49 protein-coding genes (1 of these 49 running past the window's edge) are annotated in these 57,671 nt (G+C 38.0%); 31 read left to right on the top strand and 18 right to left on the bottom strand.

Annotation, left to right across the window (positions count from 1 at the left end; translation table 11 throughout):
* The 11 genes in view from ACFIKO_RS01905 to ACFIKO_RS01855 are tightly spaced (at most 13 nt apart) and all read left to right on the top strand, a layout consistent with a single transcriptional unit that may run on beyond the window.
* A protein-coding gene (locus tag ACFIKO_RS01905) for a tail fiber domain-containing protein (protein ID WP_375673145.1) crosses the window boundary here: on the top strand, positions 1 to 742 show its 3' portion. 314 nt of this gene lie to the left of the window's left edge; the window shows 742 of its 1,056 coding nt (coding positions 315–1,056); its start codon lies beyond the left edge, outside the window; its stop codon occupies positions 740 to 742.
* Positions 742 to 2,601, top strand: a complete 1,860-nt coding sequence (locus ACFIKO_RS01900; RefSeq protein WP_375673144.1) for a hypothetical protein — start codon at positions 742 to 744, stop codon at positions 2,599 to 2,601. The genes ACFIKO_RS01905 and ACFIKO_RS01900 overlap by 1 nt, the downstream gene beginning before the upstream one ends.
* On the top strand, positions 2,594 to 4,825 hold the full coding sequence (locus ACFIKO_RS01895; RefSeq protein WP_375673143.1) for a hypothetical protein: 2,232 nt from the start codon (positions 2,594 to 2,596) through the stop codon (positions 4,823 to 4,825). Before ACFIKO_RS01900 ends, ACFIKO_RS01895 begins: the two co-directional genes overlap by 8 nt.
* Entirely contained in the window at positions 4,825 to 5,757 is a 933-nt protein-coding gene (locus ACFIKO_RS01890) for a transglycosylase SLT domain-containing protein (protein ID WP_375673142.1), read from the top strand. Before ACFIKO_RS01895 ends, ACFIKO_RS01890 begins: the two co-directional genes overlap by 1 nt.
* Positions 5,750 to 6,730, top strand: a complete 981-nt coding sequence (locus ACFIKO_RS01885) for a tail fiber protein (RefSeq protein WP_375619319.1) — start codon at positions 5,750 to 5,752, stop codon at positions 6,728 to 6,730. Before ACFIKO_RS01890 ends, ACFIKO_RS01885 begins: the two co-directional genes overlap by 8 nt.
* Before the next feature lie 9 nt (positions 6,731 to 6,739).
* Positions 6,740 to 7,003 (top strand): hypothetical protein, encoded by a 264-nt coding sequence (locus tag ACFIKO_RS01880; protein WP_375619320.1) that lies wholly within the window; start codon positions 6,740 to 6,742, stop codon positions 7,001 to 7,003.
* A 6-nt stretch (positions 7,004 to 7,009) separates the two neighbouring features.
* A complete protein-coding gene (locus tag ACFIKO_RS01875; RefSeq protein ID WP_375673141.1) occupies positions 7,010 to 8,887 on the top strand; it encodes a hypothetical protein in 1,878 nt (625 codons plus the stop codon).
* 13 nt (positions 8,888 to 8,900) lie between these two features.
* Complete coding sequence (locus ACFIKO_RS01870; protein ID WP_375673140.1) at positions 8,901 to 9,566, top strand: lysozyme; 666 nt, start codon at positions 8,901 to 8,903, stop codon at positions 9,564 to 9,566.
* The gene (locus tag ACFIKO_RS01865) at positions 9,563 to 9,790 is read left to right on the top strand and encodes a hypothetical protein (protein WP_375673139.1); all 228 of its coding nucleotides are present in this window, start codon (positions 9,563 to 9,565) and stop codon (positions 9,788 to 9,790) included. The genes ACFIKO_RS01870 and ACFIKO_RS01865 overlap by 4 nt, the downstream gene beginning before the upstream one ends.
* The gene (locus tag ACFIKO_RS01860) at positions 9,723 to 9,929 is read left to right on the top strand and encodes a hypothetical protein (RefSeq protein WP_375673138.1); all 207 of its coding nucleotides are present in this window, start codon (positions 9,723 to 9,725) and stop codon (positions 9,927 to 9,929) included. Before ACFIKO_RS01865 ends, ACFIKO_RS01860 begins: the two co-directional genes overlap by 68 nt.
* Complete coding sequence (locus ACFIKO_RS01855) at positions 9,922 to 10,140, top strand: hypothetical protein (RefSeq protein ID WP_375619325.1); 219 nt, start codon at positions 9,922 to 9,924, stop codon at positions 10,138 to 10,140. Before ACFIKO_RS01860 ends, ACFIKO_RS01855 begins: the two co-directional genes overlap by 8 nt.
* A gap of 61 nt (positions 10,141 to 10,201) precedes the next feature.
* On the opposite strand, the gene ACFIKO_RS01850 is transcribed toward ACFIKO_RS01855, so the two are convergent.
* Positions 10,202 to 10,483: a type II toxin-antitoxin system YafQ family toxin gene (locus ACFIKO_RS01850; RefSeq protein WP_375619466.1), complete on the bottom strand. Its 282-nt coding sequence runs from the start codon at positions 10,481 to 10,483 to the stop codon at positions 10,202 to 10,204.
* A 7-nt stretch (positions 10,484 to 10,490) separates the two neighbouring features.
* Positions 10,491 to 10,772 (bottom strand): type II toxin-antitoxin system RelB/DinJ family antitoxin, encoded by a 282-nt coding sequence (locus ACFIKO_RS01845; protein WP_375673137.1) that lies wholly within the window; start codon positions 10,770 to 10,772, stop codon positions 10,491 to 10,493.
* Between the two features lie 190 nt (positions 10,773 to 10,962).
* Here ACFIKO_RS01845 and ACFIKO_RS01840 point away from each other — a divergent pair, with 190 nt between their 5' ends.
* Entirely contained in the window at positions 10,963 to 11,394 is a 432-nt protein-coding gene (locus tag ACFIKO_RS01840; RefSeq protein WP_375673136.1) for a helix-turn-helix domain-containing protein, read from the top strand.
* A gap of 290 nt (positions 11,395 to 11,684) precedes the next feature.
* Here ACFIKO_RS01840 and ACFIKO_RS01835 read toward each other — a convergent pair whose 3' ends face one another.
* Genes ACFIKO_RS01835 through ACFIKO_RS01825 form a run of 3 tightly spaced genes read right to left on the bottom strand, consistent with a single transcriptional unit; the run spans position 11,685 to position 15,131 of the window.
* Complete coding sequence (locus ACFIKO_RS01835; protein ID WP_375619328.1) at positions 11,685 to 12,149, bottom strand: toxin-activating lysine-acyltransferase; 465 nt, start codon at positions 12,147 to 12,149, stop codon at positions 11,685 to 11,687.
* On the bottom strand, positions 12,149 to 13,474 hold the full coding sequence (locus ACFIKO_RS01830) for an HlyD family type I secretion periplasmic adaptor subunit (protein WP_375654408.1): 1,326 nt from the start codon (positions 13,472 to 13,474) through the stop codon (positions 12,149 to 12,151). The genes ACFIKO_RS01835 and ACFIKO_RS01830 overlap by 1 nt, the downstream gene beginning before the upstream one ends.
* A complete protein-coding gene (locus ACFIKO_RS01825; protein WP_375673135.1) occupies positions 13,464 to 15,131 on the bottom strand; it encodes a peptidase domain-containing ABC transporter in 1,668 nt (555 codons plus the stop codon). Before ACFIKO_RS01825 ends, ACFIKO_RS01830 begins: the two co-directional genes overlap by 11 nt.
* Before the next feature lie 257 nt (positions 15,132 to 15,388).
* Here ACFIKO_RS01825 and ACFIKO_RS01820 point away from each other — a divergent pair, with 257 nt between their 5' ends.
* Positions 15,389 to 15,568, top strand: a complete 180-nt coding sequence (locus ACFIKO_RS01820; RefSeq protein WP_375673134.1) for a hypothetical protein — start codon at positions 15,389 to 15,391, stop codon at positions 15,566 to 15,568.
* Between the two features lie 1,574 nt (positions 15,569 to 17,142).
* Here ACFIKO_RS01820 and ACFIKO_RS01815 read toward each other — a convergent pair.
* From ACFIKO_RS01815 to ACFIKO_RS01800, 4 genes are all read right to left on the bottom strand, one after another.
* Positions 17,143 to 17,928, bottom strand: coding sequence for a DUF1499 domain-containing protein (locus ACFIKO_RS01815; RefSeq protein ID WP_375619332.1), 786 nt, complete (start codon positions 17,926 to 17,928; stop codon positions 17,143 to 17,145).
* Positions 17,929 to 18,455: 527 nt separating this feature from the next.
* The gene (locus tag ACFIKO_RS01810; protein WP_375619333.1) at positions 18,456 to 18,995 is read right to left on the bottom strand and encodes a hypothetical protein; all 540 of its coding nucleotides are present in this window, start codon (positions 18,993 to 18,995) and stop codon (positions 18,456 to 18,458) included.
* A complete protein-coding gene (locus ACFIKO_RS01805) occupies positions 18,988 to 19,584 on the bottom strand; it encodes a DUF1214 domain-containing protein (protein WP_375619467.1) in 597 nt (198 codons plus the stop codon). The genes ACFIKO_RS01810 and ACFIKO_RS01805 overlap by 8 nt, the downstream gene beginning before the upstream one ends.
* Positions 19,585 to 19,601: 17 nt before the next feature.
* Complete coding sequence (locus ACFIKO_RS01800; RefSeq protein WP_375619334.1) at positions 19,602 to 21,752, bottom strand: transglycosylase domain-containing protein; 2,151 nt, start codon at positions 21,750 to 21,752, stop codon at positions 19,602 to 19,604.
* A gap of 339 nt (positions 21,753 to 22,091) precedes the next feature.
* Between ACFIKO_RS01800 and ACFIKO_RS01795 the strand changes: the two genes are divergently transcribed.
* The 12 genes from ACFIKO_RS01795 (at position 22,092) to ACFIKO_RS01740 (ending at position 37,030) form a co-directional block, all read left to right on the top strand.
* The gene (locus tag ACFIKO_RS01795) at positions 22,092 to 22,328 is read left to right on the top strand and encodes a hypothetical protein (RefSeq protein ID WP_375673133.1); all 237 of its coding nucleotides are present in this window, start codon (positions 22,092 to 22,094) and stop codon (positions 22,326 to 22,328) included.
* A 21-nt stretch (positions 22,329 to 22,349) separates the two neighbouring features.
* On the top strand, positions 22,350 to 23,015 hold the full coding sequence (locus tag ACFIKO_RS01790; RefSeq protein ID WP_375673132.1) for a response regulator transcription factor: 666 nt from the start codon (positions 22,350 to 22,352) through the stop codon (positions 23,013 to 23,015).
* The gene (locus ACFIKO_RS01785) at positions 23,015 to 24,433 is read left to right on the top strand and encodes an ATP-binding protein (protein WP_375673131.1); all 1,419 of its coding nucleotides are present in this window, start codon (positions 23,015 to 23,017) and stop codon (positions 24,431 to 24,433) included. Before ACFIKO_RS01790 ends, ACFIKO_RS01785 begins: the two co-directional genes overlap by 1 nt.
* 246 nt (positions 24,434 to 24,679) lie before the next feature.
* Positions 24,680 to 25,453: a tetratricopeptide repeat protein gene (locus ACFIKO_RS01780; RefSeq protein ID WP_375673130.1), complete on the top strand. Its 774-nt coding sequence runs from the start codon at positions 24,680 to 24,682 to the stop codon at positions 25,451 to 25,453.
* 291 nt (positions 25,454 to 25,744) lie between these two features.
* The gene (gene ccmE / locus ACFIKO_RS01775; protein ID WP_375673129.1) at positions 25,745 to 26,224 is read left to right on the top strand and encodes a cytochrome c maturation protein CcmE; all 480 of its coding nucleotides are present in this window, start codon (positions 25,745 to 25,747) and stop codon (positions 26,222 to 26,224) included.
* Between the two features lie 7 nt (positions 26,225 to 26,231).
* Complete coding sequence (locus ACFIKO_RS01770; protein ID WP_375673128.1) at positions 26,232 to 28,211, top strand: heme lyase CcmF/NrfE family subunit; 1,980 nt, start codon at positions 26,232 to 26,234, stop codon at positions 28,209 to 28,211.
* A 1-nt stretch (position 28,212) separates the two neighbouring features.
* Positions 28,213 to 28,665, top strand: a complete 453-nt coding sequence (locus tag ACFIKO_RS01765; protein WP_375673127.1) for a cytochrome c-type biogenesis protein CcmH — start codon at positions 28,213 to 28,215, stop codon at positions 28,663 to 28,665.
* A gap of 186 nt (positions 28,666 to 28,851) precedes the next feature.
* A complete protein-coding gene (locus tag ACFIKO_RS01760) occupies positions 28,852 to 30,363 on the top strand; it encodes a Do family serine endopeptidase (RefSeq protein WP_375673126.1) in 1,512 nt (503 codons plus the stop codon).
* Positions 30,364 to 30,435: 72 nt separating this feature from the next.
* Positions 30,436 to 31,122, top strand: a complete 687-nt coding sequence (locus ACFIKO_RS01755) for a response regulator transcription factor (protein WP_012754868.1) — start codon at positions 30,436 to 30,438, stop codon at positions 31,120 to 31,122.
* Positions 31,119 to 32,501, top strand: coding sequence for a HAMP domain-containing sensor histidine kinase (locus tag ACFIKO_RS01750; RefSeq protein ID WP_012754869.1), 1,383 nt, complete (start codon positions 31,119 to 31,121; stop codon positions 32,499 to 32,501). Before ACFIKO_RS01755 ends, ACFIKO_RS01750 begins: the two co-directional genes overlap by 4 nt.
* 77 nt (positions 32,502 to 32,578) lie before the next feature.
* Positions 32,579 to 35,524 (top strand): bifunctional [glutamine synthetase] adenylyltransferase/[glutamine synthetase]-adenylyl-L-tyrosine phosphorylase, encoded by a 2,946-nt coding sequence (locus tag ACFIKO_RS01745; protein WP_375673125.1) that lies wholly within the window; start codon positions 32,579 to 32,581, stop codon positions 35,522 to 35,524.
* A gap of 687 nt (positions 35,525 to 36,211) precedes the next feature.
* Complete coding sequence (locus ACFIKO_RS01740) at positions 36,212 to 37,030, top strand: outer membrane protein (protein WP_375619344.1); 819 nt, start codon at positions 36,212 to 36,214, stop codon at positions 37,028 to 37,030.
* A 1,448-nt stretch (positions 37,031 to 38,478) separates the two neighbouring features.
* On the opposite strand, the gene ACFIKO_RS01735 is transcribed toward ACFIKO_RS01740, so the two are convergent.
* From ACFIKO_RS01735 to ACFIKO_RS01715, 5 genes are all read right to left on the bottom strand, one after another.
* Positions 38,479 to 39,369 carry a metallophosphoesterase family protein gene (locus tag ACFIKO_RS01735; protein WP_375619345.1) on the bottom strand — a complete coding sequence of 297 codons (891 nt, stop codon included), beginning with the start codon at positions 39,367 to 39,369 and terminating at the stop codon, positions 38,479 to 38,481.
* A gap of 897 nt (positions 39,370 to 40,266) precedes the next feature.
* A complete protein-coding gene (locus tag ACFIKO_RS01730) occupies positions 40,267 to 42,363 on the bottom strand; it encodes a glutamine amidotransferase (protein WP_375619346.1) in 2,097 nt (698 codons plus the stop codon).
* Complete coding sequence (locus ACFIKO_RS01725; protein WP_375673124.1) at positions 42,363 to 45,158, bottom strand: DUF4159 domain-containing protein; 2,796 nt, start codon at positions 45,156 to 45,158, stop codon at positions 42,363 to 42,365. Before ACFIKO_RS01725 ends, ACFIKO_RS01730 begins: the two co-directional genes overlap by 1 nt.
* A complete protein-coding gene (locus tag ACFIKO_RS01720) occupies positions 45,155 to 46,066 on the bottom strand; it encodes a DUF58 domain-containing protein (protein WP_375619348.1) in 912 nt (303 codons plus the stop codon). Before ACFIKO_RS01720 ends, ACFIKO_RS01725 begins: the two co-directional genes overlap by 4 nt.
* A gap of 1 nt (position 46,067) precedes the next feature.
* Positions 46,068 to 47,099 carry an AAA family ATPase gene (locus tag ACFIKO_RS01715; RefSeq protein ID WP_375619349.1) on the bottom strand — a complete coding sequence of 344 codons (1,032 nt, stop codon included), beginning with the start codon at positions 47,097 to 47,099 and terminating at the stop codon, positions 46,068 to 46,070.
* 248 nt (positions 47,100 to 47,347) lie between these two features.
* Between ACFIKO_RS01715 and ACFIKO_RS01710 the strand changes: the two genes are divergently transcribed.
* Positions 47,348 to 48,601 carry a CCA tRNA nucleotidyltransferase gene (locus tag ACFIKO_RS01710; protein ID WP_375619350.1) on the top strand — a complete coding sequence of 418 codons (1,254 nt, stop codon included), beginning with the start codon at positions 47,348 to 47,350 and terminating at the stop codon, positions 48,599 to 48,601.
* Positions 48,602 to 49,195: 594 nt separating this feature from the next.
* Here ACFIKO_RS01710 and ACFIKO_RS01705 read toward each other — a convergent pair.
* Positions 49,196 to 49,672, bottom strand: a complete 477-nt coding sequence (locus ACFIKO_RS01705) for a tRNA (cytidine(34)-2'-O)-methyltransferase (protein ID WP_375619351.1) — start codon at positions 49,670 to 49,672, stop codon at positions 49,196 to 49,198.
* 728 nt (positions 49,673 to 50,400) lie between these two features.
* On the opposite strand from ACFIKO_RS01705, the gene petA reads away from it, so the two are divergent.
* The 4 genes from petA to ACFIKO_RS01685 all read left to right on the top strand — a co-directional run bounded on the left by petA (position 50,401) and on the right by ACFIKO_RS01685 (position 53,651).
* Positions 50,401 to 50,949, top strand: a complete 549-nt coding sequence (petA, locus tag ACFIKO_RS01700; RefSeq protein WP_375673123.1) for a ubiquinol-cytochrome c reductase iron-sulfur subunit — start codon at positions 50,401 to 50,403, stop codon at positions 50,947 to 50,949.
* A 4-nt stretch (positions 50,950 to 50,953) separates the two neighbouring features.
* A complete protein-coding gene (locus tag ACFIKO_RS01695) occupies positions 50,954 to 52,210 on the top strand; it encodes a cytochrome bc complex cytochrome b subunit (protein ID WP_375673122.1) in 1,257 nt (418 codons plus the stop codon).
* Complete coding sequence (locus ACFIKO_RS01690; protein ID WP_375673121.1) at positions 52,204 to 53,100, top strand: cytochrome c1; 897 nt, start codon at positions 52,204 to 52,206, stop codon at positions 53,098 to 53,100. Before ACFIKO_RS01695 ends, ACFIKO_RS01690 begins: the two co-directional genes overlap by 7 nt.
* A 110-nt stretch (positions 53,101 to 53,210) precedes the next feature.
* A complete protein-coding gene (locus ACFIKO_RS01685) occupies positions 53,211 to 53,651 on the top strand; it encodes a PRC-barrel domain-containing protein (protein WP_375619355.1) in 441 nt (146 codons plus the stop codon).
* Positions 53,652 to 53,813: 162 nt separating this feature from the next.
* Here the strand turns inward: ACFIKO_RS01685 and ychF are convergent, their stop codons facing one another.
* Positions 53,814 to 54,917, bottom strand: a complete 1,104-nt coding sequence (ychF, locus tag ACFIKO_RS01680) for a redox-regulated ATPase YchF (protein WP_375619356.1) — start codon at positions 54,915 to 54,917, stop codon at positions 53,814 to 53,816.
* A 265-nt stretch (positions 54,918 to 55,182) separates the two neighbouring features.
* Here ychF and ACFIKO_RS01675 point away from each other — a divergent pair, with 265 nt between their 5' ends.
* The gene (locus tag ACFIKO_RS01675; RefSeq protein ID WP_375619357.1) at positions 55,183 to 55,926 is read left to right on the top strand and encodes a L,D-transpeptidase; all 744 of its coding nucleotides are present in this window, start codon (positions 55,183 to 55,185) and stop codon (positions 55,924 to 55,926) included.
* Positions 55,927 to 56,163: 237 nt separating this feature from the next.
* On the opposite strand, the gene pth is transcribed toward ACFIKO_RS01675, so the two are convergent.
* Positions 56,164 to 56,745 carry an aminoacyl-tRNA hydrolase gene (pth, locus tag ACFIKO_RS01670; RefSeq protein WP_375619358.1) on the bottom strand — a complete coding sequence of 194 codons (582 nt, stop codon included), beginning with the start codon at positions 56,743 to 56,745 and terminating at the stop codon, positions 56,164 to 56,166.
* A 76-nt stretch (positions 56,746 to 56,821) separates the two neighbouring features.
* Entirely contained in the window at positions 56,822 to 57,451 is a 630-nt protein-coding gene (locus ACFIKO_RS01665; RefSeq protein WP_375619359.1) for a 50S ribosomal protein L25/general stress protein Ctc, read from the bottom strand.
* Between the last annotated feature and the right edge of the window lie 220 nt (positions 57,452 to 57,671).

Here is a 57,671-nt window from a genome sequence, read left to right as displayed (position 1 = left end):
CCCTTACTTTGATGAAGCGCTTCAAAACACATTAAATAAGGCAACAAGCTCTATTAATAGTTCATTGGCAGGTGCTGGGCGTTATGGTTCTGGGGCGCATACTGGGGTTTTGGCTAATGAATTGGGGGGCATAGCAACACAAGCTCTATCACAGCAATATAACCAAGATGTCAACAATATGATGAATGCCAATGGTCTCATTGACCAAGCAAACCAAAATCAGTTGGCGGGCGCCAATAACTTCTTTCAAGGTCAAGGTCAGGCAAATCTTAATGCGTTGACGGGAGGGAGTGTACTTGATGCCAATCATCAACGGCAATTGGATGAAGAGCGGCAAAAATGGGAGCAGCAGAACAATCTTGATTGGGACCAGTTAAGTAAGTTGCTCGCAGCTGGTGGGGCTGTTGCTGGAAATTATGGAACGCGAACAGGACAAATGACGACATTGACTCCACAGCCAAAACCTAATCCGTGGGAGATTGTTGGAAATGTTGGAACTATCCTTGGTACTTTTGCTGGGCTTAGCGACATCAGAGCGAAAGAAAATATCGTGCAAGTGGGGCAGCGAGATGGCTATAAACTCTATGAGTATAATTACAAGGGCTATCCAGAGCGCTATCGCGGGGTGATGGCGCAGGATGTTTTGAAGTCAAAGCCTGAAGCTGTTTTCTTGCATAAGGCGACAGGTTTTTTGCATGTGGATTATGGCAAGCTTGGCTTTGAGATGGAAAGGGTGCAGTGATGGAACAAGAAAACACAAATTCTCTTTTAAAGTTGTTTGATCCAAAATTTTTGCGTCCCTTGATGTATCAGGTCATGCCTCAATTGCCAAAGCATTTGTTCGAACAGCTTTCTACGCCTCCAAGCACGCCGTTGGAAGGGCGATACAAGCCAAGTTTTTTAGAACGTGCTGCTTTTAGCACAAACCCTTTTGATGCGAGCAATGGGGATAATACTCCACAAAAATTGAGTCCTACAGAGCTTATTCGTGGTTCTCAAGCAGGGACAGAACAAGCTGGGAAAAAAACGCCAGCAGAATTGATTATGTCTACGGATGATTTAAAGCGCCAAATGCCTCCATTACCGGATGTTTCAAAGGATACTGTTAAGATACAAGAGGCGCCAGAGCAACAAAAGCATGACTTCTCAGAGCAGGGAGGTGTTGCATCAATGATTCCTCAATCTCCACTTGTTGCGAACATTGATCAGTCTAGTGGAGATGAAGCTGGGCGACAGCAGAAAAATGTGATGGATTATATTGCTCAACTTAATGAGAAATCTATAGCGGAAAACTCTTTGAAAAACGATTCTGGAAATGATGAGGAAAAGCTTTTTGATGCACCTATAGGAGAAGAAAAACATTTGAATGCACACTTACCAGAAGAGGAGCATTTAAAAGCAAGTGCTAAGCCCGAACAGGCAACGGATTATGTAAACGCAGTTGGAAATTTTATCCATAAAGATGCAAATCCAATCGGCTTATGGGAGCGTTTTAGAAAATCAGAATTTTCCGAGCATCTCATGGATTTTTTTGCAGGGTTAGCATCAGGAAAGACACCACAGGAAAGTTTTTCAAATGCAGCGCTTGTTATGCGGCAGGGCAATAATGTACGTGCTCAAAATAGACCAATTTTTGAGTTTTTACGCTCTAAAGGATATAGTGATAAAGACGCACAAGCCCTTGTGCAATATCCAGATCTTGCCATGAAAGTTATAGGCAACACGTTAAGTCCTCAAGAAGGCTATAGAACATTGACATCAGAAGAAAAGGCAGAGCAAGGATTGCCTGAGGATATGACTTTCCAAGTCTCAACAAGCACAGGGAAAATTATACCTGTCCAAGGGGGACAGCGTTCCACTGCTTCTGGATTAGGGGGGAATACTGATAACATGCTGTCAAAGCCTGAATCAGGTTATATGTATGTTAAGGACGAAAATACACTTGGTGGCATACGTGCGGTGCCAATTGCAGGCAGTGGTGCAGAATATAAATTAATTCAAGAACAGAAGGAGGAGGAGCGTAAAAACCAACAAATGCAAATGCGAATTTTGGAAACAGCAGACAGATCAAATCGTATACTCTCGGCATCTAAAGAATTGCTAAAGATTGTTGAGGAAAATCCGCATGTTGTTGGTTTCACTGGTCCTATAATGTCGTTCCTTCCTAATTCTAAGGCAAAAGATTTTATGCATATGCTTGATTCATTAAAGGCGAGTATCGGGCTTGATGCCTTGAGAAAAGCAAAGGCATTTTCACCAAATGGTGCATCTGGCTTTGGAAATTTGTCTAATATGGAATTGCAAGCCTTGCAAAACTCTGTAGCGGCACTGTATCAAGATCTTTCTGCAGAGCAAATGAAGAAGTCGTTAAAAACAGTTATTGACACTTTCAATAAATCCAATGCAGCAACGCGCGCAATTCTTTTTGGTGGTGCAGAAGCAACAAGCGAGCTCGTTCGAGCAGCCTATGGGCAAGATGCTTATAAGGGAAATCATGCACAGTCAAATGATCCACTAGAAAAACAGATAGAAGCATTGCCGGAAGGCATGTTGTTCGTTGATAGAGATGGACGCATTAAGGAGAAACAAACCAATGGCTGAAGTAATCCCCCCTCTTATTAATCGTAAAAACACAAGAGTCATTGGGCATATAAGTGACTATACACCAGAACAGCTTCAAGAGCTTTTCGCGAAGAATAAGGAAAGGCTAAGTGGTTCTGTTACAGGAAATAATGGTGCAACAGAGGAAGATGGTCCACATCCAAGTGCAGCGGGTGCTTTTGGATGGGGAGCTCTTCATGGGTTAACTATGGGGTATGATGATGAAATAGCTGGAGTATTCGCTTCGGGACCTCTGGGACCTATTAATTATTGGATGGGAGATGAAGAAGCAGTTAAAAAATATAATGAAGTGACAAAGCGATGGCGTGACTATCAAAGAGCGGCGAATCGAGATCATTTTTATCTATCTCTTGCGGGGAATTTAACGGGTGCTGCAATTCCTTTTCTAATACCAGGTCTTGGCGCTCCTGCTGCTACTCGTGCGGCAATTGGGGCTGATGTTGTGCTGGGAGGTAGAGCTGGTGTTGCGGGAGCACAAATAACCAGTAAAGCTTTAGCAGCAGGAGAAAGGGCGGTGCAATCTGCTTTAGCAGAGGGTGCGGAACGGGCAGCGGCAAAAGCTGCAGGTGAAGCAGCAATGAAAGCAGTAGCAAGTAAAGAGGCGGCAAAATTTAGCTTGGGGCGTGCAGCAAAAACTGGAGCCATTTATGGTGGAATAGCAGGCAGTGGTGAGGGGGAAGGGCTTGCAGATACTCTAGTGTCTGCTGGGTTTGGTGCAGGGTTAGGCGTTGCAACACCATTTGTTGCCAGTGGTGTATCAAAAGCAACATCTTTTGCGACAAGATCACTTAAAAAAACGCCTGCTATTGTGAAAAAAACACCTGCGGCTCTCAAAAACACAGTTGGAAAATTGTTTGGTAAAACTGAACCAATAACACAAGCTGTAGAAAAAGAGGCATTTCAGATAAGCGATAGAGCGCTTAGGAATGTAAGCCAAACTTTAGGGGATGAAGGTGTTGATAAGCTTGAAAGGGCATTAAAACAGCGTGGTCCTGATTCAATGATTATTGATCTTCATGATGGGCTTGCTAAAAGAGCTTTTAAGGCAGCAAAAAAAGACCATGATACATATTCGCTCATAAGTAATCGTTTGAATGAAAGGCAAGATGCGAGTGCACTGCGGGTAAAGGATGCGTTGACAGATGTGATGGGTCCAAAAGTAGATACGCTTAATTTAAAGCAAGAGATTATCAAACAAGCACAGAACAAGGCTGAACCATTTTATGAGAGGGCGAAAGCTGCTCCTATTTCAAATGCTGTTCGTGAAGATTTATCGCGGTTGCAAGAAACTCCTGCCTTCCAAAAAGCCTATAAAAAAGCAATTGCGCGAATGCCAAATGAAGCGGATGCAACAGTTATAGGGAGCAATGGATATCCAAAGCTGAATATGCGAATTTTACATAAGATGAAAGAGGTTTTTGATGATCAAATTAATTCTGCTCGTATCAAAGGAAAATGGGGATATGCTCGAGATTTGACTGATTTCAAGCAACGCATTCTGGACGTTTTGGATACGTCATCTCCAGATTATGCTAAAGCACGGAAAATTTATTATGACGAGCGTACTATTGGTGATGCCTTAGAGCGAGGAGAGCAAGCACTGAAGAAGAGCGTTAATCTCGACACAATCAACAGTCAACTTTCGGATTTGGGGTTAATGGAAAAAGAGGCGTTTCAAAAAGGTATCCGGTCGCAAGTAGAGGATGCCGCAGGCAATGCACAGAATTTTGACCACAATCTTTTGAGTTTGTTTGACACGCAAAATGGTCAAGAAAAATTGCAGCGTATTTTTGGTGAGGATAAAGCCAAGCAACTTATGAAAGTGTTGCGACCAGAAGTGGAAAGAACAAAGCTTTTTGCACGATTGCCAAACCATATGGGTGAAGTGGAAGAGAGGGGGGCACAACAGACTATGGGTATAGGAAAGATTGGTCTCATCAAGGCAGTTGTAAAAAATTTCTTAGGGAAATTTGGACGCAAACTCTCAAGCGTCCATAAAGATACTGAGAGAGATATTGCAGCGCTTATAACAGCGCGGGAAAAAGGAGATTTTGGGTTAGCAAGAGAAAAAGCTGTTGAATTAATTAAGACGTTTCATGAAGCAGAAAAGAAACGCTTAATAACACGAGAAAATTATACGAAATTCATTAATTTTGTTGGCATTATTTTGAATAGCAGCGTTGATAGAACGGTTATAAACTAATGATCAATTTTCATCCTAATGTGAAGCGTGCTATCTCACAGGCAGCACAAAAATATGGTTTGCCAGAAAGCTTTCTTGAACGTGTTGCTATGATAGAAAGTAATGGTAATCCAAATGCAAGAAATAAGAACAGCAGTGCAGGGGGACTGTATCAATTTCTCGATTCAACAGCAAAACACTATCAACTGAATAATAAGTTTGATCCCTTTCAAGCAACCGATGCTATGGCGCGGTTAACGAAGGATAATACACGTTATTTAGCCACAGCATTAGGCAGAGAGCCATCAGAGGCAGAGCTTTACCTCGCACACCAACAAGGACCAGCAGGGGCAGTAAAGCTTATCAAAAATCCACATATTCCAGCAAGCCAGCTTTTAGGTCGACAGGCAGTCACACTCAACGGTGGCAACATGGAAGCTACAGCAGGGGATTTTATGAATCATATTTATGGGCTTTATAATAAAACGGGAGATGCTTTGAAGAGAACGATACAGCAAAACCAAAGCAATGGACAAGCAGCACCAAACGAGGTGGGTCCTTTGCGTGGGTTTGAGAGGCTTCAAAAGACACTTCAAGGTAATCAAGTGGGTCAAGGTGATCAAGGGGGCAACCAATTAACAGGACAGATTATGGTAACCACACCATTGCAAGGGCAAGGTATTGATGCAGGTGCTCTTAAAAAGGGCTTTTCCGGCTTGCTTCATTTAATGAGAGAGAATGGAGAAAGACAAAAACAGCAGGCACAGATGGTACAGCAACAAATGTTGCAGCAACCAGTCATGGCGGGTTTCTCACAATCGACTGGGGGACCTACAGATTTAACACCTCTCATTGATCCCTCTAGGCGGCAATCTGTTGGTTCCTATGGGCGGCAAAAAGAAGAGCAATTGCGCGAAGAGTTATTAAGAAGAACGGGGGCTTATCATGTCTGATATTTATGACTGGTCACTCACAGCTGATCAAAATGCCAATTCCGATAGTATCATTAATTGGGCAGAAGGGCAGCCGCCTAGTTCTGTTAATGATAGTGCGCGGGTCATGATGCAGCGTATACGTGAATATCTTGCCGATAATGGTGGTTCTCTTGACTCAAAGTTTATTGTGAATGGAAAGGAACAAACAACATCAATTACGTTGACGACGGTTTCGCCGATAGCAAAATATAAAAACGATATCATTATCCGCTTTAAGGCGCGTGGTATAAATATTGGTACGACAACAATAAACATGAATAATATAGGAGCAAAGCCACTCTATAAAGCCACCAGCACGGGAATAGTACCATTGACAGGTGGTGAGTTACAAATGGGTGGTATTTATGAAATAGTCTATAATGATGGCATATCAACAAAAGGTCTTGATGGCTGGTATCTTTTAAACCCTACCCCCATTCCACCACCAAAGGTCGAAACCTTTCCTTCAGGGTTTATTGCGACCTTTGCTATGCAAGAAGTCCCAAACGGCTGGCTTTTATGTGATGGCGCTACTTATGAACGCAAGGATTATCCGCAATTATTCAAGGCAATAGGGGATAAATGGGGAAAAAACAGCGATACAACCTTTAAAGTTCCAGACTTTAGAGGAATGTTTTTACGCGGCTTTGATAATGGGCGCGGTTTAGATCAAAATAGAGACTTCGCAGAGGTGCAAAAAGACAGCATTAAATCGCATACACATGCTTGTACCATTGAAGAGGCAGGTCAACATACGCACAAGTTTCAGTATGCTGGAGTTGGATGGAGCGCCAATGATATTGGCAGGAGGAACCCCAGTTATCACTATCAAACTCTTACAGGGATAACAGAACCTGCTGGAATGCACACGCACAAGATAACACTTTCTTCAACGGGCGAGGCAGAAACGCGCCCTGTTAATGCACCGGTTGTTTATGCCATAAAATCATAAGGTTTTCAGATGATCAATAATCCGTCTGCTATTGATGATATTGCGGACGCGGAGCAAATCCGCGTCCTTTTTTATGCAAGCAATAGAATGGTTCATGCACCCTTAAATAAGGTGCTTGATCTTGTCAAAAACGATATACAGCATGATCTTTTAAGCGCTTTTGCACAGTATCAAGAAGCAACAGATCAACGCATAGAAACCATGCAAAAACTTATTGATGAATTACAGTCTCTCATCCCCCACAACCTCAAAAACAAACTTATTAAGGAATGAAGTGCGATGCCATTACCCTATCATACGCATATATTTAAGCTTGAACCAGCAACAAAGAAAGAAGTTAAAGAAGGTGTTTTAGATAGTAAGGCTCTTGCACCCGTTTCAGTGGGGAGTGCAGCAGCTTATGAGGTAGAGTATTTTGCAACTGCTGCTCAAGGAAAAAAGGCTGATGATGCTGTTGCAAAGAGAGATATTGGAGCTCTTGCTTACAAAGATAAGGTCACAATTCACGATATTGAAGCAAGTGGTGAAGCTTGTGAGAATGCGATTTTATCAGGCGCTGGCTGGGTAAAAATATCGCCTTTAGGGATTGGCGATATGAAGGCTGCTACATATGACCCCGACAATGTGGGGTCAAATGCATTTTCTATGGAAAATATGCATGAGGGTCCTACCAAAAAGATCTTAACCACAGAGGAAAGATCAAAGCTACGATGGTTGAGTTCTACGCAGCCAACGATGGAAAAATGGCGGAGGGGAGATGAAGGTGTTTATTATCCCATATCTCCGGTAGATCTCAAAAATACCATTCGTTATTTTGTAGGCTCAAAGTCTGTTGGTATGTCAAAATCAGTTTATGATCCAGATAAAATAGAAAAAGATGCCTTTGATATGGAGAATATGAAAGAGGGGAATACGCATCTTATTTTAACCCCTCAAGAACGTGCACAGGTTGCAAAAATTGATAAAATTGAAGATGTGGCACAGCACGCACAAGAAAGTGCACAACAAGGGCTTGATGCAGCAATTGAGGCAAAGAACGTTGCAGAAAGTACATTAAGGACAGCGAAAGATGCAAAAGCTCACGCTATAGATGCGAAAACGACTGCTGAGGTTGCACAAAAAACAGGTGAGAGGGCACAAGCTGTGGCAAGTGTCGCACAAGAAACAGCGGATAAAGTACAAAACACAGTTCAAGAATGTTTCAGTGTTGTGGGCAAAGCGAAAGAGGTAGCAGAGAGTGCATTCAATACAGCGAATGTTGCAAAAACGAATGCTACGGATGCAAACGCTACTGCTGTTGTTGCACAAACGACAGCCTATAAAGCGCAAGATATAGCGCAGAGTGTACAGAAAAAAGTTGATCTCATTCAACCTCTTGCCAAAAAAGACTGGATTGATGGCACAAAGACAGTGGATGCACTTATCTCACCAGCCAAACTGATGGCTTCAATCAAAGCAAATAGTAGCAATAGCAGCGGCGGTAGTAGCGGCAACAATGGTGGCGGGGTTAGAAAACCTGTTGAAATTCTGATGACAGAAAGCGGAGATATTCCATTGCCTGATGGTATTACTGCTGACACCGATATCGAAGTATGGGCTTGGGGCGGTGGAGGTGGTGGCGTTAAAGATGGCGGCGGCGGCGGCGGTCAATGCGTGCATGTTAAAATGAAAGGTTCTGATTTAGATAAATTAAAAACAGCTTACATTGGTCGTGGTGGTAAAGGCAATGACAGTAACATTTTATGCAATGGTGGTAGAACAATGATCAAAGGACTTGTTACTGCAGAAGGAGGATATTCCGTCTCCATGGCTCTCGTTAACTTTGGAGGGAAAGGCGGCGATGGAGGAGGAAACAGAGGGGGCACTAGTGGTGAGAGCTTTATTTTTTCTGGTGGTAATGGTGGCGGGAGTGGAATAGACGGCAAGAGAGCTGGTACCGGAGGAAGTTCTTTTCTTGGCGGTGGCGGCGGCGGTGGCGGTAAATGTAAGGGTTCTATCATGGGGCAAGGTGGTGAGAGTTACAAAGGTGGTAGAGGTGGTCGTGGCGGCAATGGAGCTGGCGGCGGCGGCGGCGGATATTTCGATGGGAAATCCGGAGGCGACAAAATTGGCGGCGATGGCGGTGATGGAGCAGTACTCATAAAGGTATATTTATAAGGTGAATGGAACAATGGCACGGAAAATAAGTAAAGACTGTTTATACTGTTTAAAAAAGTGGGAAGGTTTGCGCTTACAGGCTTATCAAGATGCTTCTGGCGTGTGGACGATTGGTTATGGTCACACTAAAAAAGCCGGTAAACCAACAGTTGTTGAGGGTATGGTGATTACGGAAAAAAAAGCCGAAACCATGCTTTTAGCAGATTTGCGGCAATATGAGAGGGCGGTAGAAAAAGCAGTTTGTGTGAATTTAAGCGATGAACAATTCGGCGCTCTTGTTTCCTTTTGTTATAATGTGGGTATTGCAGCTTTCCAAAACTCTACATTGCTTAAAAGGCTTAATCGGGGGGATTATGAAGCCGTTCCCTTCGAATTACAAAAATGGACCAAAGCGGGAGGAAAACGTTTACAAGGTCTTGTACACCGGCGTGTAGCAGAGGCAGGCTTATGGGCAAAAGGGGCTTATGTTTCTTCTAATTATCAAACAGTAGAAACGCAAGCACCAACGGGGGTTTTCAAAGCAGAAGCACTTGCACCGATTATTGGCTCTTTTTCTGGGCTTGGTGGTTTGTTAGCAGGCAATGGACCAATCCAATGGGCTTTAGCAACCATTATGGTTTTAGCCGCATGTGCTGGTATTTTCTTTGTTGCTAAACGCTTTCAGGAGCATCGTCTATGATCTTATGGATGAAAAGAAATCTGATGGTTACAGGTGCGGCTTTAGCCGCTTTTTTTATGATTTTAGCAAGAGCTTTTACTCTTGGGAAAAAAGCAGAGCAACAAAAGCAAACAGAAAAAGCTTTAAAAGCAGCCACAACACGGTTGGAGGTGGAAAGTGAAGTTAATCAAAAAAATGATGCTGATGTGCGTGCTGCTCTCTCTAACTGGTTGCACGACAAATAAATATGTTTCTTCTTGTGTTGGTTGGTTACCTATTTATTTAAGCCGGCAAGATCTGAACACCATTAGCTCAAACTTAGCAAGAGAGATCTTAAAGCATAACAAGCAGGGTCAACGCTTGTGTGGGTGGAAACATGGTTAGAAAAAAATCCCAAAAACACACAGAGCTTACAGAAGCAGAAAAAGAAATGCTTCAAGAAATGATCATCACCTATCAAAGCGTGAAAATGATGTCGCGTCTCATGAAGTGGATAGCATTTTTTCTTTTTTTGCTTATCCTTGATTTTGCACGCCTCATGGATGCGATAGATAATATCTTCGCACATTTAAAACAGTGGTTTTCAAAGAACTGAACAACTGTCATAAAAGAAAAAATTTCGTAAAATTCTTTATTACTATGAATTGGAGATCCAATTATAAACGCAGTTCAGAATGGGAACCAAGTCGTAAAAGCTCTAGTGTTTTGGCATCTGGCTTTCGATAGATCAAAACTAAATCCGGCTTTATGTGACAATCACGACAATTGCGCCACTGACCTGTTAGTGCATGATCTCTCCAATGCGCCTCTAGCGGTTCATTCTCCGCTAACGCTTTGACCACAAGCAGCAAATCCTCCTCTAGTGCATTAGCATATTTACCTTTGCTTTCACGTTTGAGATCACGCCTAAACGACCGAGTATAGACAATTTCCCGCATAGCAAGCTTAGGTTTGCTTTTCAGATTTACGTGCTTCGGTTCTATCTGCACGTATCATGGTCCTTAAGCCGTCTAATGATGTACGTTCGACGCGTCCCATTTCGGCATCCTCGATAGCTTGTAATGTTTCCGGATTTGGTTGGAATAGATCAAGTGGTAATGCTCTATCTCTAGCAATGCGGGTCATAAACATGCGCACTGCATCCGATACAGTTAAACCCGTAGACTTAATAACTGCACTTGCAATTTCTTGAACTTCATCAGGTATGCGGGCTTGAATTTTTCCCATTACTAAACCTCCTACTTAATTGTACTACAATGTACTACATTTCAAACCTATGTCAAGAGATTTATCCGTCATGCTATACAACCTTGTGTATTAAGGAGGGTAGGAAGTCAATTTTTAAAAGGAGCTAACCAAAACCTGAGAATTTCTGCTAGAATCACGAGAGAGCTTCTTTTTTAATAGGATTTTTTAGATGCCAACACCATTTGGTAAAACCTTACGCAAACTTCGCATTGATCATTCAGAACGCCTTTTAGATATGGCTAAAAAATTAGATATATCTGTAGCATTTTTATCTTCTGTCGAGATTGGCAAAAAGTCTGTTCCTGTAGGATTAGAGGAAAAGATAATTGAACTCTATGCTTTAGATCAAGAGGTAGCAGAAATTTTGAGAAGAGAATCGGATGCTTGTCGCAAAAGTTTCACTATAAAGCCTTCTGATACATTCAGATGTGAAGCTGTTGGTATGTTTTCTAGACTGATAAACATTATTTCAGAAGAAGATTTAGGACTATTAAAAGAATTATTAGAGAAAGCTGGTAAAAAGAATGCGCTTTGTAAAGGAAAGTGTGAAAATCCTATTCCCGAACCTAATTATACGGTCCCTAACCTTAAAAAAATATAAATAAAATCAATATCTTATTGCAGTTAAATTTAAGATTCGAATTCAGGTACCCCAGCCAATTCTAGTGAAATTAGTTAATCAAAGTTCAGCTTGAGAGTGGATTACTCCCTTAACCATTTGTTGCTATTCATAGCAAGTCTGGTAAGCTGAAAAACACCCATTTGTAGTGGGGTAGCTCTAAATATGGTAAGGTTTTCTTTTACTATAGCGATTGCTCAAAAAGCTCTTTTAAAAGATTCTTTTCTACAAGACGAGGGGGAAATGATTTATGCGCACTTGCTTTAGAAAAACTATTTGACTGGATTTTTTGCTCTATAGCAACACCAGCGGGTGATTTTCCGTATTCCACCATCTTCATTACGCCGAACAGCGTAGCAATAATGCTGATTAGGAAACACATGCCGCTGCATGTCACGTACCATACCAGCAGCATGTCCATAGGGTGCCACACAATCAATAAACCACATATATTCTCCGCCTTGCCAATTCGCATCGGACAAAAGCTCTCCCTTTTCAAGCATAGATTGATGATTTTTTTCATCTAAAAAAGCCCAAGTGATAAAGGCACAAAATTCTCCACGTTCATTTTTATAGAGTTTATATTGCCCAGTCTGTAAAGCTGGTCCTAAATTTCGTTCGATATCCCAGATTCGCCAGCGGCGGTATAAGGGAGATGTAAGCATTAAAACAACCATAGCTCCTAACGCTGTAAGAGGATCTATGAGTGATGGTGATGGATTTTCATTTACAGACATTATCTTTCCTTTAGAGATTGTTCTAAAATTTTGGTGATAGGTTCAAAGAAATAAGAAATGAGACGCCGTTTTGAGGTAATGACATCCGTTGTCACAGTCATGCCAGGGATAAATTTAAGTTGTTTGTTATTCAAAGTGATGTGATCTTGGTCAATTTTGATTAAAACAGCGTAGACACCATTAATTTCTTTATCATAGCGTGCTGTAGCGCCTACATTAACGACTGTACCGTGGATAACACCGAAACGTTCAGGCGGAAAGGCAGAAAACTTGATGTAAGCGCGTTGGCCCTTTTCTAAAAAACCAATATCTCGATTATCAAAAAACGCTTCGACAATGAGTCCGCCGGCACCAGGGACAATGCGCATGAGAGTTTTACCAGCCTCTACAAAGCCGCCCAAAGTATGGATACTTAAATCATCGATACGTCCATCAACAGGTGCATAAAGTGATAAGTGGTCAAGATGGTATTGAGTGCTATCAAGCTTTGCTTTTAATCCTTGAAGATTCAGTTCTGTTTCACGCGAAAGTTGCCGATAGCGGGCGATTTCATCGGAAATGAGACTTTTCCGTTGTTGGCGGAGGGTGTTTATTTCGGCGGCATTTTCTTCCAAACGTCTTTGATTGGTTAAAATTTCATGCTCGACATTTTTAAAGTCATGTAAACGCTCTAAATAAACTGCTTGGCTAATGACTTTTGTTTCCATTAGGCTTTTTGCAGCCTTTAATTTCCCTTGGCTTAATTGACGATCATCTTCCAACCTATCTAATTGCGCATGTTGTGTTGCACCGCTGCGCTCGACGCGGTCCGCCTGTGCTTTTAGCGCTCTTAATTTATCTTGGAGAGATTGAAGGGTAGCGCTAATGAGTTTTTCCCCTTCTATTCTTGCAGTCGTGTTGCCAGAAGGAGGAACTGGCAGATAGGCAAGCCCTTTGGTCACAAAATCTTTATCCAAAGGATCACTTTCATGTAAAGCTGTTAAAATAGCTGTTGCGATTTGTGCTTGAAGAGTTTGTTGCGCGATATCTGCTTGAACACGTGCGCACTCATTGAGGGCTTCACGAGGATCTAATTGAATAAGGAGATCGCCTTGATGAACAAATTGCCCTTCTTTTACAAGAATTTTCTCAATGCGTCCTGTATTTTGCGCTTGGACCAGCTGAACGTAAGCGGTGGGAATAACACTTCCTTGCCCCCGTGCAACAATCTCTGTTTTTGCGATAAAGCTGCCGATCACAATAAAGAGAAATAAGGTGACCAAAACAGCAACAACCATATGAAGCGTTGGTGACAAAGGGCGCAAATAGGGAGCTTTATCTGCCATTTTTTGCCTCCAAATCAGTAAAGTTTAAGACGGTTGCATGCCGAGGAAAGAGGTCACTTTTGTGGGTAATAACAAGAACAATACGATCTTGTGAAAGTTTATATAAATGCTCAACAATTTGTGCACTGACAGCGTCATCCAATGCGGAAGTAGGTTCATCCAAAATAAGCAGGCTTGGATTTATCAGAAAGAAACAAGCCAAAGCCAAGCGTTGGCGCTGACCACCTGATAAAAAACCACCTTGCTCTCCTACTTGAGTATTGAGTCCTAAAGGCAACTGAGCAATCAAATCATGGCAAGCACTAACATATAGTGCAGCGTCGATTTCATCTTTAGTGGCATCTGGTTTAGCAAGAAGCATATTCTCAAGAATAGTTCCGGAAAAAAGGCAAGGATTTTGAGGAAAATACGCGATTGTTTTACGCACGCTACGGACATCAAAATTCTGTAAAGGTTGGGCGTTAATCAATATCTTTCCGCTTGTTGGGGGGTAGAGTCCACAAAGGAGCTTCGCCAAGGTTGTTTTTCCGCACCCTGAAGGACCAAGTAACATAATCGGTTGCCCAGGTTGTAAACAGACATCAAGATGATTGATAATGGACTTATCTCCATAAGAAAAACAGAGATCGTTGGCTTCAAGATGAGGAGGAGCGCTGAGTTGAAGAGGCGGCTTTTCTTCTTTCCATTCTGAAGGGGAGTTAAGAATATCGCCCAAACGAAGACGAGAGATTTTCAAATGCTGCCATTCTTCCCATAGGGATGCAAGGCTTAAGATAGGACCAGAAACATTTCCAGCGAGGAGATGAAAGGCAATAAGTTGTCCTAGCGTAATCTGGTTTTGAAGAACTGCCTGAGCACCAAAAAAGATAATAAAAATAGTGAAAAGATCACCAAAAATATGACTCATGGCTCCATTGAGAAGATGCAATTTACTGGTTGTAAGGCTTTGATCTAAACTACGAGCTAAAGTTTCTTGCATGCGTATCGTATGGGCTGGCTCCTTTACATGCGCTTTTATGGCTTCAAGATTGGTAAAACTTTCAATGAGGCGCGATTGATGGGCAGCTTGCAGAGTGAAAGCACGGCGTAATTGGCGGCGCAAGAAGGGACCGACTAGTGCTAAAGAGCCCATTTGCAAGGGTAAAACAATAAGGACAATAAAGGTCAGTTTCGGACTAATGGAAAAGAGTGCAGCAAGATAAATGATTGCGAACAGAACATTTAGAACAGTTGTGGCGATGGTTCCTGTTAGAAAACCGCGAATTGTATCAACCTCTCCGATTCGCGTGAACAGTTCCCCCACTTGCCAAGTGCGTAAAATAGGCAAGGAAAGGCTTAACACATGGGTGTAAATGCGCCGTCCAAATTCTAGTGTAAGCCGATTGGCTAAATAAGCTCCTAAGTAGCCAGATAGAGTGCTAAGAGCCGTGCTAAACAGCATGATAGCAACCATCAAGACAACGATAGCATAGAGACTTTCAATACGCTGAAAAGGGAGAATACGGTCGATAATCGCTTGAAAAATAAAAGGATTCACCAAGCCCAGCAAACGCAAAACAACAGCAACGCAACTGAGTTCGATGACATAATAGATATATTTCTTTGTTGTTCTTGTAAACCAAGAGAACGATACTAGTTTTTCTTGTGAATGACTCATTTGAATTGATGATTTTGTTTAAGAGAAAGAGCGATGGGTGTCGCATATTTAAACAGTATTGTAAATAGTATTATTACTAAATAAAAAGTATACATTTTGTGTGAATGAGTTATAAACATAATGCATTTATTGTTTATACAGTATTTTATTATTATTTTTACAAATTATATTTGACATTTTTTAAACAGCACAATAATGAAATTGTCTCTGTATCGTTGTGATACAGTTATTTTTAACAATAATTAAAGAGGTTTTATATGTTTCGTTCATTTGGTTCTAGTTTTTCTAATGGTTGGTCTCATGTTTCATCAATGAATTTTTCAAGCAGTGGATCACGACCTGGGTGTACTGTTGGAGATTATCTCTCAGCAGGATTTTCAATGGGACATAGGGGACATGATATGGGAGTGGTAATTGGTGGAGTTATGGGGGGGTAACTGGAGGACCAATAGGCGCTGTGGAAGGTGTATGGTTAGGAGGAAGAGTTGGCTCTGGAGTAGGATTTGCCACAGGTATAGGAAATACAGCCTATGGATGTTATCGCTAATATAAAAATTAGCAGATATTTCTAAAATGAACAAGCTTGTAGGCATAATTATGTGTCTACAAACTTGACAGGAAGGTTTAGGTACATAATTTTACAAAATTATATATTTAATTTGGATTTTTTTTATGAATGAGCTTATTAGTATTATTGTAGAATTATTATTTTCTATAGGTGCTTTATTTATATTTTTCTATACATTGTTTTCATATTATAAATCTAAAGGTTATAGTAAAAAAGAAATTTGGAAAAAAATTTTGTTAAGAATATTTTTGTTCGTTATATTATTTTCTATAACATTTTTTATTTATATACGTTATTTCTATGAACAATGATTATTCATTATTAATTTATAATTATAGATTAATTTGGAAATTTTATTTTTTATATTATTTTACTTTATTAACTTTTGTATGATATAATATATGTTAATGTTTATTGTTTTTATATATATTTAATTTGGATTTTTTTATGAGTGATATTATTCGTATTATTGCAGAATTATTATCTTCTACATGTGCTTTCTTTATATTTTTCTATGCAATGTTTTTACGGTATAAATTTAAAGGTTATAGTAACAAAGAAATTGTGAAAAAAATGTTTTTAAGCACATTTTTGTTCATTATATTTGTTATATTACTTTCTATAACAGTTTTTATTTGTATACGTTATTTATATGAAAAATGATTATTTATTATCTTTATATAATAATCTTTTTGATATTTTATTTTCAATATTTATTTTTATATTTTCATTTTCATTAATTTATAGATACAGTGGTGACAGTTGGAAAAATAGTATAAATGAAGCAATTAAGACATTTAGTGGGTTCTTTTTGTTATTTTTGGCGTTTTGTTTTATTTATGTTGCGTTTAAATATATTAGATATTAGTATTTATATTTAAGTTATGTTTGATAAAAAATTATTTTCATTTAAATAAGTTTCTATTATTTGTAATAATATATATTTTTTTTATTATTATGAAATTTCTTTATAAAATTGAAATAATCATTTATTGTAAAATACAGATGAATTTATGTGTATTTTATTGTTTATTTTTTTCTGTAACTATATTACATATGCATCATATTTTATGATAAATGTATTTCATCTTTCTTGATGAAGATATATTTTTCTATTTTCATTGGAAAAATAAGCCTGTAAGAAATGCTTAATTTCCTTATTAGAGAAGTCTTCTTTCCTACTTTTATGATGAGATTTCTGAGCATAAAAAATATATGTAAAATCAATTATAGTATTTAAGTTTAGAATTTGAATTCAAATATTTTATCTATATGTCACGCGCTAAAAAGAGGCTATAAGTTGCTTTTGGGTGTTCAAAGAACTTGTCAGTAATGCTTATGGCCGTCGAGAGACGATAACTGATTTGTTCGTTTCCGCACGTCTCAAAATTTATTTTTGAAATAAGCTAATTTAGTAAATGTAACTTACTATACTTCTAGCCTCTACTCATTATCTTCAGAAAGAGGAAGTGAGGCGATTTCTGTATCAAGTGCATCCATAAAATTGATAATAAAAGCAGCATTCGTTCCCAAATCTCTTGGTAAATAACGAGAAGCAGAACGCATATCAACAAAAGTAGTATCCCCTTCATCAGTTAAACGAATGATAATGTCTGAAATGAAACCAAGGTAAAAAGTTTTTGCCATTGTTTCAATATAAAGCGCATTTTCTTCACCTTTAAACTCTCGTTGTGCCACAACAGGCCAATCATAGGCTGCTAAAACATTGAGAACAGATTCGCGAATACGATCAGGTGAACCATCATAACGGCGCCCCGACATTTCTGGCCATTGTGAGATCTGTATTGCTGCTTGTTCAGTCAATACACTCTTGAGCGGTAAAGCATCGCTGGGACGTATTGTGCGAAAAAAAGCTGGCGGGCTTTGTGTGTCGGTAGAAATATCGTAAAGAGCCGGTAAGGTAAACCAAAGTCCAAAAAATAACATCAATGGTGTAGCAGTTATTAATGAATAAATGATTCCTTTTAAAGCTTTCATTCCCCCTAGGGCTCCATAGACCCATAAGCTGTAAAGTGCTTTTACAGCAAGAAAAAGAGAAATAATCACACAGCCAGTAGAGATACCTATCAAAATTATGAAGTCGGTTACGTTAATGACGGAAAAACGTTGTAAAATGACTGAAAATAATAAAATAAAGAACGCCAATCCACCAAATCGAGGGGACCATACTGCTGCTCTTGCAACGAACCGAACATATCTCTTCTTCATGAAGTTTTTTCCCCTCAATTGTAAACTATAAGCCAAGTTTTTTCAGAGTGCATATCTTGCAAAAATCTTCTGCTTATAAGAGAAAAATAAAGCACTTATTTTTGAGGTCAAGGATGCGTAATGTCTTATAAGTTTCCAGCGATTATTTTCGCACTTTATTGAAGGTAATCAGTATTTCTTCTATAGTTTATCATGTCATTGATGCGAACTTTATGGAAACGTTTGTAAATAAAAAGAAAAAACTCAAATAACAAGTTTTACGGTTGTTAGTAGCATATTTATTTAGAATTTTGATTTTTCTCTTCTGATTGCGGGGAGTTTTTTCTGTCAGATAATGCGTATCAAATAGGATATGATGATGTGCAATAGAGATTTCATTCTACCTCAATAAAAATTTAGGGATATACAATCAGACAAACCTGAATTTGAATATTCGATTAATAGAGAAAAAAGATAACCATTTTGAGAGGCTTCGTTTATTTTGTATAGAAAGTAAGATGTTGTCCAAATGAGAGGTTAGTCCGTTTTTATTCATAAAATATGCGGCAGGTCGCAGATGAAAGGAAAGCTTCACTTTCCTTTTTTGCAAGTGAAAAAGGGGCAAAAATACGTAAAATGACAAAACCTTCATTCAAATTTTTAGCAACCAAAACTGAATTGGCATTTTTTTTAGGTTTTGATTTTTTGAGTTCTATTATTTGTATTGGTTTTCCAATAATAAGATCGAGTGTATTATCAGGGGCTGTTCGGTCATTAAGGCTATAGAAAATAATTCCGTTGTGTGTGTAAGCTGCTAATGACCAAAATTGTCGTGTTTTCAAAGCTCTTAAATGAATAGGTCCATTTTCAAGATTAAATCTGCAGACTTTAAGAAGAAAGAGTGGATCAGCAGATTGTTGAATAGGATTATCGGGAGTAAAAGCAACAAATTGATAAGGGGCGCCGGATTTTTTAAGTGCTGTCCATATATTATCTTGTGCCCAATAGGGGATTAGAAAGAGAACGAAAATATGAACGATAATAGCGCCAATGATTGCAAGAAGTGCGATATAAATGAATCTAGTCACAATTTATTTGTCCTGATGGAATTTGTTCTATTGAGGGCATTGTAAGCTTTTGTAATGCCGTTGCAGAGATGATTGAGGTATCGTATAAGGTAAGGATAAGCCCGAATTCTTTTTGACTAACTGTTGCAAGCCAATTGCCGGCTTGCGGTGTAGGTGAAATATTGATGCGCAATGAGCCATCATGCTCATAGATAATATTGTCAGTGTGGAGTTCAAAAGGTATTTCTTTCGATGAAGTATAGGGTTTAAGGGACTTGTTAGCTGTATAAAGGGTAAAAAGACGGGTTTCAGGGATGGTGCCTTTGAGCAAATAATGACAGTGGGGGTGGAGTGGACGCCCTTGGTTGTCTTGCCAAATCTGGAATTGAAGACCTTCAGTGCGTCCGAGTGAAACTATGCCTCGTTTAGCGGTGTGGGCGCGGGTATAAGGATCCATATTGGCGGTTCCCATTTGTGGATAAGCATTCCATTTTCCAATTCTAAAGAGTCCAAAATGATGAAAGGAATTGAGCACGTAATCGACACTCAGTTTTCCACATAAAATGGAAAAAGCGAAGATAAAAAAGAAAATGGTGATATTAAAAAACATCATAGAATATTTTGAATTCAAAATGTTGAATCTCCAGTTGTTTTCATCTTCAACGAAATTGCAGATGGTTTTTTCAGATCTTTGTTAATCAATCGCACAATATTCAATGTTTCAGGAGAAAGCGTAGAGGGTGTTGGGGAAAAAAATTCAGAATCTACATGGGAGGAAAGTATTGGGGGATGATAAGGAAGAAGAGAATCTTTAACACCATAGAGTTGTTTGAGCATAATATTTTGGTGTGCAGCAAGCATGATGCGATGCCATATCATGGCAGGAACTCCACCCCCAAAAGCACGATTCATCGGTGAAAAGTTATCATTTCCCATCCATACTGCTCCAGTATAATTGCCTGTAAAGCCAACAAACCAAGCATCACGATAGGATTGTGATGTTCCAGTTTTCCCAGCGACAAGAGTCATAGGCAGAGCAGCACGCTTACCAGACCCTCGTGTTGTGACACCCACCATCATTTGGTTCATATAGGCAGCTGATTGTCTGCTGAGAACTCGGTGTAACTTATTTCCGTTATGCTCGAAATCCCATATCACATGTCCATCGATTGTTCTGATTTGCGTGAACCCGTGCCGATTACCAGCTATCCCGCCATTCGCAAAGACATTAAAGCCAGTTGCTTGATCCATGGGGGTCATGTTGGAAGTGCCAAGAACCATCGTTTTGTGTGATAAAATATGCGCGTTAATCCCCATATTCTTGATGAGATCTATAATGGGTTGGGTATCGCGGTGAAGATATTGATAGGTGAGATACACAGGGACTGTATTAATGGAAAAAGCTAAAGCTGTTGCTAAATCAATTTTCCCCAAATAACGACCAGAATTATTTTTTGGTGTCCACCCCCCCCAATTGATGGGAGCATCTAAAACAATTGTTGAGGGAGACAGCCCGTGTTCCAGTGCGGTTGCGTAAACATAGGGTTTGAATGAAGAACCAGTTTGCCGTCCGCCTTGTGTTGCTCTGTTAAATTGGCTTTTTTTATAATCTAGTCCCCCAACAATTGCGCATATGGCACCGTTATTATCAAGTATAACAGTGGCAGCTTGTGTTACGCGATATTGTTGACCATATTGATGTAAATGATATGCAATTGATTCTTCTGCTGCTTTTTGAATATTCGGATCAAGGGTCGTTTGAATAATTAAACTATGGCTTGGAAGTTGATTACGCATTTTTTTGACTTCCTCGAATGCCCAATCAAGAAAATAATCAGCCTGATTATTTTCTATTTGGGGAAGTGCCCTAGCAGGGTGGCGATGCGCATTGATAATCTGGCTCTTCGTCATAAAACCACTATTAACAAGATTAGAAAGGACCACATTGGCACGTGTTTGAGCAGCAAAGAGATGACTATGAGGAGCATATTTTGTTGGAGCTTTAAAGAGTCCTGCTAACATAGCAGATTCACTTAAAGATACATGACGTATGTTTTTTCCAAAATAAAATTTTGCAGCTGCTGCAATACCAAAATTGTTTCCTCCCATATAGGCGCGGTCAAGATAAAGTTGCAAAATCTGTTTTTTGCTAAAATTTGCTTCTAGCCAAAGAGCAAGATAAGCTTCTTTGATTTTACGTGTTATGGTTCTCTCGTTTGTTAAGAATAAATTTTTAGCCAATTGTTGTGTGAGAGTTGAACCACCTTGCACTACACCTTTAGCTTGCATATTTTGTGAAATTGCCCGTGTAAGTCCTTGAAAATCAATACCCCAATGATCGAAAAAACGACGGTCTTCTGTAGCAAGAACCGCTTTAATGACAGTGTCAGGCATTTCTTCAACGGGGACAGAGATCGCCGGCAGTGCACCACGGTGCCCAATGGAATTTCCATAGCGATCTAGAAAAAGAATGGAAAAGTTTTTAGGAGAAGACCAATCTGTTTTGGTCAGTTCAAAAACAGAAATGCCCAAAATAGTGAAAAGAGTAAATCCCATCAACCCTAATGTCAGTATTTCATCGAGAACTTCAACGATAAAACGTTTCCATCCTTGAAGATGAAAATTTTGTGAGATGATTTTTGCCTTTTTCCAGAAAAAACTGTTAGCAGAACGAATGTGATAAAGCGCTGTATCTAATCGTGCGTCTAATTCAATGAGAGCAGGACTGTGAAATGGCTTACGGTGTTGCCTTTTCTTTTTTTTAAAAAAATCAAACATTTAAAGAGAGCCTATGGCAAAGAAATACAACCAAACAAATCTACAATAATTATATGGAGTAGAAGTATTTTTTTGCTATAGTGCTAACAAAGAAAGAGTTTATTTTAGAATTATTCATTTTTCGTAAGATAGTGTATTAAGATTTTATCTAATAAATTTTATTCTCATTATTAAAAATATTTTGTTTTGAGTTTTTTTTAATTTAGAGTAATGTTAATGCGTTCGTCTGTAAGATAGAGGATAAATTATTTCCATTTGTGATTTTTAAATCGACTCCAAAAACCATTATTTCTTTTATCCTTTATCAAGGAAGAGAAGAGGTGGGTTATTGAAATATTTATGATGAAAAAAAATTTCTTGTTCGTAATAATAGCAGCTTTTTTAGGAGTAGATTCTGTTCTAGCTTCTGGGTGCGCTGAAGTAGGTAAGAAGGTTGCCGCGCAAGAGAGCGGGGTTCTCGTTCGTTCAAACCCAGTTATTCAGGATGGAAAGGGCATGTGTGCAATTGTGATTGTTGTACCAGCCCGTAATGGTGAAAAGTTACGTCGTGTTGAGTTTTTTGTTCCTGCTGATTAGTTTTTGGCAGATGGTGTTGTGATGCGTATCTTAATCGTTGAAGATGATCGGAATCTTCATCATCAATTAGCAGAAGCTGTAAGACGTGCAGGATATGTTTCCGATAGTGCTTTCGATGGTGAAGAGGCTTATTTTTTAGGGAGCACAGAGTCTTACGACGCGGTGATACTTGATATAGGTTTACCGTATATTGATGGTATTCGTGTTGTTGAAAAATGGCGTCAAGAAGGGCACTCCATGCCTGTTTTAATGCTAACGGCGCGAGACCGTTGGTCTGATAAGGTGCACGGTATTGATGCTGGGGCTGACGATTATGTTGTGAAGCCATTTCATTTGGAGGAAGTGATGGCGCGTTTACGAGCATTAATTCGTCGCGCTACGGGACATGCGACAAGTGTATTATGTTGCGGAAATGTTTTGTTGGATACGAAGACGTCTCGTGTTTTTGTGGATAGTCAGTTGATTAAACTAACATCTTATGAATTCAGACTGCTTTCGTATCTCATGCATCATTGTGACAGGGTCATTTCAAGAACAGAGCTTACTGAACATCTTTATGATCAGGATTTTGATAAGGACTCGAATACGGTGGAAGTCTTTGTAGGTCGGTTACGGAAAAAGCTTGGAGTGGATTTGATTGAAACTATTCGAGGAATGGGGTATCGCGTGAGAACGCTAGGTGATTAATGAATATTTTGGAAGAGAATAATTGGTGTAGGAGGTTCTTTTTTGTAATTACTCGATCTCTCAGTTTACGTGTTATGGTTTTATCAACATTATGGGTTGTTATTTCTCTTTTATCGATTTCTGCAGTAAGTATTTTATTTTATAAACGTTCAACTGAACAAAGCCTAGAGCGTATCCTTTCTGCTCAACTCTACAGTCTTATTGCAACAGTGACGGTGTCATCGGAAGGTACTTTGAGAGGAGGGGCTGGGATTGATGATATTCGTTATTCTGACCCAACAACAGGATGGTATTGGGAAGTTGTTGCGATATCCCATAATTTAAAAGGAAGATTGACATCCCCCTCATTGGGAGCAGGCGAGATATTTACACCAAGTGATGTTGATATACCTTTTGACAATAAATTCTTTCGCTCTTATCGGATAAAGGGAAACAATGGTCAAAAGCTACAAGTGATTGAGAGTGATGTTGTTCTTGATAGTAAAAATCATATTGCACGTTTTCGGCTTGTTGGGAATATCGATGAAGCCCATGCCCAAGTAAAGGAATTTAAGCGAACTTTGCAAATTTTTCTTTGGAGTTTCGGTATTGGGAGCGTCCTTATTAATATTGCTGTTATTTTCTTTAGTTTTCAACCGTTGAAGCTTATTCGACGCGCATTGAGTGATATTCGCGAAGGAAAAGTTCACTATGTGAATACGGATTTAGTAAGCGAAGTGATGCCGCTTGTACAAGAGATGAATGCTCTCATTAATAATAATCAGCGTATTATTGAGCGATTTCGCACACAGGTTGGTAATCTCGCGCATTCATTGAAGACGCCTCTATCCGTGATTATGAATGAGACAGATAAGATGCGCGGAGAAAAGGCTTGTTTGTTGAGAGAGCAAACGCAAATAATGAAAGCTCAAATCAATCATTATCTTCAGCGTGCGCGGATTGCAGCACAATGCGATAGTATTGTCTACCATACGTCTGTTCGCAGTGTGCTTGAACGTTTGGTGCGGGTTATGAAAAAGCTTAATCCTGCAAAACAAATTCAATTTATTATGGATGTTGATGATATTGTTTTTTCTGGAGAGAAGGAAGATTTAGAAGAAATTATAGGGAATTTGATTGAAAATGCTACTCAGTGGTCTCGAGCAAAGGTTTTGATCTCTTGTTGTTTAGAAGAAAATGTTGAAGAAACAGAATATTTTAGTATCTTTGTAGAAGATGATGGTCCTGGTTTAACAGAAGACAAAATGGAGGAAGCATTAAAAAGAGGGCGGCGGTTTAATGAAAGTAAACTAGGGGCAGGCTTAGGGCTAGCAATTGTTTCAGATATGGTCAGTGAATATGGTGGCAAGCTCTTTTTATCACGTTCTGATTTGGGTGGGTTGTATGCAAAAGTTTTATTACCTAAGATGGGAGAATAACATATTTTCTCCTTAAGCAAGAAATGTCTATAAAGTTTGTAAAGCAGTATTTTCAGATAATACATAAAGAGTAGGGAAACACTGTTTTTAGTTTCTTTGTTTAATTGATATATATAAGAAAAATGGACAATAGATTTTATAATATTTTCCATGAAAAAATGAATTTTTATCAATTCACATCACTCTTCTCATGAAGAGGGTAAAATGTAAGCGAGTCATTCTCTGTTCGTATTGGAAAAAAATGATATGCTCTTATTAATTTTTGCAGCATTTTTTCTGACTTTTCTGGCAAGTATTCTTTTTCTTTCACTACGTTTTGACGATGAGATAAAGAAAGAATGGAAAGTTCAAACCGTAGATGATTATAGAAGTCATAAGCATACGATTGAGTTTAACAAACTTTATATGCATTATAAAAAAAGAAATGTTCTTAAGGATTTAAGTGTTTTATTTGTTCTTCTTATGACATGGAATATTTATGGTCTTACAGGCAATCCAGAAGTGAAAAGTTATTTTTTTAGCGAATTAATGGATAAGGATCCTAAAACTCTTAGTAAGCAAGAAAAGCTTATTCGTTTACAAGTGCTTTTTTTCCGTGCACCTCATGATGGCAAGCTAGCAGATGCGTTAGCGGTAGGGTATCTCGAAGAAAGCCTTTTTCAAGAGGCTGTGAATACTTATTTAGACGCACTTCGTTTGAATGGAGAAACAGCTCCGAGGCTTGTAGGATATGGTTTAGCATTGGTTGGTTATGAAGGGGGAGTGATAACACAAGAAGCACAAAATGCTTTTCAAAAAGCAGCAGATTTAGCGCCAACAGATTTTTATCCACGTTTATTGTTGGCCGATGCATTGCATCAAGCAGGAAAAACTGCGCAGGCAGCGCAATTTTTACAAAGCTTTCTTGATACAATGCCTGAAAATTTTTCAGGGCAATTACGTGTAAAAAAAATGATGATTCAGTTACGTGATTTATCGAGTGAGCATACAAAGAAAAGCAATCATCGCCAATTGAGATGATGAAATATAAAGAGAAAAGCTGTTTAGAAAGACAAGAGAAGCGATCATTTTAGAAGTAGGTGTTTGTGAAGAAGATTGAGGAATAGAAATGAAGAATGTAAAGAGCGCGATATAAGTGGTTATAGGTTAAATAAAAATTGGTGGAAAAACTAAAAAAGGTATTGATAAGCTTGTTAGCAAAGTGAGGTATTGGATAAAAAGTTGCACCTCTGTAGAAGATGTGTAAAGCTATTAAAAAATAAAATATTGATACTTATTATAACATATTTAAATTTTTTTCGTAGAGTGTCTATGAAAAGTCAATTTTTAAAGAATTCTGGTTCGTTGAAGGTTATTTTAGAGCAGCGAAAAAAAAAGCGCTTACTGATCATATTATTATGTTGTTTGGTTATGACAATTGCAGCAAGTCTCATAGTGTATGCAATGCGTCATGCGGTCAGTTTTTTTAGAATGCCCTCTGAAATTACAAGAGAAGATATTTTAACAGGGCGCCCTTTGCGTTTGGGTGGCTTTGTTGAAAAGGGAACTATTCAATATGTTGGAGAGAGAGGCGTTATTTTTTTTGTAACGGATAACAAAAAACATGAAAAAGTGGTTTTCAACGGTGCCTTACCAGATCTTTTTCGTGAAGGTCAGGGGGTGATTGTAGAAGGGCATTTCGATAAACAGGGTTTTTTTATAGGGACACGTATTTTAGCAAAACATGATGAAACTTATATGCCTAAAGAAACAGCTGATCGTTTGAAAAAACATTACGGTATGGAGAAATAATTCGATTGTGCTTGTCGAACTGGGTCATATTTTTTTAGCTGCAGCATTTTCAGTAAGCTTATTAGGGGCGTTCTTACCTGCTTTAGGTGTTTGGTGGAGAGAGCGTTTGTTAATGCAAACAGCTGTTCCTCTAACATATATCACTTTTACATTACTGCTTTTATCTTTTTTAGTGATAATTTATGCTTATGTCGTATCTGATTTTTCTGTTTTGAACGTTGTTGAGAATTCTCATTCAGAAAAACCGATGCTCTATAAAATTACAGGTGTTTGGGGCAACCACGAAGGCTCTATGTTGTTATGGGTTTTAAGTCTTGCTTTTTTTAGTGCATTGATGGCTTTTTTTAGCCAACATTTTCCAGAAGATTTTAAGACGCTTGTTTTAATTTGCCAAAGTTGGATTACAAGTGCTTTTCTTTTATTTATTCTTTTTGTATCCAATCCATTTTTACGTGTGAATCCACCAGCATTACAGGGAAATGGTCTCAATCCTCTTTTACAAGATATCGCATTAGCAATTCATCCACCGCTACTTTATTTAGGTTATGTTGGTTTTTCACTTTGTTTTTCTTTTGCCGTTGCGGCATTGATTATGGGACATGTTGATAGAATTTGGGCACGTGGGATTCGTCCATGGCTTTTACTTTCTTGGTGTTTTTTGACATTGGGTATTATGGTTGGCTCCTATTGGGCTTATTATGAGCTAGGATGGGGGGGCTATTGGTTTTGGGATCCTGTTGAAAATGTTTCGTTTATGCCTTGGCTTTCAGGAACGGCTCTTTTACATTCTGCTCTTGTTCTCGAAAAACGAGAAATATTGAAAAGTTGGACTTTGTTTTTAGCGCTGCTTACTTTTTCCCTTTCTCTGATGGGAACTTTTCTTGTGCGTTCGGGGCTTTTAGTTTCTGTTCATAGTTTTGCTGTTGATCCAGTACGGGGGCAAGCAATTCTTGCGCTTTTATTTTTTTTTACGGGAGCGGCTTTTCTTCTTTTTGCTTTGCGCACTCCTATTTTAAAAACAGGAAATTTTTTTCAACCAATTTCACGTGAAGGGTTTATTGTTTTAAATAACTTGTTACTTACAACAATAACAGCAACAGTATTGATTGGTACGCTTTATCCTTATTTTATTGAGATATTAACAGGACAAAAAATTTCTGTAGGGGCTGCTTTTTTTAACCTTACCTGTGGACCGCTAATGGTTTTGCTGTTGTTGTTTGTTCCGTTTGGGACAATGATGGCATGGAAACGCGGTGATTTTCTTGCAGTTTTTGAACGGTTATGGTTTGTTTTTGTATTGGTTGGCATCGTCTGTTTTATAATATTTTATGCGACATCTTTGCGTGATATTTTTGCAGTTTTAGGGATTGGGCTTTCAGCATTTGTTTTTTTAGGCAGTTTAGCGGATCTATGGGGAAAGAGTGGATATGGCAAGAGAGCTTTTTCAGTACGCGTTAAGAGATTTCTTGGATTGCCATGGTCTACTTTTGGTGCAGCAATAGCACATATGGGATTAGGTGTTACATTATTTGGTATTGTTTGTGTGGCAAGTTTTGGGCAAGAACGTATTTTAATCATGAACGTAGGGGATAGGGTGACGATAGCAGATAAAACGCTTCATTTTGATGCAGTGTATGATGGTGTTGGTTCGAATTATTCGGCAATGGAATTTTATTTTAAAATATATGAAAATAAAAATATTGTGGGTCATGTAACAGCCTCAAAGCGATTTTATTCAAGCCAAAATACATCAACAACAGAAGTTGGTCTTCAAAATTATGGCTTATCGCAGCTATATATTGTACCAGGACATACCGATAATCGGGGTCTTGTTGTACACATATGGTGGAAGCCTTATGTAATATGTATTTGGTTAGGGGTATTCATGATGGCTGTAGGCGGATGTCTTTCTCTTCTGGGGTATTGGTTTCGCATTGGCATGTACAATAGGGTACTGCTTGCTTTAAATTTTTGGAAAAGACATTAAGATGAAAAAAATTCTTTGGATTTTATTTTTTTTAATTGCAACGTTTCCTTTTCGATTAGCAATAGCAGTAGAGCCAGATGAGATTTTAAAGGATAAGATTCTTGAAGCGCGAGCACGCCATATTTCATCACATTTACGTTGTCCGGTTTGTCAAAATCAATCAATTGATGATTCAGATGCTGCTCTAGCACGTGATTTACGGCTTTTAATTCGGGAAAGGCTAAAAATGGGCTACAGTAATCAGCAAGTCACTGACTTTCTTGTTGAGCGATATGGTGAATTTATTCTCTTGAAACCACCATTGAATAAAATAACTTGGTTTTTATGGTTTTCGCCTTTGATCATTATTATCATTGGCGCAAATATCATATTTTTCCACTTAAAACGGAATAATCATGAGAAAATAATGAGTTATCTGAATGAAAAAGAACAGTCAAAAATGCCATTGCATTAAAAAAGATGTTACATAAAAGAAAAAATCGGCTCATCTGCAGTGAGCATACAATCTTATTATAATTATATTAGGGTATACTGAAACCTTACAAAACTTTAATAATTTAGACAGAAAACGGTAAGGTCTAGTATTTTATAAGTGATCGCAATTGGAATAAAGGTATGATTGAATAGGAGCATAGAGTAAATGGTTAAAAAGGCTTTCTTTAAAACGTTTGTCGCAGTGAGTTTTTCTGCGATATTGGAAAGTGCACTGTTTTTTAGTGGATGTACATCAAGCTTGTGGATGACAAAGGCTCATGCAAGTTCTGTATTTACTTCGTTAATGCAACAACAGGGATTTGCCGATATTGTTGCTCAAGTGAAACCAGCCGTTGTAGCAGTACAAGTAAAGAGCAATAAAAAGAAAGAAGATAGGTTCTTTAGCAACTTTTTTAGTGGTCCAGGACTTGATCAATTACCAGATCAGCATCCTTTGAAAAGATTTTTTAAAGAGTTTTATGATTTTGATAAACCTAAAAATAAATTTTCCCACCAATCACGGAGACTCCGTCCTATTGCTTTTGGATCGGGTTTTTTTATTTCGTCTGATGGTTACATTGTAACCAATGACCATGTGATTTCTGACGGAACAAGTTATACTGTTGTTCTTGATGATGGTACAGAATTGAACGCAAAGCTTATTGGGAAAGACCCCAAAACCGACCTTGCTGTATTAAAAGTGAGTGATAAAAGAAAATTTTCCTATGTTGATTTTGGTGATGATTCAAAGCTTCGTGTTGGGGATTGGGTTGTTGCCATTGGGAATCCATTTGGCCTTGGTGGAACTGTGACAGCAGGTATTGTTTCTGCACGTGGACGTGATATTGGCACTGGTGTGTACGATGATTTTATTCAGATTGATGCTGCTGTTAATAGAGGAAACTCTGGTGGTCCAACATTTGATCTGAATGGAAAGGTTGTTGGGGTTAATACAGCAATTTTTTCTCCTTCTGGAGGAAATGTTGGGATTGCTTTTGCTATTCCGGCAGCGACTGTAAAACAGGTTGTACAACAACTTATTGAAAAAGGTTCAGTTCAACGTGGTTGGTTAGGTGTTCAGATTCAGCCAGTAACAAAGGAGATTTCCGATTCAATAGGTTTAAAAGAAGCCAAAGGTGCTTTGGTCACTGATCCGTTAAAAGGACCGGCAGAAAAGGCTGGTATTAAAGCGGGTGATGTAATTATTTCAGTGAATAATGAAAAGGTTGCTGATGCGCGTGAGTTGGCGAAACGTATTGCAAATATTAAACCAGGAGAAACGGTAACCATAGGGATTTGGAGATCAGGTAAGGAGGAAAGTATCAAGGTTAAACTCGCTTCAATGTCTGAAGATGAAAGTAAGAAAGAGGCTTCAAAACATTCAAATGAACGGGGTGATTTAGATGAAACATTGGAAGATTATGGTCTGATTGTTATACCTTCTGATGATGGTGTAGGGGTTGTCGTAACGGATGTCGATACCGATTCAGATGCTGCAGATAAAGGGATACGCCCTGGTGATACCATTGTGACAGTAAATAATAAACCAGTTAAAAAAGTCTCTGATATTGTTAGCACAATCAAAAATGCTCAGCAGTTAGGACGAAAGGCTATACTCTTACAAGTGCGAACAAATGATCAAAATCGTTTTGTTGCTCTTCCAATTTTGAAAAAATAAGGCTTTAGTTGTAGGACAAATGTTTATTAAATGTTTGTCCTACAACATAATAAAATAATGGAGATACGTTTTATGAAGATACTCGTTATTGAAGATGATCATGAGACGGGGCATTATCTCGAAAAGGCTTTTTTGGAAGTAGGGCATTCTGTTGATGTTGCTTATGATGGGGATACGGGATACGCTTTAGCGACCACGGAAAATTATGACGTTATGGTTGTTGACCGAATGCTTTTGCATCGTGATGGTCTTTCTATTATTGCTGAATTGCGCGCTAAAGGCAATGAAACACCGGTTCTTATCCTGTCGGCTTTAGGGCAAGTTAATGATCGTGTAACGGGGTTGCGTGCAGGGGGAGATGATTATTTGACAAAGCCTTATGCTTTTTCTGAACTTCTTGCGCGTGTTGAAGTTTTACAACGGCGGAAAAATCCTAAAGAAGCAGAAACTGTTTATTGTGTAGGTAATCTTGAACTTGATCGGTTAGCACATACGGTAAAACGGGGTGATAGAAACATCTTATTGCAACCACGAGAGTTTCGTTTACTCGAATATTTGATGCGCTATGCGGGGCAGGTTGTTACACGCACTATGCTTTTGGAAAATGTTTGGGATTACCATTTTGATCCACAAACGAATGTTATTGATGTCCATATCTCCCGTTTGAGAGCCAAAATTGAAAAAGATTTTGATGTTCCCCTTCTCCATACCGTGCGTGGAGCTGGATATATGCTGAAAGCACCAGATAACAAAGCATGAATCGTTTGATTAATATAATGCGCACGACGGCGCTAAGGCTTTCAGCACTTTACATTTTATTGTTTGGCTTGGTGGCAACAGGACTTTCTATTTATATGACGGCATTTTCTGCTTCATTGTTAACAGAGCAAACTGAACAGGCTTTACATGAAGAATTAAAGTATATTGAAAATGCTTATAATTATGGGGGATTATCCTTATTAATGCGCACTATTGATTATCGTTCAAGACAACCAGGAGCATTTCTTTATCTTGTCACGGATTCTATGGGGCGTATTTTAGCAGGAAATGTAGCACGTATTGAATTAGGTCTTTTGAATCAGAGTGGTTTTATTTCTACCTCTTTTTTGTATTCTCGTTTTGGAGAACATGGCAAAACAAGTGAACATCGCGCTTTGGCGGTTATTGTTGATTTACCTAATGCTATGAAGATTCTTATAGGACGCGATTTGGATGAGCCAGAACGTTTTGCAGTGGTTATTCGTAAAGCTGTGATCATTGCACTTGCTGCAATGGTTGGAGGCGCTTTACTCATATGGTTTTTTGTTGGCAGGAGAGCTTTACAAAGGATTGATCATGTAACGGCTGCATCACAGCGCCTGATGGATGGTGATTTCAGTGGGCGTTTACCTGTTTCTGGAGTGGGGGATGAGTTTGATCGATTGTCAACTAATCTTAATGTTATGTTAGACCGCATTGAAGAGTTAAATATTGGTTTACGTCAAGTATCAGATAATATTGCTCATGATTTGAAAACGCCGTTAACGCGTCTTAGAAATCGCGCTGAAGAGGCGCTTTCAGGAAATAAGACAAAGCTTGAATATCGTCAGGTCCTTGATAGGGTTATTGCAGAATCAGATCAACTTATTTGTACGTTCAATGCAATTTTAATGATTTCACGTATTGAGGCCAGCAGTGCAATTGAGCATCTTGAAATGATGAATATGAAACTGATCCTTGAAGATGCTGTTGAGATTTACGAACCTTTTGCTGAAGAGTCAGGTGTTTTACTTCGGTTGGGGAATATATTTGATAAAGAGCTTAAGTTAAATCGTGAGCTTGTTGCACAATCAATTTTTAACCTTATAGATAATGCCATTAAATATGCGTCTAAAGGTGAAAGGAAAGCGGAGGTTTGCTTATCAATGGAATATCGTGATGAACATTTATTAGTTGTTGTGAGCGATAATGGACCAGGAATAGCAGAGGATAAACTTGAAAAAGTGACAGAACGATTTGTTCGTCTTGAAGAAAGCCGCACACAACCTGGGTTTGGGATTGGTTTAAGTATAGCAAAAGCCGTTATGAAGCTTCATGGGGGTGAATTGTTACTTGAAAATGCAAATCCAGGGCTTAGGGCTGTTTTGTTATTTCCTTAAAGATATTTTTCTTCACTTTTCCCTTTTCATACGTAACAACTATTTTAAAAGTATAAAGCAATAGAAAGGAAGGCAAAATGCTTTTCAAGGGAGCGCAGACGAAACAAGCTTTTTTAAAAACACAGCTTCTCCCTTTATGCCCTCTCGATAAAAGTGGTTCCCAATGGTTAAAAGACATGGAAGAACAAGCAAGGAAAGAAGGTTTAAAATCGCTTCTTTCCCTTATTTCAGAGAGTGGAACGCAGATTGATTTTATCAGTTCAGTTATAACCTTATCTCCTTTTTTGCGTGAGGTTTTAATTGCCAATCCATCATATCTTAGTGCTTTATTAAATGTTGATATAGAAACAAGGCTGAGCGAAATTATAGATGATATTACGGCTATTGATAAGGATGAAACTATAAATGAAACTTCATTGATGGCTGCTTTAAGGCGCAAAAAACGAGAAGCGCATGTTCTCATTGCTTTAGCTGATTTGAGTGGTGTTTTTACTTACGAAGTTTCATGTGTTTGGTTGACACGTTTGGGCGAAGCAGCATTAAGTGTAGCGCTGCGTTTTCTATTAAGAGAAGCGCATGATCATGGTAAGATCAATTTATTAAGCCGTGAGAATCCAGAAAAAGACTGTGGTTTAATTATTTTAGGGATGGGAAAATTAGGAGCAGAGGAACTTAATTATTCTTCTGATATTGATCTTATTGTTTTCATTGATGAAACATCACCTCATATTGGTAATCTTTCTGAAAGTGTTGACGTATTTTCTAAAATGGTACGCCGATTAATCCGTATCATTCAAGAACGCACTGCGGAAGGATATGTTTTTCGTCTTGATTTTCGGCTTCGTCCAGATCCAGGATCAACCCCTTTGGCCTTACCAGTAAGGACTGCTTTGCGGTATTACGAAGGGCGTGGGCAAAATTGGGAACGAGCAGCCATGATTAAAGCACGTCCAGTTGCTGGCGACAAGAGGGCAGGTTTTAACTTTCTTAAAGAGCTTTTTCCCTATGTGTGGCGGAAATATTTAGATTACGCTGCTATTGCTGATATTCATTCGATCAAACGTCAAATTCATGCGCATAAAAATTACGGTCAAATTGCAGCTTATGGGCATAATATAAAGTTAGGTCGTGGTGGTATTCGTGAGATTGAGTTTTTTGTGCAGACACAACAGCTCATTGCCGGTGGGCGTTTTCCTCAATTACGTGGACGTCAGACAGTTGCAATGTTAGCAGAACTTCACACGCTTGGTTGGATTAGTGAGAAAACAAGAAATAGCCTTATAAAAAGTTATGCTTTTCTTCGAAATGTGGAACATCGTATTCAGATGCTTTTCGATGAACAAACACACCTTCTTCCAAATGATATTGCTCAATTCACGAGTGTTGCCTATTTAATGGGTTATCAAGACAGTAGCAGTTTTATCCGTGATTTATTAAAAACACTTCAGGTTGTTGAAAAACATTATGCAGCACTGTTTGAGAATGAGCAAGAACTTGGTTTAGAAATTGGTAATTTAGTTTTTACAGGTGAAGAAGATGATCCGGAGACATTAATAACGTTAAGCCGTTTAGGCTTTGAAAGAGCAAGTGATATTTGTCGTATTATGCGTACTCTCCATTGTGGTCGTTATAAAGCAACGCAATCAGCTGAAGCACGCGAGAGATTAACGGAATTAACGCCAGCTCTTTTGAAAGCTTTTGGTGGGACAAAACGAGCTGATGAGGCGATGTTGCGTTTTGATAGTTTTTTACAGGGCTTACCTTCAGGAATTCAGCTTTTTAGTCTTTTGCAGTCTAATCCCTCTCTTTTGGATATGCTTGTCCTTATTATGGGTGCTGCTCCACGTCTTGCAGAAATTATTACACGCAGATCCCATGTTTTTGATGGAATGTTAGATCCGAATATTCTTTCAGAATTACCAACAAAAACGTATTTAGAAAAACGGCTTGAATATTTTCTTGAAAATATTCTTCCTTATGAGGAAATTCTCGACCATTTAAGAATTTTTGCAGATGAACAACGTTTTTTAATTGGTATTCGAATTTTGAATGGTGCAATTACAGGAGAAAAAGCGGGTTTTGCTTTTACTGCGCTTGCTGATCTTATGATTACAAAAACATTTGCTGCCGTTCAAGAGGAATTTTCTCGTCTTCATGGTAATATTAAAGGGGGGCGTGTTGGCATATTGGGTATGGGGAAGCTTGGAAGTCGCGAATTAACGGCAGATTCTGATGTTGACCTCGTTTTACTTTATGAACACGATGATGATGCAGAAATATCTGATGGAGAAAAGCCTCTTTATATCTCTCAATATTATACGCGTTTAGCACAGCGCCTCATTTCGGCTTTATCCACTCTTACAAGCCAAGGTGTTCTTTATGTCGTTGATTTAAGGTTACGGCCGTTAGGTAATAAAGGACCTGTTGCTGTTTCTTTTCCATTTTTTAAAAAGTATTATCGCCAAGAAGCATGGATATGGGAATATCTTGCTTTAACAAGGGCTCGAGGCATTGCAGGGGATCCTGATTTTTTACAAAAGCTAGAAAATGAAGTGTGTGCAATTATTGCTATTTCTCGTGATAAGAAGGAAGTTGCAAAAGAAGTATGTGAAATGCGTTCCTTGATTGCAAAAGAAAAGCCGCCAAAAAATCAATGGGATTTAAAAACGATGTCTGGTGGCATTATGGATTTGGAGTTTATTGCTCAATTTTCTCTTATTACGCATGTCATTGAGTTTCAAATTGGAGCAACAACAGCTGATATTTTAGATCACTTACCAAATAGTTTTCTTAATCAGTCGTGTATTGCTGATTTACATTATGCCTATCGTCTTTATACAAATTTGAGTCAAATTATACGGCTTTGTTTAAATGATTCTCTTGATCCCAATGATATGCCACCTGGATTAAGTGACCTTTTATTAAATAATGTTGGGGAACCTGATTTGCTTCGTGTTGAAAAATTAATTGCAGAAACTGGGCAATTGGTCTGTTCAGTTTTTAAAAAAATCATGAAACATTGAAATAATTCTATAAGAATAATAAAAATTATTAATTCGATTTTTATATATTAATTTTTGTCTTTTATTTCATTACACGCTTGAGAGGGTTAGAGTGAAGTTCTCTACTAGTTTCTCAAGTGTGATGAAAAAATTTCTCTGTTAAATGTGCTATTCTAGGTGCCATTCTTTATACAAAAAGCGAGGTGTGACTAGTTTAGTGAATGATATTCTTTATGAGCCTTATTTCATGTGTATGATAAAAGCATATGGGGCTTTTATTAAGCAGCTGTATATCAGATACATTTATGAATTAAGAGATATTCAACACAAGAATATATGCAAGGGTGTTTTTATCGTACAGATTTATATAAAAACTTATAGAAATTATGTCTCATTACACTAATAATACCAAAATATTGAAATCAATATGACAAAAAGCTTTATTGATTACATATCTCATTTTTTCAAAAAATTGACATTATAATTATTTGTATAATTCTGGATAATAATGCTTAATATAAAGCTATAAAATATAAATGTAACAATTAATGGAAATATAAAGCATATTTAAATTTTTTTATAATATTATTTATTAAAACTACTTTTATTTTTTTTGTAAATGTGTCATTTTTGCTATAGATTTTTAAAAAAAAATGTGAAACGATTTACTAATATTTATGTATCACATTAGCTTTTAAGGGAGCAATTATGATTACAAAGTATTTAGTCTCAACATCTATCTTTTCTTTAATTTCAATTTCTGTAGTACAGGCGGCAGATATCGTTACTCCTGAACAGCCTGTTCCTGTTATTGCAGTTCCTGCTTTTTCTTGGACAGGATTTTATCTTGGAGGACAGATTGGTAGCTTTTCAGGTAAAACAACTGCAAGTTATTTAAAAGATAAGACGGGGATATGGAATCCAATTGGAAAGGAGGATTTACCTAAACTTTCTGGTTTTATAGGGGGAGTTTATGCAGGTTCCAATATTGATATCGATAATGGTTTTATTATAGGTATTGATACGGATATTATGTGGTCTGATAAAAAGAGTACAAAAGATATTAATCGACCAAAAAAAAGTCAAACTGAAGAAGCTTCTTCAGAAGAAACAAATCTAACAAGAGATTCTCATGAGGAGGATTCGACAATACCTATTGAATCTGTACGCCATACTTTAAAACAAAAATGGGCTGGTGCTACGCGGGTAAAAGTTGGTTTTGCGATTGAGCGTGTGATGCCTTATGTTTCTGGAGGGATTGCTTATACGCAGCTTCAGAATATTTTTGGGTTAGTTGCTGATAGCAACAACAGAGCAGTTAATTTTTCTGATTGGTTACATGATGAAAAAAAGACCATGATTGGTTACACCCTCGGAGGTGGTGTTGATTTTGCAATGACTGATAATGTTATTGTGCGTGCAGAATACCGTTATTCAGATTTTGGTAAAAAGAAGTTCGTGCATGATAAATTTGAAATAGGCTACAAGACAAATGATTTCCGCGTGGGTGTAGCTTATAAATTTTAATTTTTTGCAGAATTAAAAATTCAAAAGTCTCATTTTCGAATGAGGCTTTTATTGTTTAGATATGTGCTGGAAAATATCCTTTACTCAAAAGAGCTACTATTTTATTCGAACAATACTTTGATTTGTAAATATAATTTACTTTTTCATGTTGAGTGAGAGCCCCAAGTATCATAAGATTTTCTCATTTTAAACCTATACCGTGTTGAACCAATCAAAACCATGTTTTTTGTACGTCAAAGGAGGGAGAGCCGTGAGATAAAAAACATTAAAGAAAGAATAAAAATGCCTCTTATGAACCATCTCAAGTGCCAAAGGCTGTCGCTAGATTGGGGGGTAGTGAAGTGTGAGATTTGATACTGGTTTGTTTTTTCATAAATGTAAAGATGGTGCTACTAAATGGACTTATCATTACGTCATTCATAGGTGTCGTGGGGAAATGGATTTGGGTGCTTTAAAAGATGCTTTTTTTAGCAAACACATGAATTGGCAACTTAATGGCGTTTTGTTTTATTTGAAATACCTTTCATACAATCGACTTTTCTGTTTTTCGTTATCGTAAAATATTTTATTTAATAACAAAAAAATCGCAAAAAAATTCTAAATTACGTAAAATTACATCCGCAATATAACTCAATAATAATGAAAATTAATATTATAATTTTTATTATTATTAGATATTTTATGTGATATTATAAATAATAATTTATAGTAATAAAATAATTATAAATATTATTATAAAGTAATTTATAGGAAAAATAGATAGCAAATTAGAAATTTATCGAGGTACAAAAAACATTATTACCTATGCTTGTTATCGAAATAGAATCTATTATTTTTTATAAATATTGTAAATGTACGATAATAAATATCGAGTGAAATAGGAGGGAATAACTTCAAATCTATTTACGATAAATCAATCAGCATCGTTTGTTTATGAATTACAAATAGGTTGGGTTATTGAAATTATATACTTTAGTTATTATTGGGATTTTTTAGTCATTGATTTTCAGGTATAGAAGCTGAGTGAGCGTCTCTATTATTCTATAAAATATCATCACTGTAGCGGTATAAGGATTTTACGCATTAGATGCTTTTGGAGGAGTGTATGATGAAATTCAAGGCAGGATTTGTGTGTAGAGCTTTGTGAAGTAAATCACATACACAATTAGCAGGTGGAACCCGTGCGACAAGAATCTGGATTATTTATAAATCAGGTGTGGTAGAATTTTTCGTCCTTTAGGACGGGAAGGAAGTAAACCAATGAGTTTGTAAAGCCAGTCACATAAGTGGGGTAGCAGATGGAATTCTCTGAGAGAAATTGATTTATCTATAGAGAAAGTGAAACTTTGTCTTTTAAGGAGAAAAAGGGAAATAAGAATTATGATTTCCAAAGGGATATGAAATAAAAATATTTTTGTTTTTTGTTGTTTTGGCAACTATGAAGGTGTTTAAAGATTAATTGTTTCAGTACATGAAATCTCGTTTTGGGGGTTGATAATGCTATAACGTTGCAATTGGCAGTGCCATTGATTTTGTAAGCGTTCAATGGAAAATAAATTAAAGCCTGCGGGTGGTTTTTTATCACCAAAAGCTTGCGATGCGGAAGGAACACCAACAATAGGAATTTTTTTAATTGGTCCTTCAATGTAATTCAATGTGGGTAAATGAGTATGTCCGTGAAGAATAAGTTCGCAACCGTGAGATTTGATAACGTCTAGAAAACGTTTTATATCTCGTAGTTTTTTATGCCAAGATGTTGCCTTGGGAAAGGGGGGATGGTGAATCATGACGACACGAAAAAGGTTACGCTGTGCTGCTTCCTTTAAAAAGAGCGGTAAAGTTTGCGCTTGCATTTTACCAAAGTAACCAGAAGCTTGAAAAGGTGGTGTCGCGATGGCTGAAGAAGTTGCTATGATGGCGACATTTTTGCGAATGCGCATATAAGGAAAAAGAACGGCGCTTTTTTGAGGAACGTCACCTGTGATCCAAGGTTTAAAAAGAGTACATGCTTTTTGAAAAGCACCGCGGACATAGGCGTCATGATTTCCAAATGTCAAGGAAATATCTTGAGGTTGTCCTAAGTTAAGCAGCCAACGATGTGCTTGTTCAAATTCCTTATCTAGAGCAAGATTCACAAGATCACCAGAGATCACAAGATGATCAGGTTTTTTTTTGTTCAAGGCATCTATTAAAGTTTCTAGGACATTTGTTACCATTTGACTCTTACGTTTTCTTTGCCAATTCAGATAACCGGTAAGACGCTTTCCAGAAAGTTCAAAAAGGGAAGGTTGCGGGAGAGGGGAAAGATGTACATCCGATATATGGGCAAGATAAAACATAAAAGCTCGTAGAGTATTAAAAATAATTTAGAGAATAAACATAAGATAAGTTGATACTTAAAGGCAAGAAGGATTGTAAAATGAAAAATAGCTTGTTGAAAATGTGAGAAAATTCTTTGAAGAATTAACGCTGTATTGTATTTTTGAAAAAAACAGCATAATATAACATATCATTTTTGGCAACCGATATATCTTTTGTATGATGGGATAAACTTTAAAATGATGGTTATAAAGTTTTAAGACTTTTAAACAGCTTTTATACGACCACACATTATCGTAAAAAAATCTAATTATTCAGCATAAAATGCAAAAGAATGTATTGTATTTATCAGAAATTTTTACAGTTTTGGGCTGCCATGTATTGTTTTTAATGGGAGATTTTTTCACACAAAACAGAACGATTCAAGAGGAATATCCCAAATAAAATATCATTGTGTTGTACATTCATATATTGGTTTTGAAGAGATATTTCCAAGCGCGCTTGATCCCATTTCATGAAAGCTTTCAATGCTATGAAAAGCCTCATGTATAAGGCTTGTTATGCGCCAGCATCTTTATATATTTATACAAGGTGAAAAGTAAAACCATCATACTATTCCTTCCCAATTTTATAAAAATCCTTGCTTTAAGAGGATTCATAAGAGGTACTTTACTCTCTTCTTCAATGGTTTTTATTCATACAGACCTCTTTTAATGATGTGCAAGCGAGTGATTTTAACTAATTTAATATAGAAAGTATTACAAAAAAGAAAAATCTTACAGGGAATAATGAATTCAATATGACAATAATGATAAATTATCATTATAGATCAATGTTTTTATCTAATTGTAAAAGACAAGAAAATACACAAAAAAATAAGCTGAATTTTAAGACTATTATACGAAATTTCAGATTTTTCAACGGCTTTCACGATACCACATGCTGCTCAACAGTAAAAGGCAAGCAAGCAGTGCCAAGAAACTAGAAAATATCGAAAAATAAAAGGTATTAATTAAACGGGTTTCTGTCGCTTCTTTCAGAACAATTGAATGTGCTGGGGAAGAAGACGGGTTTATTTTTGATTGAATCAGCTTGAATGGAGGAAGATGAATGTTTTCTTTTCCCTCAGGGTGTAACCGTCCGATGTAACCACCGGTGTGCTTAATAATGGGGGCTAGTTTTTCTTGTGTTGAAATTAAGTCAAACAATTCAAGATTATCGAGCATCCCTACAGAAGAAAGTATTGTTAAATCGCCATTTTTAATGGTAAAAATTCCTGTTTCATCAGTAGTCCTAGTTGCGCTGAAGAGACCTTCTTGCTCTTTGGTGAGAGTGATATGTTCTTTTTTTCCAGAAGGAAAGGTAATTTCAGCGGGTTCTGGATGGTCTTTTAGAGTTTGGCGGTGAATTGTTAAATGATGATGGCTGCTGGTTGCACTTAATTTTTCTTCCTCAAGCTCTGGTTCTTTCATGAGCCAATGGGCAATACGACGATAAAGAGCTGCATAAGGACCGCCGCCTTCAAAACCTCGTGCCCAAAGCCAACTTTCATCGGAGAGCAACATGCCTACACGTCCTTTATCAACATGCGCGAGAAGTAAAAGTGGTTGTTCATCGGCTCCTTTCATGAGAGCGATTCCGTTATTTATGTTTTGAATAGTAATTTGTCGCAACCATTGCCCCCATTGAGAAGCTGGAAGGTTAAGTGTTGCAAGACCCCTTGTGACAGGATGACGCTCACCTTCTTTGGTTAATGTGGGGCGAAAAGGCTTTTCAATAATAGTTCCATTGGGCAATGCCGGTAGAATGCTTATTAAAGGTGTTTTCGCAAGTGAGTTGTTTTTTGTAAATTCAGGTCCTGTTACCATTAGCAATGCACCCCCCTTTTGTACATATTGGGCGATATAATCATAATAGATTAAGGGTAGAGCAGCAGAGTGCTGGTAGCCATCAAGGATGATGAGATCAAAGTTATTAATCTCTTCAACAAAGAGTTTTCTTGTCGGAAAGACCACCAAGGATAATTGGCTTAAGGGCGTATTATCTGCTTTGGTGGGAGGACGCAAAATAGTAAAGTGAACAAGATCAATATTGGAGTCACCTTTCAAAAGGTCTCGCCATGTCCGTTCTCCATTATAAGGAGCACCTGAAATAAGAAGAACGCGTAAATTTTCTCTGATTCCTTCAATGATTGTTATGGCGCGGTTGTTTTCAAAGCTTAGTTCACCTTTGTGTGGATCGGTTATTACTTGGATAATATTTTTTTCAGCATGAGGAAGGGTAATTTCAGTTTGAAAAATCACGCCAGGAGTTACAGAATAATGGCCAATGTCTTGTCCATTGACGCTTAGTGTAATATTTGCTTTCTGTGGTATTGTTTTTTTGGCGTGGCCTTTATCTTCTACCAAAATGGAGAGCGTTTGTGGTTTGTTGACAAGGGCGAAGCGTGGAGGAGAAATAAACTTGATTTGGCGATCAAATTCATCTGAGTGTCCTGTGATCAGAGCATTGAGAGGTGCTTTATGATGAAGGTCTGAAATGGAAGGTATGTCATGTACTTGTCCATCGGTGATAAAAATGGTTCCTGCATAACGAGAGGGCGGTACATCAGATACTGCTTGTGTTAAAGCATCAAACAAATTCGTTGAGGGTGCATACTGATTATCAGCAAGTTTTCCAGATTCAATAAAGCGTGGTTCAAATTGTGGATAATGCGCCAATGCTTGAGTTAATTGCGCGCGCGCTTCATCGCTGTCGTTTGTACGTGTTCCAAATGTTTGGCTTTTGCTGCGGTCAATGACAATTCCTACTGTACTTTTCAGTGGTTCGCGCTGTTCCCTTATGATCATTGGATTGAGCAAAGCAAGGATGAGGGCGCTTAATGCCACCAGACGAAATAAAGAACCTTGACGTTGCGTAACAAGACCAACAACGACAAAAAGCATTGATATTCCACATAAGAACAGAATCCAAATGAGTGGTAAAAAAGGCTGAAAAGTGAAAAATGATATCATTACCTTCTTTCTCTTTTAAAGCGTTCCAAGAGTGCTGGAACGTGAACTTGGTCCGCTTTATAGTTTCCTGTAAGAACATAAAGGACAATATTTAAACCTGCACGAAATGCCCATAGACGTTGCATTGGATCATTGGGAACAAGGGGATATTTCCATGTCCCTTTTTCATCGAGTGCCCAAGCTCCGGCAAAGTTATTGGCGGTGATGAGAAGAGAACTTACATTATCGCCGCTAGCAAGAGAATTTTTATTTTTTTTGTTTGTTGATGAGGATTCAATCCATAAAGGTGAACCACGGTAGAGACCAGGAAAATCTGGCATAATATAAAAAGAACGTGCAACAACATGATCCGTTGATGCTGGCTCAATGGATGGAATATTTAACTCTTTTAAGATATCTCGTAATCGTTGCGTTTCTGGAGTGGCATCTCCTTCAAGATTAAGATTGCTCTTTATCTGATCGCGCGTGTCAAATAAAATCGTTCCCCCATGTTTCATAAAGTTATTTATTTTTTCAAGACTTTTGGGGGTTGGTATAGGACTCTTAACATCAATTGGCCAGTAAATAAGAGGGTAAAAAGAGAGTTCATCTTTATCGAGATCAAGTGCTGTAACAGAGCCTGGGGTAAGCATTGTGCGCTCTGCAATAAATTGACTTAACGCTTCTAGACCACGTTTACTCGTTGTATCAATTTCATGATTATTGGTTATAACATAGGCAAGATGTGTTGCACCAGCAGCTTGTACACTATCATGATGATTTTCTTTCGTTTGTGCATGAAGAGTTGGATCATATGAAAACAAGGCAATAAGACTTATAAAAGGGAGGAGAAACATATTACGCCGTTTCATGAAAGAAAAAATATCTCCCATCCATAAAATGAGAAAATTGTCAAAGGCGAATAATAAGATGGCTAATCCTAAAAGTGGACCGATAAGATTTTTTTCTTTTGTATCGTAAGATAAAGGGCTTTTATTAAGAGAAGTTGGCAATAATGATTGTTTCATCAAGTGCGACGAATGAGTTAAGAGATTGAGTGCATAAAAATCGCTTTTGACACCATAAAGCCCTGGGGGAGTATTATAGGAAGGATGGGGTGGATTTTGAGCGTCAAAGACCAGTGGAACAACATCAGAGGGCGGTACTTGTAATTGTCCATCAGCGGTTATGGTTCGCCACGGGTTTTGTACTATTGTTCTTTTTTCTCTGTGTGTTAGGTTTGTGTTTTCGTTAGACCCTAATGTGATTAGTTTTTGCAACATTTGTGCAAAAAAGCCAGAAAGAGGAAGATTAGACCATGTGGGGTCAGGAGCAACATGAATGAGAATGATGGTTCCTTTACCACGTTTTGCTGCGGTAATAAGAGGCGTTCCATCCGAAAGGCTAAGCCACGTTTTTTCAAAAAGATCTGGGGTTGGTTCTGCGAGGATTTGGCGCGAGACAGTGACATCTTCTGGAAAAGGAAGATCAAAGAAAAAGCTATTTTTTGCAAAAGGGGCAAGCTTTTGTGGTTTCGTCCAAGACATAATACTTCCAAGGAAACGTTGCCCCTGACGTAGCGGTATCGGAAGGAGACTATCGTAATGTTCTGCACTACTGAGTTTTTCTCCTGCAAAGCGGATGAGTGTTCCCCCTTTATTCACAAAATCAGAAAGTTTTTTTTCTGCTTTTTCAGGCATGTTAACCATGTCGCTCATAATGAAAACAGATGGATTTTGTTTAAGCAAATAATCAATATCCATTGAAAGCTCTCTTCCACCGGCGGTTATAAGCTGTGTATATCCCTGTAATGCTTTGATAATGTAATAAAATGGAGAAAGTAAAGGCTGTGCCATTTCATTGGTATCGGGTGATAGAAGAGCAACACGGCTTATCCTGTTATGGCTGTCTACCAAGAAGGTTGCAGCAGCATGGTTTTGATTATTTATTTTTATCCAAGCGATATCATTGCGTAGTTCAAGTGGTACATCAAAAGGAACAAGAGCTGTTGTTTCTCCTTCAGAGAAATTTTTCGTAAATTGACCGAGAAGTTGATTATTTGAATCGTAGAGGTTGAGTGTAGCGGAAGTTTTGCCGTGTGTTGTTGAGCGGATAATACGCGCGACCATGCTTCCATTGTTATTTTCTACGGATGTTATGCCGATTAAATCGGAAATATCAGCCAAATACCATAAGAATTTTTCAGGTTTTAATTCTCCAAGCAAAGCAAAAGCTTGCTCATCTTCATTTGTTTGTAATCCATCACTTAAATAAGCAACATCAAGAGGTTTTCCTTTGGTTATTTTTCTGAGTTTTTTCAGTGCATGCACGCGGTTGACAGGCCAAGGACGCGGTTGCAAATGCATTAAATGCTGTTTTATAATCTTGGCCGGTTGCGGCTCTATATTGGAGATATCATTTTCAGCCGTTGCAATAAGATAAATATTTTTTTGCTGTTTTTCTGCCTGAGCAAGGAGCATTTCAGCGATAGAGATGCGCTTTTTCCATTCTTTTACAGAAACCCAACCATTATCAATAATGAGTGCAAGGGGTTGAGATCCGGAAAAGCTTATTGGGTTTTGATCCCACGTGGGACGTGCTAACGCTATGATAACAAGTGCCGCTATGGTTAAACGCAACAAGAGCAACCACCAAGGTGTATGTTTTGCTGTTTCCTGCTGATGAGTTGGTTTGGGTAAGAAGCGTAACGGAGGAAAAAGCTCTTTACGCGGAGATGGAGGAGTTATTCGTAACAGCCACCAAATGACCGGTAGGAACAAAAGCCCTAGTAACAGAAAGGGAGCAGCAAAACTCAAAGGGCCCTCCTTTTTTGCAATGGAGAGTCGCCCATTGTATTTGCAAGATGAAAAATGGTCTCTGTTAAAGGTTGATCCGTTGTACTAACGTGATAAGACCATCCTTGGCGTGCGCAAAAATTTGCCAATTCTTGTCGCCTTGCGTGATATAGTTTACAATAGCTCTTACGAAGATCTTCTGCTTTTGTGGAAACATGTTTCTCTTTCGTTTCAGGATCAAAAAATTCTGTGTGACCTGCGTAGGGAAAGCTTTCTTCTGCGGGATCAGAAATTTCAATTAAATGAGCTGTCACCTGTTTTGTAGTTAAAACGGTTAAATGTTGGATGATTTTTTCAGGATAGTCGAGAAAATCACTCATTATAACGACATGTGAAAAGCGTGTAATCGTTGAAAAATCCGGAAATGAATTTTTATCTGAATGATTTTCTAAAGCAAAGGCTATTCGCTCTACGACATTGGATGTCATTGTGGGGGACATTAAGTTTGGAATAGCAATATGTTCGCCACTGCGTGCAAGAAGTGATGCCAAGGTAAGGGTAAGAATAACGGCATGATTACCTTTAGAGATTTTAGAAAAGCGCGAACAGTAATGCATTGATGCGCTCTGATCAGGAAAGAGCCAAACGATTTGTGTCATTTGCCATTCGTGTTCGCGGAGATACGTATTTTCATCACGCGCTGAGCGACGCCAATCAATGCGGGTAATGGATTCTCCTTCAACATAGGGACGAAATTGCCAAAAGTTTTCCCCATTCCCGCGTTTACGTTGTCCATGCCATCCGGTTATCAGTGTATTAGCGATATGACGCGCTTGTAAAAGGAAATATGGCATTTTGCCAGTATCCTTATGCAGTTCATTTGCCAGCGACAATGGAGGCTTTTGTAAAACTTTTTTGCCAATAGCCATTCTAAAGAGCATCTTTCACAAGGTTATTGATAATATCTTTTACAGTTACATCTTCAGCACGGGCAGAAAAATTAAGAGCCATGCGGTGTTGTAATACGGGATAGGCCAATGCTTCAACATCATCAAGTGAGGGGGCTAAGCGTCCATAATAAAGAGCACGGGCGCGAACACAAAGTGAAAGGGCTTGTGATGCCCGTGGACCAGGTCCCCAAGAAACATAAGTATTAGCAAGGCTATTGTCTTTATGAGGGCGAGTTGAGCGGACAATTTTTAAAATAGCTTCGATCACATTTTCTGAAAGAGGCATTTTGCGAACGATATTTTGAATTTTTTGCAATTTTTTGGCGGATAAAATTGGTTTTGCATTTGATTTCTTTTCTTTTGTTGTTTCTAAAATGATCCGTCGCTCTGTTGTGAGGTCAGGATAGTCAATATCGATTTGCATCAAAAAGCGATCCAATTGTGCTTCAGGAAGTGGATAGGTCCCTTCTTGTTCGAGAGGGTTTTGCGTTGCAAGAACATGAAAAGGTTGTGGTAAATCATAACGGTTACCTGCAACAGTAACATGATATTCTTGCATAGCTTGTAAAAGGGCTGACTGTGTCCGTGGAGAAGCACGATTAATTTCATCGGCCATGAGAAGTTGCGTGAAAATAGGACCTTGAATGTATCGAAAAGAACGTTTACCGTCTTTATCGGAATCCATAATTTCAGAACCAATAATATCCGATGGCATTAAGTCAGGAGTAAATTGGATGCGTTTTTCATCAAGCCCTAAGACTGTTCCCAATGTTTCAACAAGACGTGTTTTTGCAAGCCCTGGAGCACCGACAAGAAGGGCGTGACCACCAGCAAAAATAGCGATTAAAGCATATTCGATTACCTGACTTTGCCCAAAAATAACTTTGTCAATTTCTTGTTGTAAAATATCCAATTCTTTGTGTGCTGTATCAATATCATCAATAATGACTTGAGCCTCATGATTGATATTGACCTTTTTTACAGAATTGGATGATGGATCATGTTGACTCATATTTCTTCCTTAAGGCGTTTGTCGCAAAAATGGTAATTTTCTCTGCATGATAATGGATATCTTATTGTTTGTAACAGAAAATGAGAAGAAAAGAAGTATCATATGCCATTTTTTTCATATTCGTATACAAGAAGAGAAAAGTTTTTTTGGAAGGAATAGACGTGTTTTATAAGGGATGTCTTAAAAATTTTGTTTTATGAAGAGAATTTTTTAAAGCAATGAAGATAACTTTTTTGAAAGGTTAAAGGGTGAATATAAGACAGGACTTCAAACAGGTTGCGTGGTTACAACAAAGGGATATTCAAACACTTCTTCGTGTTTTGTCTTTGGAGGGAGAAGAGGCGCGTATTGTAGGGGGAGCAGTGCGCAATCAACTGCTAGGGCAGCCTATTAGTGATATTGATATTGCAACAACCTGTTTGCCGCAACAGGTTATTGCACGTGTAGAAGAAGCAGGATTTAAAGCTATTCCTACAGGGATTGCTTTTGGTACAATAACAGTAGTTGCTCATTCATGTTCTTATGAGGTTACAACGCTTCGCTGCGATATTGAAACAGATGGTCGTCATGCAAAAGTGGCATTTGGTCGTGATTGGAAAAAAGATGCTGAACGGCGGGATTTTACGATAAATGCGCTTTATTGTGATGCTGCTGGCAATCTTTATGATGATGTAGGAGGTTTGAGTGATATTGCTAGCCGAACAGTTCGTTTTATTGGGGTTGCAGAAGATCGTATTTGCGAAGATTATTTGCGTATTTTACGTTTTTTTCGCTTTTTTGCGTGGTATGGAGCAGGGCGGCCTGATGTACAAGGATTGAAAGCATGTGTTAGTTTAAAACACGGTTTAAAAAAACTTTCTTCTGAACGTATTTGGGCAGAAATGAAAAAGCTTCTTGCGGCGTTTGATCCAACGCGTGCTCTTTTATGGATGCGACAAAGCAGAATTTTGGCACTCATTTTTCCTGAAACAGAACGATGGGGTATTGATGCAATTCACGCATTAGTGAAGACAGAACAGGCTCTTGGTTGGAAAATTGATTCATTGTTACGGCTAGAAAGCCTTCTTCCTCCTGATCCCATACGTCTTCATGAAATGGCACAGCGCTTGCATTTTTCTCATAAAGAAACAACACGATTAAAAAAATGGGCAGAGTTAGAAATAATAAACCAAAACTGTTCTGATCATTTTGTGCAAAAACTGATTTATTTTTATGGACGACAGCCAGTTTTAGATCAATTATCGTTGTCTGTCGCTGCATCACATCTCGATAACCTAGAAAAAAGTGATGCTTTGCAAAAAGCAGAGGATTATGTCAAGCTTCATCAGCTTGCCAAAAAATGGCAGATTCCAACTTTTCCCATTAATGGTAACGATTTAATAAAGAAAGGTTTTGCTAAAGGTGTGCTTTTAGGAAAAAAGCTTAAAGAGTTAGAAATGATATGGGTCGAAAGCGGATTTTTAATGGATCGTCATGCATTATTAGAAAAAATTGATTTATAATAATAATTCATTATTCGTCATGTGAAATAAGAGCTCCGAATATTGTAAGGTTATTTCAAACCTGTTCATATTACATCAATCAAAATTATAGCCTTACACGTTACAAGTGGGGAAGTCGTGTGAGGAAAAATGATTACAGAGAGAAAAAATGTCTTTTATGAACCATCTCAAAGATAAGGATTCTCGAAAGTGAAAACGAATAAAGAGAATAATGATAGCGGTTTGCACTTTATATGAGCATAAAGAGGGGAATGTCCAATGGATTTTTACTATGAGGAGTATTTAATCATTCATAGGTGGTGATATGAAATGGATGTGATGGGCACTAAGAAATATTTATTTTATCAGCACTTGATTGTTGGAAAATGATAGGCGTTATACGCTCTAACTGTTCTTTATATGTTGTATATTGTTTTTCGTAATAATTTATGGGTTTTTATAAGCATTCTGTAAGTTATTCCAAAAGTATTAGTGAACTTTATGCACTTTTAATTACTCATTATATTCTATAAAAAAGATTTTTTTAATTATTTAAAACCATATTTCATGCATTTTTATTGTTCTATTAATTATTTTAAGGGAATTGTTGTGTTTTTATAGATTACAGTTTCTTTCATGATAACCAATTTGGCGTAATGCTTCTCCCGTTGTTATGGCTACGCACATGGCGAGATTTAGAGAGCGTGCCTGTGGTTGCATGGGAATTTTCAATGTGTAATCGGCAGCTTCATGAACATAATCGGGAACCCCAGCTGTTTCACGACCAAAAAGTAAAACATCATTTTTTTGATAGCATATCTGCGTATAGCATGTTTTTGCTTTTGTACTTAAAAGCAACAGACGTCGGTTAAAATGTTTCATGGCGCTTATAAAATGTTGCCAATCAATGTGTCGTTCTAAGGAAGCATATTCGAGATAATCTAATCCTGCGCGTTTGAGATTACGATCCGACAGATTAAAGCCTGCGGGTTCAATAATGTGCACATGTAAACCAAAACAAGCGCTAAGACGTAAAATCGTTCCAGTATTACCAGCAATATCAGGTTGGAAAAGAGCTATATGAAGTGTCATGTTCTCTGTAATATGATTTTTCTTTCGACTTTGTAAAGAAGCGCCTCAATTTATTCGAAAAATATGTTTTGAGAAATACATGTTTTTTACGTTTAATTTTTATTCACTTTAAACTTCAGCGAAAAAGTTATGTACACAGGTTTGTTTGGGATAAGAGAGAATTTCCCTATTAGGGACTTCCTTTATATTGAGCGATACATGAAATGGATTGGCTCATTATGTTGAAAAGTGGAATATTTAATAAGGCTAGATCATCCATTTTAATGAAAATCAACAAAATATGCTTTTTATGCAAAAGCAGAAGCGGAAAAAATACTCATTCAACCAGTTGGAATTGAGGGAGGGAGAGATGCTGTAAATGTGTTAAAGAAATAACCGATAAGCTCAACTTATTTACTGAGATCTGGTCATAACAAGACGGCGTTTCGTTCTTTAGGAGTGTTTATTTCCATGCTATCTCCGTTTTTCACAGGCGGGGGAGTAATTTTGATTGATTAATATGAATAGGTTTGAAATGAAAGAAACTTACGGTGTTTCAGGATTTCATTACACTCTGTAAAACGATGAATTATCATTATAAAACAGTTTTTTGTGTAGACCATATAAATGGCAGAAGTTTTTTACGGGGATGTTTTTATGGTTGAGGCAACTGAGTGATCAAGCATTGTACAATGGGAGAGGGTATGGTAGAAGAATGTTTTAGCAAATAGTCTCTTTAAGTTAAGTCCATGGGTGAGCAAACGAGGCGGGATTTTCTGTTTTTGGTAACAGCTGTTGCAGGAGCAGTTGGAATGGGGGCGGTTGCGTGGCCTTTTATCCGTCAGTTGCGTCCAGATGAAGCTATTTTGGCATCTTCCTCTGTTGAGGTTGATCTTTCTGGTATTGAAGAGGGGATGTCGGTGACGGTAAAGTGGCGAGGGCAGCCTGTTGTTATTCGAAATCGTACGACAAAAGAAATTGCCGATGCACGCGCTACTGAATTGAGTCTTCTAAAAGATCGTCAAGCGCGCAATCCTAATCTTGAAGGTGAAAAAGAAGCAACAGATTTTGCGCGTTCAGCAGGTAAAGGACGTGAAAATTGGCTTATTGTCATTAATCTTTGTACGCATCTAGGCTGTGTAACACTTGGGCAATCGGGTAAATTTGGAGGATGGTTGTGTCCCTGTCATGGGTCTGTTTATGATACCGCTGGAAGAGTGCGGTCAGGTCCAGCTAACTATAATTTGGCTATTCCACCTTACCAATTTCTTTCTGATACTTTGCTCAAAATAGGATAAGGTTATGACAAGGTTTCCTCCTTATTGTCCTAAAAATGCTCTTGCTCGTTGGTTTGATAAGCGTTTTCCTCTTCCTCGTTTTTTTTATAATACATTTGTTATTTTTCCTGTTCCGCGTAATCTTAATTACGTTTACACATTTGGCGGTATTTTGACCATTATGCTTTTATCACAGCTCTTGACTGGTATTGTCTTGGCTATGCACTATGTTCCAGATATTCATTTGGCTTTTGAAACTAGTGAACGATTTCGACGTGAAGGGCAGTTTGGCTGGCTTTTTCGTCCATGGCATTCTGTAGGATCTTCGTTTTTTTTTATTGCTGTTTATATCCATTTGGCACGTGGACTTTATTATGGTTCTTATAAAAATATGCGAGAAATGGTATGGGTTACAGGTATTTTTATTTATATCATCATGATGGCAATAGCATTTTTTGGTTATGTGCTTGTTTGGGGGATGATGTCTATTTCAGCGGCTTCAGTAATTGCAGGGCTTTTAAAAACAATACCTTTGGTGGGGACATGGTTGCATGAGACACTTCTGGGTGGTTATGGCGTAGGACAACCAACGTTGAATCGTTTTTATGTTTTCCATTATGTTTTATCATTTGTTTTGCTTCTTTTTGTGGGGCTGCATATTTGGGCAATCCATTGTGTTGGGCAAGGCAATCCAACGGGTCTTGCTATACAATCAGATAAGGAAACGGTTCCATTTTCACCTTATGCGCTTATCAAAGATATTTTTGCTATTACTGTTTTTCTGATCTTCTTTGCCTGGTTTTTGTTTTATATGCCCGATTATATGGGGCAGGCTGAAAATTATAATGTGGCAGATCCGTTAAAAGCACCTCTTCGTGTGGTTCCAGAATGGTATTTTTTGCCTTTTTATGCGATACTTCGTGCTATAACTCTTGATATTGGTATTTTCCCTTCGACTTTTGTGGGCTTTGTTTTATTCGTCAGTTCGATTTGCATTTTAATTTTTGTGCCATGGTTAGACCGCTCTAAAATATGTTCAGCAAGATATCGACCTGTTTATAAAATTTTCTTTTGGGCGTTGGTTATTGATGTCGTTTTCCTTGGTTGGTTGGGGTCAAGAGAAATAAATGACAAAATCCTTTTATGGACGCAATTGGCTACGGTTTATTATTTTATATTCTTTTTGGTTATTTTGCCGACTTTGCCAGCCTTTGAAAAAAAATGTTCTCTTCCTTCTTCAATTATGCAAGATTTAAAACAGAAAAAAAAGAGACTATGGTAAATGTTTTTGTCGGACTGATTGTTATCGTTGCTATGAGCTTTTCTGCTCAGAGTTTAGCGAGAGATGCCTCTGTTCAGGAGGAGGAATTTATTTCTTTTCCTTTAAGGATTCCTAAAAAACAAGAATGGAGTTTTTCAGGTCCATTTGGGCTTTATGATAAGGCGCAATTGAGGCGTGGATTAAAGGTTTATAAACAAGTTTGTTCCAGCTGCCATGGGCTAAAATATGTGGCTTTTCGCAATTTAAAAGCTCTTGGGTATGATCAAGAACAGATTAAAGCTTTGGCGGGGCAATATGAAGTGCGCGATGGTCCTAATCGAGAAGGAAAATTTTTTAAACGTGCTGGGGTTGTAACGGATTATTTTCCTTCTCCCTTTGCACATGAAGAAGAAGCAAGATTTATTTTGAATAGTGCTTATCCTCCAGATTTGTCATTGATGGCACGTGCACGTGGTGTATCTTTGCCGTTTCCTGCTTTAATTACTGATGCGTTGTCTCATTATGATACATCTGGTCCAGATTATATTACAGCTCTTTTAACAGGATATCAGAAGGAACCGAAGGAGATAAAAATTGCGGATGGTTATTGGTATAATCCTTATTTTATTGCCGGTAACTCTTTAACTATGGCTCCTCCTTTGAGTGATGGTATGGTTTCTTATGAAGATGGAACCCCAGAAATCATTGAACATTACGCGCGCGATGTTTCTGCTTTTTTGATGTGGGCTGCCGATCCTCATATGGAAATTCGTAAAAAAACCGGTTTTCGTGTTATTTTATTTTTAATCATTTTTGCAGGGTTTGTTTATATTTTAAAAAATCGTATTTGGTGTAGTTTAGAAGAAGAGTTAGAGAAAGAAACAAAAGACGAAATAAAGAGAAAATGGTAAAGCAACAAGGCTTGAAAGAGTATAGAGTATAAAGAGCATAAGGAACAAATCTGTTTATGATGCATTGAGGTTTTATAAAGTAAAAGCAAAGTAAAAATGGAGATGTTAAAATGAAAAAAATTGTATGTACTACTCTTATGTCAATTTTAATGGTTTCTAGTACTTACGCCCAGTTTTTTGAAGTGCCTTCAAAACCTGAAATGATCTCTTCGACGGGTATTGTACAAGTGGGGGTAGATAAGTCTGTGCGTTATGTGACACCTTTAGCAACCGATTTTGTTGCTTCCAGCCTTATAGGCGCCAATGTATATAATATAGAAGATGAAAATATTGGTGAAGTAAAAGATATTATTTTACGTGAAAATAATATTGCAGGGTTTGTTGTTGCTGTTGGAGGTTTTCTTGGCATAGGCGAGAGTTATGTGGTAGTTTCTCCAGAAACAATCCAGATGACAAATGATTATGGTAAATGGAAACTCATTACAAATGCGACAAAGGATTCTTTAAAGGACGCTCCATCATTTAAATACGAAGGGCGTTGGACGCGCTAATTTTATATTTCCATTCTTTAATGGATAAAACTGTTGCTATCATAATAATATAATATGCTAGCAACGTTTTTTTGTTCAAAAAATTCTTGGGAGCTTTTGCGACAAGATTCCAAGGACCCATTACAAAGTTTTTAAGATAAACTATTAAGACAGAGTGAAGATTTAAGTATTATGTTTAAATAACATGACATCGCCATCTTGCACAATGTAGTCTTTTCCTTCATCGCGGGCTTTTCCTGCTTCTTTTGCACCGCTTTCTCCACCCAGAGCAATATAGTCATTGTAGCTGATGGTTTGGGCACGAATGAAACCGCGCTCAAAATCTGAGTGAATAACGCCAGCTGCTTGGGGAGCTTTTGTACCACGCGTAATTGTCCATGCTCGTGTTTCCTTAGGCCCACAGGTGAAGTAAGTAATGAGATCAAGTAAATGGTAACCAGCACGAATAAGGCGATTTAAACTTGGTTCAAAGAGTCCAAGAGCATTGAGATATTCTGATGCTTCAGCCTCACTCAGTTGTGTGATTTCCGCTTCGATAGAAGCAGAAATGATAATGCTTTGCGCATTTTGCTCTGTTGCCATTTTTTCAACTGTTTGGGTAAAGCTATTTCCATGAGCGGCGTCATTTTCGCTTACGTTACAAACATAAAGTACAGGTTTGGAGGTTAAAAGATTCAAACTCTTAAGAATGTGGTGTTCATCGGAAGAGATATTTTTGAGTAATAACCGGACAGGGTTTCCCTGTTGCAGTATGTTTAATGCTTTTTCCATAATGGGTAAAATTGTGAGAGCTTCTTTGTCTTTTCCGGTTGCACGTTTACGGATTTGTACGATTCGTCGCTCAAGGCTCTCAAGATCGGCAAGCATGAGTTCGGTTTCAACGGTTGTGGCATCAGAAACAGGATCAATACGTCCTTCTACATGGGTAATATCTTCATTTTGAAAACAGCGTAAAACGTGGACAATGGCATCGACTTCGCGAATATTGGCTAAAAATTTGTTTCCTAAACCTTCGCCTTTTGAAGCTCCTCGTACAAGCCCCGCAATATCGACGAAGTTAATGCGTGTAGGAATTATTTCTTTTGAACCAGCGATTGATGCAATTTTTTCCATTCGTAAATCTGGAACAGCAACTTCACCGGTATTGGGTTCAATGGTACAAAAAGGATAATTGGCAGCCTGTGCAGTGGCTGTTTTTGTTAATGCATTAAAAAGAGTTGATTTCCCAACATTAGGTAATCCGACAATACCGCATTTAAAGCCCATGAGAGTCTTTCTTTTCTTTTGATTTTATAGTCAAGATAGCTTCTTTTTTATAGCATATTTTCAGAAGAGTTATAGTCTTTGTGTTGCGATAAGTGAGAAAAAAGTCTAAAGTAACAGATAATCTGCTTTTTTTACCTTAGTTCTTCTTATCTTAATGCTCTCCTTAGTCTCAAGGATAAGAAAACTTCGAATTAATGTTAATAGTGTGCTAAGTTTTTCATGGTATGCAAATCTGCATAAATAATTAATCGGAGAAAATAGAAGAGTGTTATCTCGTTGTGCCTTTTTAATCGCAGCACTTTTGGCTTTAGCTGGATGTGCTACACATCAGTCAGATATGTCATCGGTTCCTTTTCAACAAGTTCGATACATTCCACCAGAAATACAGGCTTTGTACGGTCCTGTAACGAATGAGACCTATTCGTTACCTGCTGTTGATCTTGCGACAATTGATCCAAAGTTTTGGCGACAAGAAGTGATTTATTATACATCTTATCCACCTGGAACATTGGTTGTAGATACGCAAGAGTGTTTTCTTTACCTTATTGGTGAAAATGGAAAGGCTTTGCGTTATGGGATTGGGGTCGGTAAGGAAGGTTTAGCATTTGAAGGTGAAGGGGTTGTACAGCGCAAGCGTCGGTGGCCAAATTGGGCTCCTACTGCAGCTATGATGGCTCGAGAACCAGAACGTTATGGTCATCTTGGGAAAGGAATGCCACCAGGACCCGATAATCCGTTAGGTGCACGGGCACTTTATTTGTTCAAAAATGGGAAAGATACACTTTTCCGTATTCATGGCTCACACGAATCGTGGTCAATTGGGCGTGCTATTTCAAGTGGGTGTATTCGTTTGCTTAATCAAGATATTATTGATCTTTATGATCGTGTTCCTGTTGGTTCGCGTGTTGTGGTATTGCAAAACAATAGTAGTATTCCTACAGTTTATAGTCAACAATCAAATGGCTACGATCCGCTACAGTCGACCATTCAGCCAAATGAATTTTTTTAATTTGGGGGAGAAGATTGAAGAGAGCCGTTTGAGTATTTTGGTTTTCTGTTCAATATTCTCTTTCTCTCAAAAGAGAATATAAGCCTTTCTTTTTCAAAAGTGTATACAAGCTTGTATTCTTATTTTATTTTCTAGCTTCTCAGGTTGCCAACAGATTTTGCCTTTGAGAAAGTGTATAAGAGGCATTTTTTTTCAAGAGTTCTTATCCATATGCTTCACGCGACTGTGACACGCAAGTTAATGGTTTTGATTGTTTTTTATCGTTTGTGAAATTTCATTCATAAAGAGGGATTTGTCATCTTTTATAAGGAGAGCGATATGTTTTGCAATTGTCTCTAAGAGAGGGGATAACCACTCTTGATCAGATTTGGTAAAATTTCCCAGAACATGCTGATGAACAAGTTCTTTGCTTCCAGGATGACCAATTCCTATACGTATACGACAATAGCCAGTACCACAATGGGCATCAATAGACTTAATACCATTATGCCCATTATTTCCTCCACCAATTTTTATACGAACTTTTCCCGGTGACAGGTCTAACTCATCATAAATGATGATCAAATTCTTCAGATCTAATTTATAAAATCGCAAAGCTTCACCGATAGCTTGACCAGAGAGATTCATGAAAGTTTGTGGTTTTATAAGAAAAATTTTCTCATTATTTATGAAACCATTAGAGATTTCTGCTTGAAACTTCTTCGACCATGGAGAAAAAGAGAAGGACTGATAAATGGCATCAACAGCCATAAAACCGATATTATGGCGGTTATTTTGATATTGTAAACCAGGATTGCCAAGACCAGCAATAAGCCACATGTGTATCTTCAGTCAAAGTATGAGTAAGGGTAATGTCTCATAAATTAAGGCGGAAAAAATTCCCGCCTTTTGAGTTTTATGAAGTTTGCGTGTCTTCTTCATCATCTTCTTGTTCAGAAGTTTCATCGCTGACATCCATGCCAGCAGGAGCTGCAATGGTTGCAATGGTAAAATCTCGATCTTGGATGATGGGAGTCACATCTTTTGGCAGTTGCACTGCTGAAATGTGAATAGAATCACCAATAGAGTAGCTGGAGAGATCAATTTCAATAGCTTCAGGAATAGCACTTGCTGGAGCCGTACATTCAATTTCGTGCCGAACAATATTGAGGACACCACCCTTTTTAAGTCCAGGTGCTGTATCTTCATTGAGGAAGTGGACAGGAATATTCACTTCTACAACGGATTTTGCTGAAATGCGTAAGAAATCTACATGGAGGGGAAAGTCACGCACGGGATCTAATTGATAATCTTTTGGCAAAACCATAATTTTTTGCTTGTCAAGAATAATCGTTGCAATGGTGGTACGAAAGCCACCGGCATGAATTTTGTAGAAAATTTCTTTATAGGGAACTGTTATTGCCAAGGGAGGTTGTTTTTCACCATAAATGACAGCAGGAATAAGACCGTTGCGGCGAAGTTCACGGGAGGACCCCTTACCAACCCGCTCGCGTTTTTCGGCCTTAAGAGTGTAGCTTTTGCTCATAATTTAAGTCCTTTTTACATGATTGGAGATCCTTCAAAAACAGTAATAGTTTTTGCATGGATATGAAGATATGCGCTAACCAACAGCGATCGCTCCATTCTGCGTTGCCTCCAAGGGTGTCTACGCAGAAGCTTGTTCTATAATTCAAACTATTCATAGATGCAAGAGTTGTGGGAAAAATCGATGATTTCTACCGTTAAAAAGGAGGAAATGTTACAAA

Origin of the sequence: Bartonella sp. TS82HLJMH (assembly GCF_042193495.1) — a bacterium.
In the GTDB taxonomy this organism is placed as follows: domain Bacteria; phylum Pseudomonadota; class Alphaproteobacteria; order Rhizobiales; family Rhizobiaceae; genus Bartonella; species Bartonella grahamii.
This window is presented reverse-complemented; position numbering and strand designations above follow the sequence as displayed.

Coding starts and splice junctions, on each gene's coding strand:
- ACFIKO_RS01900 (WP_375673144.1), top strand. CDS start 742: ATGGAACAAGAAAACACAAATTCTCTTTTAAAGTTGTTTGATCCAAAA.
- ACFIKO_RS01895 (WP_375673143.1), top strand. CDS start 2,594: ATGGCTGAAGTAATCCCCCCTCTTATTAATCGTAAAAACACAAGAGTC.
- ACFIKO_RS01890 (WP_375673142.1), top strand. CDS start 4,825: ATGATCAATTTTCATCCTAATGTGAAGCGTGCTATCTCACAGGCAGCA.
- ACFIKO_RS01885 (WP_375619319.1), top strand. CDS start 5,750: ATGTCTGATATTTATGACTGGTCACTCACAGCTGATCAAAATGCCAAT.
- ACFIKO_RS01880 (WP_375619320.1), top strand. CDS start 6,740: ATGATCAATAATCCGTCTGCTATTGATGATATTGCGGACGCGGAGCAA.
- ACFIKO_RS01875 (WP_375673141.1), top strand. CDS start 7,010: ATGCCATTACCCTATCATACGCATATATTTAAGCTTGAACCAGCAACA.
- ACFIKO_RS01870 (WP_375673140.1), top strand. CDS start 8,901: ATGGCACGGAAAATAAGTAAAGACTGTTTATACTGTTTAAAAAAGTGG.
- ACFIKO_RS01865 (WP_375673139.1), top strand. CDS start 9,563: ATGATCTTATGGATGAAAAGAAATCTGATGGTTACAGGTGCGGCTTTA.
- ACFIKO_RS01855 (WP_375619325.1), top strand. CDS start 9,922: ATGGTTAGAAAAAAATCCCAAAAACACACAGAGCTTACAGAAGCAGAA.
- ACFIKO_RS01850 (WP_375619466.1), bottom strand. CDS start 10,483: ATGCGGGAAATTGTCTATACTCGGTCGTTTAGGCGTGATCTCAAACGT.
- ACFIKO_RS01845 (WP_375673137.1), bottom strand. CDS start 10,772: ATGGGAAAAATTCAAGCCCGCATACCTGATGAAGTTCAAGAAATTGCA.
- ACFIKO_RS01840 (WP_375673136.1), top strand. CDS start 10,963: ATGCCAACACCATTTGGTAAAACCTTACGCAAACTTCGCATTGATCAT.
- ACFIKO_RS01835 (WP_375619328.1), bottom strand. CDS start 12,149: ATGTCTGTAAATGAAAATCCATCACCATCACTCATAGATCCTCTTACA.
- ACFIKO_RS01830 (WP_375654408.1), bottom strand. CDS start 13,474: ATGGCAGATAAAGCTCCCTATTTGCGCCCTTTGTCACCAACGCTTCAT.
- ACFIKO_RS01825 (WP_375673135.1), bottom strand. CDS start 15,131: ATGAGTCATTCACAAGAAAAACTAGTATCGTTCTCTTGGTTTACAAGA.
- ACFIKO_RS01820 (WP_375673134.1), top strand. CDS start 15,389: ATGTTTCGTTCATTTGGTTCTAGTTTTTCTAATGGTTGGTCTCATGTT.
- ACFIKO_RS01815 (WP_375619332.1), bottom strand. CDS start 17,928: ATGAAGAAGAGATATGTTCGGTTCGTTGCAAGAGCAGCAGTATGGTCC.
- ACFIKO_RS01805 (WP_375619467.1), bottom strand. CDS start 19,584: ATGTTTTTTAATATCACCATTTTCTTTTTTATCTTCGCTTTTTCCATT.
- ACFIKO_RS01800 (WP_375619334.1), bottom strand. CDS start 21,752: ATGTTTGATTTTTTTAAAAAAAAGAAAAGGCAACACCGTAAGCCATTT.
- ACFIKO_RS01795 (WP_375673133.1), top strand. CDS start 22,092: ATGATGAAAAAAAATTTCTTGTTCGTAATAATAGCAGCTTTTTTAGGA.
- ACFIKO_RS01790 (WP_375673132.1), top strand. CDS start 22,350: ATGCGTATCTTAATCGTTGAAGATGATCGGAATCTTCATCATCAATTA.
- ACFIKO_RS01785 (WP_375673131.1), top strand. CDS start 23,015: ATGAATATTTTGGAAGAGAATAATTGGTGTAGGAGGTTCTTTTTTGTA.
- ACFIKO_RS01780 (WP_375673130.1), top strand. CDS start 24,680: ATGCTCTTATTAATTTTTGCAGCATTTTTTCTGACTTTTCTGGCAAGT.
- ccmE (WP_375673129.1), top strand. CDS start 25,745: ATGAAAAGTCAATTTTTAAAGAATTCTGGTTCGTTGAAGGTTATTTTA.
- ACFIKO_RS01765 (WP_375673127.1), top strand. CDS start 28,213: ATGAAAAAAATTCTTTGGATTTTATTTTTTTTAATTGCAACGTTTCCT.
- ACFIKO_RS01760 (WP_375673126.1), top strand. CDS start 28,852: ATGGTTAAAAAGGCTTTCTTTAAAACGTTTGTCGCAGTGAGTTTTTCT.
- ACFIKO_RS01755 (WP_012754868.1), top strand. CDS start 30,436: ATGAAGATACTCGTTATTGAAGATGATCATGAGACGGGGCATTATCTC.
- ACFIKO_RS01750 (WP_012754869.1), top strand. CDS start 31,119: ATGAATCGTTTGATTAATATAATGCGCACGACGGCGCTAAGGCTTTCA.
- ACFIKO_RS01745 (WP_375673125.1), top strand. CDS start 32,579: ATGCTTTTCAAGGGAGCGCAGACGAAACAAGCTTTTTTAAAAACACAG.
- ACFIKO_RS01740 (WP_375619344.1), top strand. CDS start 36,212: ATGATTACAAAGTATTTAGTCTCAACATCTATCTTTTCTTTAATTTCA.
- ACFIKO_RS01735 (WP_375619345.1), bottom strand. CDS start 39,369: ATGTTTTATCTTGCCCATATATCGGATGTACATCTTTCCCCTCTCCCG.
- ACFIKO_RS01730 (WP_375619346.1), bottom strand. CDS start 42,363: ATGATATCATTTTTCACTTTTCAGCCTTTTTTACCACTCATTTGGATT.
- ACFIKO_RS01720 (WP_375619348.1), bottom strand. CDS start 46,066: ATGGCTATTGGCAAAAAAGTTTTACAAAAGCCTCCATTGTCGCTGGCA.
- ACFIKO_RS01715 (WP_375619349.1), bottom strand. CDS start 47,099: ATGAGTCAACATGATCCATCATCCAATTCTGTAAAAAAGGTCAATATC.
- ACFIKO_RS01705 (WP_375619351.1), bottom strand. CDS start 49,672: ATGACACTTCATATAGCTCTTTTCCAACCTGATATTGCTGGTAATACT.
- petA (WP_375673123.1), top strand. CDS start 50,401: ATGGGTGAGCAAACGAGGCGGGATTTTCTGTTTTTGGTAACAGCTGTT.
- ACFIKO_RS01695 (WP_375673122.1), top strand. CDS start 50,954: ATGACAAGGTTTCCTCCTTATTGTCCTAAAAATGCTCTTGCTCGTTGG.
- ACFIKO_RS01690 (WP_375673121.1), top strand. CDS start 52,204: ATGGTAAATGTTTTTGTCGGACTGATTGTTATCGTTGCTATGAGCTTT.
- ACFIKO_RS01685 (WP_375619355.1), top strand. CDS start 53,211: ATGAAAAAAATTGTATGTACTACTCTTATGTCAATTTTAATGGTTTCT.
- ychF (WP_375619356.1), bottom strand. CDS start 54,917: ATGGGCTTTAAATGCGGTATTGTCGGATTACCTAATGTTGGGAAATCA.
- pth (WP_375619358.1), bottom strand. CDS start 56,745: ATGTGGCTTATTGCTGGTCTTGGCAATCCTGGTTTACAATATCAAAAT.
- ACFIKO_RS01665 (WP_375619359.1), bottom strand. CDS start 57,451: ATGAGCAAAAGCTACACTCTTAAGGCCGAAAAACGCGAGCGGGTTGGT.